This window comes from Mycolicibacterium frederiksbergense, from assembly GCF_012223425.1.
Classification (GTDB): domain Bacteria; phylum Actinomycetota; class Actinomycetes; order Mycobacteriales; family Mycobacteriaceae; genus Mycobacterium; species Mycobacterium frederiksbergense.
On record NZ_CP038799.1, the window covers coordinates 4,282,146 to 4,338,247 of the forward strand.

General features: G+C 67.7%; 58 protein-coding genes and 1 tRNA gene (2 of these 59 cut by a window edge). 34 read left to right on the top strand and 25 right to left on the bottom strand.

All coding sequences use genetic code 11. The features are described from left to right. Positions 1–1,277, bottom strand: partial view of an alpha-1,4-glucan--maltose-1-phosphate maltosyltransferase gene (locus EXE63_RS23815; protein WP_168143965.1) — the 5' portion only. 793 nt of this gene lie to the left of the window's left edge; the window shows 1,277 of its 2,070 coding nt (coding positions 1–1,277); the start codon lies at positions 1,275–1,277; its stop codon lies beyond the left edge, outside the window. Positions 1,278–1,481: 204 nt separating this feature from the next. On the opposite strand from EXE63_RS23815, the gene glgP reads away from it, so the two are divergent. The 3 genes from glgP (at position 1,482) to EXE63_RS23830 (ending at position 5,798) form a co-directional block, all read left to right on the top strand. Then, positions 1,482–4,070 carry an alpha-glucan family phosphorylase gene (gene glgP, locus EXE63_RS23820; protein ID WP_168143966.1) on the top strand — a complete coding sequence of 863 codons (2,589 nt, stop codon included), beginning with the start codon at positions 1,482–1,484 and terminating at the stop codon, positions 4,068–4,070. Continuing rightward, complete coding sequence (locus EXE63_RS23825; protein ID WP_168143967.1) at positions 4,067–4,918, top strand: Vgb family protein; 852 nt, start codon at positions 4,067–4,069, stop codon at positions 4,916–4,918. Before glgP ends, EXE63_RS23825 begins: the two co-directional genes overlap by 4 nt. A 196-nt stretch (positions 4,919–5,114) precedes the next feature. After that, positions 5,115–5,798, top strand: coding sequence for an MspA family porin (locus tag EXE63_RS23830; protein ID WP_372513083.1), 684 nt, complete (start codon positions 5,115–5,117; stop codon positions 5,796–5,798). A gap of 36 nt (positions 5,799–5,834) precedes the next feature. On the opposite strand, the gene EXE63_RS23835 is transcribed toward EXE63_RS23830, so the two are convergent. From EXE63_RS23835 to EXE63_RS23845, 3 genes are all read right to left on the bottom strand, one after another. After that, positions 5,835–7,295 (bottom strand): neutral zinc metallopeptidase, encoded by a 1,461-nt coding sequence (locus tag EXE63_RS23835; RefSeq protein WP_168143969.1) that lies wholly within the window; start codon positions 7,293–7,295, stop codon positions 5,835–5,837. Positions 7,296–7,375: 80 nt separating this feature from the next. Next, a complete protein-coding gene (locus tag EXE63_RS23840; protein WP_168143970.1) occupies positions 7,376–9,400 on the bottom strand; it encodes an ATP-dependent DNA helicase in 2,025 nt (674 codons plus the stop codon). After that, entirely contained in the window at positions 9,397–10,665 is a 1,269-nt protein-coding gene (locus EXE63_RS23845; protein ID WP_234904632.1) for a nicotinate phosphoribosyltransferase, read from the bottom strand. The genes EXE63_RS23840 and EXE63_RS23845 overlap by 4 nt, the downstream gene beginning before the upstream one ends. Before the next feature lie 115 nt (positions 10,666–10,780). Here EXE63_RS23845 and clpS point away from each other — a divergent pair, with 115 nt between their 5' ends. The 12 genes from clpS (at position 10,781) to EXE63_RS23905 (ending at position 20,400) form a co-directional block, all read left to right on the top strand. Then, positions 10,781–11,095 carry an ATP-dependent Clp protease adapter ClpS gene (gene clpS / locus EXE63_RS23850; protein ID WP_057167337.1) on the top strand — a complete coding sequence of 105 codons (315 nt, stop codon included), beginning with the start codon at positions 10,781–10,783 and terminating at the stop codon, positions 11,093–11,095. Between the two features lie 4 nt (positions 11,096–11,099). Further along, positions 11,100–11,684, top strand: a complete 585-nt coding sequence (gene aosR, locus EXE63_RS23855) for an oxidative stress transcriptional regulator AosR (protein WP_168143972.1) — start codon at positions 11,100–11,102, stop codon at positions 11,682–11,684. Next, on the top strand, positions 11,681–12,712 hold the full coding sequence (locus tag EXE63_RS23860; protein ID WP_234904252.1) for a P1 family peptidase: 1,032 nt from the start codon (positions 11,681–11,683) through the stop codon (positions 12,710–12,712). Before aosR ends, EXE63_RS23860 begins: the two co-directional genes overlap by 4 nt. Before the next feature lie 64 nt (positions 12,713–12,776). Beyond that, positions 12,777–13,160, top strand: a complete 384-nt coding sequence (locus EXE63_RS23865) for a M67 family metallopeptidase (RefSeq protein WP_233212988.1) — start codon at positions 12,777–12,779, stop codon at positions 13,158–13,160. A gap of 11 nt (positions 13,161–13,171) precedes the next feature. Continuing rightward, complete coding sequence (locus EXE63_RS23870; protein ID WP_168143974.1) at positions 13,172–13,444, top strand: MoaD/ThiS family protein; 273 nt, start codon at positions 13,172–13,174, stop codon at positions 13,442–13,444. Between the two features lie 3 nt (positions 13,445–13,447). Further along, entirely contained in the window at positions 13,448–14,419 is a 972-nt protein-coding gene (locus EXE63_RS23875) for a cysteine synthase (protein ID WP_168143975.1), read from the top strand. Further along, positions 14,416–15,075 carry a rhomboid family intramembrane serine protease gene (locus EXE63_RS23880; RefSeq protein ID WP_168145739.1) on the top strand — a complete coding sequence of 220 codons (660 nt, stop codon included), beginning with the start codon at positions 14,416–14,418 and terminating at the stop codon, positions 15,073–15,075. The genes EXE63_RS23875 and EXE63_RS23880 overlap by 4 nt, the downstream gene beginning before the upstream one ends. A gap of 168 nt (positions 15,076–15,243) precedes the next feature. Further along, the gene (locus EXE63_RS23885; protein WP_209999932.1) at positions 15,244–16,011 is read left to right on the top strand and encodes a cyclic nucleotide-degrading phosphodiesterase; all 768 of its coding nucleotides are present in this window, start codon (positions 15,244–15,246) and stop codon (positions 16,009–16,011) included. Between the two features lie 82 nt (positions 16,012–16,093). Then, positions 16,094–16,876 (top strand): ribonuclease PH, encoded by a 783-nt coding sequence (gene rph, locus EXE63_RS23890; protein WP_105363156.1) that lies wholly within the window; start codon positions 16,094–16,096, stop codon positions 16,874–16,876. 2 nt (positions 16,877–16,878) lie between these two features. Further along, complete coding sequence (gene rdgB, locus EXE63_RS23895) at positions 16,879–17,478, top strand: RdgB/HAM1 family non-canonical purine NTP pyrophosphatase (RefSeq protein ID WP_168143977.1); 600 nt, start codon at positions 16,879–16,881, stop codon at positions 17,476–17,478. A 95-nt stretch (positions 17,479–17,573) separates the two neighbouring features. Beyond that, complete coding sequence (locus EXE63_RS23900) at positions 17,574–18,842, top strand: IS30 family transposase (RefSeq protein ID WP_436277723.1); 1,269 nt, start codon at positions 17,574–17,576, stop codon at positions 18,840–18,842. Positions 18,843–18,924: 82 nt separating this feature from the next. Continuing rightward, entirely contained in the window at positions 18,925–20,400 is a 1,476-nt protein-coding gene (locus tag EXE63_RS23905) for an MFS transporter (RefSeq protein WP_168143979.1), read from the top strand. Here EXE63_RS23905 and EXE63_RS23910 read toward each other — a convergent pair. The 3 genes from EXE63_RS23910 to EXE63_RS23920 are packed head-to-tail and all read right to left on the bottom strand — an operon-like array spanning position 20,348 to position 21,972. Next, on the bottom strand, positions 20,348–20,710 hold the full coding sequence (locus EXE63_RS23910; protein WP_168143980.1) for a DUF3817 domain-containing protein: 363 nt from the start codon (positions 20,708–20,710) through the stop codon (positions 20,348–20,350). The genes EXE63_RS23905 and EXE63_RS23910 overlap by 53 nt on opposite strands. Next, positions 20,707–21,084 carry a hypothetical protein gene (locus EXE63_RS23915; protein WP_105363152.1) on the bottom strand — a complete coding sequence of 126 codons (378 nt, stop codon included), beginning with the start codon at positions 21,082–21,084 and terminating at the stop codon, positions 20,707–20,709. Before EXE63_RS23915 ends, EXE63_RS23910 begins: the two co-directional genes overlap by 4 nt. A 24-nt stretch (positions 21,085–21,108) precedes the next feature. After that, positions 21,109–21,972 carry a hypothetical protein gene (locus tag EXE63_RS23920; protein ID WP_366515296.1) on the bottom strand — a complete coding sequence of 288 codons (864 nt, stop codon included), beginning with the start codon at positions 21,970–21,972 and terminating at the stop codon, positions 21,109–21,111. A 56-nt stretch (positions 21,973–22,028) separates the two neighbouring features. Here EXE63_RS23920 and EXE63_RS23925 point away from each other — a divergent pair, with 56 nt between their 5' ends. Both EXE63_RS23925 and EXE63_RS23930 read left to right on the top strand, forming a co-directional pair. Beyond that, on the top strand, positions 22,029–23,348 hold the full coding sequence (locus EXE63_RS23925; RefSeq protein WP_011727856.1) for an IS256 family transposase: 1,320 nt from the start codon (positions 22,029–22,031) through the stop codon (positions 23,346–23,348). Between the two features lie 77 nt (positions 23,349–23,425). Beyond that, positions 23,426–23,509 (top strand) — tRNA-Leu (locus EXE63_RS23930). Between the two features lie 45 nt (positions 23,510–23,554). Here the strand turns inward: EXE63_RS23930 and EXE63_RS23935 are convergent. After that, the gene (locus tag EXE63_RS23935; RefSeq protein ID WP_168143981.1) at positions 23,555–23,779 is read right to left on the bottom strand and encodes a hypothetical protein; all 225 of its coding nucleotides are present in this window, start codon (positions 23,777–23,779) and stop codon (positions 23,555–23,557) included. A 173-nt stretch (positions 23,780–23,952) separates the two neighbouring features. Here EXE63_RS23935 and EXE63_RS23940 point away from each other — a divergent pair, with 173 nt between their 5' ends. After that, positions 23,953–25,161, top strand: coding sequence for an ammonium transporter (locus EXE63_RS23940; RefSeq protein ID WP_234904633.1), 1,209 nt, complete (start codon positions 23,953–23,955; stop codon positions 25,159–25,161). Between the two features lies 1 nt (position 25,162). Here EXE63_RS23940 and EXE63_RS23945 read toward each other — a convergent pair whose 3' ends face one another. Genes EXE63_RS23945 through EXE63_RS23975 form a run of 7 tightly spaced genes read right to left on the bottom strand, consistent with a single transcriptional unit; the run spans position 25,163 to position 32,167 of the window. Continuing rightward, on the bottom strand, positions 25,163–25,840 hold the full coding sequence (locus EXE63_RS23945) for a DUF4333 domain-containing protein (protein WP_168143983.1): 678 nt from the start codon (positions 25,838–25,840) through the stop codon (positions 25,163–25,165). Between the two features lie 22 nt (positions 25,841–25,862). Beyond that, the gene (locus EXE63_RS23950; RefSeq protein WP_168143984.1) at positions 25,863–27,311 is read right to left on the bottom strand and encodes a neutral zinc metallopeptidase; all 1,449 of its coding nucleotides are present in this window, start codon (positions 27,309–27,311) and stop codon (positions 25,863–25,865) included. A gap of 43 nt (positions 27,312–27,354) precedes the next feature. Continuing rightward, positions 27,355–27,870: a DUF4333 domain-containing protein gene (locus tag EXE63_RS23955; RefSeq protein ID WP_168143985.1), complete on the bottom strand. Its 516-nt coding sequence runs from the start codon at positions 27,868–27,870 to the stop codon at positions 27,355–27,357. Between the two features lie 37 nt (positions 27,871–27,907). Further along, a complete protein-coding gene (locus EXE63_RS23960) occupies positions 27,908–28,927 on the bottom strand; it encodes an acyl-CoA dehydrogenase family protein (protein WP_168143986.1) in 1,020 nt (339 codons plus the stop codon). Then, on the bottom strand, positions 28,927–30,096 hold the full coding sequence (locus EXE63_RS23965) for an acyl-CoA dehydrogenase family protein (protein ID WP_168143987.1): 1,170 nt from the start codon (positions 30,094–30,096) through the stop codon (positions 28,927–28,929). The genes EXE63_RS23960 and EXE63_RS23965 overlap by 1 nt, the downstream gene beginning before the upstream one ends. Continuing rightward, on the bottom strand, positions 30,093–31,013 hold the full coding sequence (locus EXE63_RS23970; protein ID WP_168143988.1) for an acyl-CoA dehydrogenase family protein: 921 nt from the start codon (positions 31,011–31,013) through the stop codon (positions 30,093–30,095). The genes EXE63_RS23965 and EXE63_RS23970 overlap by 4 nt, the downstream gene beginning before the upstream one ends. Further along, positions 31,010–32,167, bottom strand: coding sequence for an acyl-CoA dehydrogenase family protein (locus tag EXE63_RS23975; RefSeq protein WP_168143989.1), 1,158 nt, complete (start codon positions 32,165–32,167; stop codon positions 31,010–31,012). Before EXE63_RS23975 ends, EXE63_RS23970 begins: the two co-directional genes overlap by 4 nt. 48 nt (positions 32,168–32,215) lie before the next feature. On the opposite strand from EXE63_RS23975, the gene EXE63_RS23980 reads away from it, so the two are divergent. The 3 genes from EXE63_RS23980 (at position 32,216) to EXE63_RS23990 (ending at position 34,871) form a co-directional block, all read left to right on the top strand. Next, a complete protein-coding gene (locus EXE63_RS23980; RefSeq protein ID WP_168143990.1) occupies positions 32,216–32,983 on the top strand; it encodes a FadR/GntR family transcriptional regulator in 768 nt (255 codons plus the stop codon). A gap of 14 nt (positions 32,984–32,997) precedes the next feature. Then, complete coding sequence (locus EXE63_RS23985; RefSeq protein ID WP_168143991.1) at positions 32,998–33,660, top strand: SDR family NAD(P)-dependent oxidoreductase; 663 nt, start codon at positions 32,998–33,000, stop codon at positions 33,658–33,660. Between the two features lie 72 nt (positions 33,661–33,732). After that, positions 33,733–34,871 (top strand): IS3 family transposase gene (locus tag EXE63_RS23990; protein ID WP_095762103.1). Its coding sequence is split into 2 segments (ribosomal slippage): positions 33,733–34,003 and positions 34,003–34,871, totalling 1,140 coding nucleotides; the frame shifts between segments, so codons are not numbered across the junction. A gap of 94 nt (positions 34,872–34,965) precedes the next feature. Here EXE63_RS23990 and EXE63_RS23995 read toward each other — a convergent pair. From EXE63_RS23995 to EXE63_RS24015, 5 genes are all read right to left on the bottom strand, one after another. Continuing rightward, complete coding sequence (locus EXE63_RS23995; protein WP_168143992.1) at positions 34,966–35,544, bottom strand: TetR/AcrR family transcriptional regulator; 579 nt, start codon at positions 35,542–35,544, stop codon at positions 34,966–34,968. Positions 35,545–35,629: 85 nt separating this feature from the next. Continuing rightward, a complete protein-coding gene (locus EXE63_RS24000; protein ID WP_209999934.1) occupies positions 35,630–36,529 on the bottom strand; it encodes a DUF1295 domain-containing protein in 900 nt (299 codons plus the stop codon). Between the two features lie 26 nt (positions 36,530–36,555). After that, a complete protein-coding gene (locus EXE63_RS24005; protein WP_168143993.1) occupies positions 36,556–36,858 on the bottom strand; it encodes a hypothetical protein in 303 nt (100 codons plus the stop codon). Further along, a complete protein-coding gene (locus tag EXE63_RS24010) occupies positions 36,855–38,348 on the bottom strand; it encodes a class I adenylate-forming enzyme family protein (RefSeq protein ID WP_168143994.1) in 1,494 nt (497 codons plus the stop codon). Before EXE63_RS24010 ends, EXE63_RS24005 begins: the two co-directional genes overlap by 4 nt. Next, positions 38,345–39,181, bottom strand: a complete 837-nt coding sequence (locus EXE63_RS24015) for an SDR family oxidoreductase (protein WP_168143995.1) — start codon at positions 39,179–39,181, stop codon at positions 38,345–38,347. Before EXE63_RS24015 ends, EXE63_RS24010 begins: the two co-directional genes overlap by 4 nt. A 220-nt stretch (positions 39,182–39,401) precedes the next feature. On the opposite strand from EXE63_RS24015, the gene EXE63_RS24020 reads away from it, so the two are divergent. The 4 genes from EXE63_RS24020 to EXE63_RS24035 are packed head-to-tail and all read left to right on the top strand — an operon-like array spanning position 39,402 to position 43,382. Then, positions 39,402–40,991 (top strand): methylmalonyl-CoA mutase family protein, encoded by a 1,590-nt coding sequence (locus EXE63_RS24020; protein WP_168143996.1) that lies wholly within the window; start codon positions 39,402–39,404, stop codon positions 40,989–40,991. After that, positions 40,991–41,389: a cobalamin B12-binding domain-containing protein gene (locus EXE63_RS24025; RefSeq protein ID WP_168143997.1), complete on the top strand. Its 399-nt coding sequence runs from the start codon at positions 40,991–40,993 to the stop codon at positions 41,387–41,389. Before EXE63_RS24020 ends, EXE63_RS24025 begins: the two co-directional genes overlap by 1 nt. Continuing rightward, positions 41,389–42,345, top strand: a complete 957-nt coding sequence (locus EXE63_RS24030) for an LLM class F420-dependent oxidoreductase (RefSeq protein ID WP_168143998.1) — start codon at positions 41,389–41,391, stop codon at positions 42,343–42,345. The genes EXE63_RS24025 and EXE63_RS24030 overlap by 1 nt, the downstream gene beginning before the upstream one ends. A gap of 41 nt (positions 42,346–42,386) precedes the next feature. Continuing rightward, entirely contained in the window at positions 42,387–43,382 is a 996-nt protein-coding gene (locus tag EXE63_RS24035; RefSeq protein ID WP_234904634.1) for a CaiB/BaiF CoA transferase family protein, read from the top strand. Here the strand turns inward: EXE63_RS24035 and EXE63_RS24040 are convergent. After that, the gene (locus EXE63_RS24040) at positions 43,370–43,666 is read right to left on the bottom strand and encodes a 2Fe-2S iron-sulfur cluster-binding protein (protein ID WP_168144000.1); all 297 of its coding nucleotides are present in this window, start codon (positions 43,664–43,666) and stop codon (positions 43,370–43,372) included. The two genes, EXE63_RS24035 and EXE63_RS24040, sit on opposite strands and share 13 nt — an antisense overlap. Before the next feature lie 72 nt (positions 43,667–43,738). On the opposite strand from EXE63_RS24040, the gene EXE63_RS24045 reads away from it, so the two are divergent. Further along, on the top strand, positions 43,739–45,100 hold the full coding sequence (locus tag EXE63_RS24045) for a class I adenylate-forming enzyme family protein (RefSeq protein ID WP_168144001.1): 1,362 nt from the start codon (positions 43,739–43,741) through the stop codon (positions 45,098–45,100). Here the strand turns inward: EXE63_RS24045 and EXE63_RS24050 are convergent. Both EXE63_RS24050 and EXE63_RS24055 read right to left on the bottom strand, forming a co-directional pair. Continuing rightward, on the bottom strand, positions 45,097–45,786 hold the full coding sequence (locus EXE63_RS24050) for an SDR family oxidoreductase (protein ID WP_234904635.1): 690 nt from the start codon (positions 45,784–45,786) through the stop codon (positions 45,097–45,099). The genes EXE63_RS24045 and EXE63_RS24050 overlap by 4 nt on opposite strands. A 107-nt stretch (positions 45,787–45,893) precedes the next feature. Beyond that, a complete protein-coding gene (locus EXE63_RS24055) occupies positions 45,894–46,658 on the bottom strand; it encodes an SDR family oxidoreductase (protein ID WP_168144003.1) in 765 nt (254 codons plus the stop codon). 78 nt (positions 46,659–46,736) lie between these two features. Between EXE63_RS24055 and EXE63_RS33635 the strand changes: the two genes are divergently transcribed. The 5 genes from EXE63_RS33635 to EXE63_RS24080 all read left to right on the top strand — a co-directional run bounded on the left by EXE63_RS33635 (position 46,737) and on the right by EXE63_RS24080 (position 50,408). Beyond that, positions 46,737–46,913, top strand: coding sequence for a 3-oxoadipyl-CoA thiolase (locus EXE63_RS33635; protein ID WP_372513226.1), 177 nt, complete (start codon positions 46,737–46,739; stop codon positions 46,911–46,913). 11 nt (positions 46,914–46,924) lie between these two features. Further along, positions 46,925–47,803, top strand: coding sequence for an ArgK/MeaB family GTPase (locus EXE63_RS24065; protein WP_168144004.1), 879 nt, complete (start codon positions 46,925–46,927; stop codon positions 47,801–47,803). Between the two features lie 78 nt (positions 47,804–47,881). Next, positions 47,882–48,310: a Zn-ribbon domain-containing OB-fold protein gene (locus tag EXE63_RS24070; RefSeq protein WP_168144005.1), complete on the top strand. Its 429-nt coding sequence runs from the start codon at positions 47,882–47,884 to the stop codon at positions 48,308–48,310. Beyond that, positions 48,307–49,452: a thiolase family protein gene (locus EXE63_RS24075; protein WP_168144006.1), complete on the top strand. Its 1,146-nt coding sequence runs from the start codon at positions 48,307–48,309 to the stop codon at positions 49,450–49,452. Before EXE63_RS24070 ends, EXE63_RS24075 begins: the two co-directional genes overlap by 4 nt. A gap of 47 nt (positions 49,453–49,499) precedes the next feature. Further along, positions 49,500–50,408 carry an enoyl-CoA hydratase gene (locus EXE63_RS24080; protein WP_168144007.1) on the top strand — a complete coding sequence of 303 codons (909 nt, stop codon included), beginning with the start codon at positions 49,500–49,502 and terminating at the stop codon, positions 50,406–50,408. 52 nt (positions 50,409–50,460) lie between these two features. On the opposite strand, the gene EXE63_RS24085 is transcribed toward EXE63_RS24080, so the two are convergent. After that, positions 50,461–52,086, bottom strand: a complete 1,626-nt coding sequence (locus tag EXE63_RS24085; protein WP_372513227.1) for an FAD-dependent oxidoreductase — start codon at positions 52,084–52,086, stop codon at positions 50,461–50,463. Positions 52,087–52,103: 17 nt separating this feature from the next. Next, on the bottom strand, positions 52,104–52,838 hold the full coding sequence (locus EXE63_RS24090) for an IclR family transcriptional regulator (RefSeq protein ID WP_168144008.1): 735 nt from the start codon (positions 52,836–52,838) through the stop codon (positions 52,104–52,106). A gap of 111 nt (positions 52,839–52,949) precedes the next feature. On the opposite strand from EXE63_RS24090, the gene EXE63_RS24095 reads away from it, so the two are divergent. The 3 genes in view from EXE63_RS24095 to EXE63_RS24105 are tightly spaced (each overlapping or abutting the next) and all read left to right on the top strand, a layout consistent with a single transcriptional unit that may run on beyond the window. Beyond that, positions 52,950–53,816: an alpha/beta fold hydrolase gene (locus tag EXE63_RS24095; RefSeq protein ID WP_168144009.1), complete on the top strand. Its 867-nt coding sequence runs from the start codon at positions 52,950–52,952 to the stop codon at positions 53,814–53,816. Further along, positions 53,813–55,483: a bifunctional 3-(3-hydroxy-phenyl)propionate/3-hydroxycinnamic acid hydroxylase gene (locus EXE63_RS24100; protein ID WP_168144010.1), complete on the top strand. Its 1,671-nt coding sequence runs from the start codon at positions 53,813–53,815 to the stop codon at positions 55,481–55,483. Before EXE63_RS24095 ends, EXE63_RS24100 begins: the two co-directional genes overlap by 4 nt. Beyond that, positions 55,437–56,102 carry the 5' portion of a 3-carboxyethylcatechol 2,3-dioxygenase gene (locus EXE63_RS24105; protein WP_168144011.1) on the top strand. It continues 276 nt past the right edge of the window, so the window shows 666 of its 942 coding nt (coding positions 1–666); its start codon is at positions 55,437–55,439; its stop codon lies beyond the right edge, outside the window. Before EXE63_RS24100 ends, EXE63_RS24105 begins: the two co-directional genes overlap by 47 nt.

The window sequence follows — 56,102 nt, forward strand, 5'->3', positions numbered from 1 at the left end:
TCGTTCTTGACCTTGCCGATCAGCCAGGCCCAGAAGTTGGGTGGCTTGGTGTGCGGGTTGTCGACCCGGAAGATCTTGACGCCGTGCGAGATCCAGAACCGCACCACCCGCAGCACCTCGGCGTAGAGTCCGGCCGGGTCATTGTCGAAGTTCAGCGGGTAGATGTCCTGGTATTTCTTCGGGGGGTTCTCCGCGTAGGCGATGGTGCCGTCGGGCAGTACGGTGAACCACTCCGGGTGCGTCTGCGCCCACGGGTGATCCGGCGCGCACTGCAGCGCGAGATCCAATGCCACGGCCAGTCCCTGATCGGCTGCGGCCGAGACGAAATCGTCGAAGTCCTCGATGGTGCCGAGGTCGGGGTGGATGGCATCATGACCGCCCTCGGTACTCCCGATCGCCCACGGTGAGCCGACATCGCCCTCGGCGGCCGTCACGCTGTTGTTGCGCCCCTTGCGGTGCACCCTGCCGATCGGATGGATCGGTGGCAGATACACCACGTCGAAGCCCATCCTCGCGACCCGGGGTAGATCCTTGGCGGCGGTGGCGAAGGTGCCGTGGACCGGTTTGCCGTCGCTGTCCCAGCCGCCGGTGGAGCGCGGGAAGAGCTCGTACCAGGCCGAGAACCGGGCCTGCGGTCGATCGACCCACACGCCGAACTGTTCACCGCGGGTGAGCAGTTCGCGCAGCGGATAGCGACGCAGCAGGTCGGCGATGGCGGGGGACAATGCGGCGCCGGCGCGGGTGAGCGGATCACCGGGTTCACGCAGCGCTGCCGCCGCGTCCACCAGCGGTCGGCGCTCCTGACGCGGAACGCCGGTGGCGGCGCGCTCCAGCAGCTGGGCGCCGACGAGCAGGTCGTTGTTGAGTTCGGATTCGCCTTGACCGGCATCCAGCTTGGCGGTGACACCCTTGCGCCACGTCGCGATCGGGTCACCCCAGCCGTCGACGCGGAAGGTCCACATGCCGACCTGGTCCGGGGTGAACTGACCGTGCAGCACATCCGGGGTGCGGCCGGGCGCCATGGGAAGCACCAGCGGTTTGATCCGCGGTGGCGTCACCGGGGGTGCGGGCTCGGGCACCGAGCCCGGCGGGTCGGGGGCCAACTGGGGGTAGGCGGTGCCGTGGTAGCGCACGACAAGCGTGGCGGACACCGCGTCGTGACCTTCCCGCCACACCGTTGCCCGCACCGGCACCACCTCGCCGACGACCGCCTTCGCGGGGAATCGTCCACCCGACAGCGCAGGCGCGACGTCATCGATTCCGATACGACCGGTCACGCACGAATCTCCTCACTCGGCGCGGTCCCGACTTCGGTGACCGCGGTCCGTCTGGTCTGTAGGTTCTGCCTCGACGCGCTCGTTACCGACTCTGAGTACCCACCGTAGTGTCAGGGACACCTCATCGGGCGAGATGAACTCACTCCGGTGACCGAAGCGACATCCCGGGCCCGTCGCCGGGGTCGGTCAGTAAGGTGGAGCCGCGTGAAAGCCCTCCGCAGATTCACGGTCCGCGCCCACCTTCCCGAGCGCCTTTCCGCACTGGAGACACTGTCGGTCAACCTGCGGTGGTCATGGCACACGCCGACGCAGGACCTGTTCGCCGCCATCGACACGACACTGTGGGACCAGGTCGGAGCGGACCCGGTGGCGCTGCTGGGCGTGGTCAGCCCGACACGTCTCGACGAACTCGCCGGTGACGAGGGCTTCCTGCAGCGTGTCGACGCGCTCGCCGCGGATCTGGACGACTATCTGAGTCGTCCGCTGTGGTATCAACAGCAGGCCAGAGACGGGGTGGAGCTCCCCAACGGAATCGCCTACTTCTCCATGGAGTTCGGTGTGGCCGAAGTGCTGCCGAACTACTCCGGTGGCCTGGGCATCCTGGCAGGCGACCACCTGAAGTCCGCCTCCGACCTGGGCCTGCCGCTGATCGCGGTCGGGCTGTACTACCGGTCGGGGTACTTCCGGCAGTCGCTGACCGCCGACGGCTGGCAGCACGAGACCTACCCGTCACTGGACCCGCAGGGGCTACCGCTGCGGCTGTTGACCGAGGACACCGGCAAGCCAGTGCTCATCGAATTGGCCATGCCCGACGGCGCGCAGCTGTACGCGCACGTCTGGGTTGCGCAGGTGGGCCGAATTCCCTTGCTGCTGCTCGATTCCGATATCGGCGAGAATGCGCATGATCTGCGTGGGGTCACCGATCGGCTCTACGGCGGTGACCAGGAACATCGGATCAAACAGGAGATCCTGGCCGGTATCGGCGGCGTCCGCGCGATCCGGGCCTTCACCGAGGTGGAGGGGCTGCCCGCACCGGAGGTGTTCCACATGAACGAGGGTCACGCCGGTTTCCTGGGGGTGGAGCGGATCCGCGAGCTGATCGATGCCGGCCTGGACTTCGACACCGCGCTCACGGTGGTCCGGTCGTCCACGGTGTTCACCACGCACACGCCGGTGGCCGCCGGGATCGACCGGTTCCCCGTCGACATGGTCACCCGGTACTTCGGCGGCGAACGCCTGTTGTCGGGCGTCCCGCTGGAACGGGTGCTCGGCTTCGGCGCCGAGGACGATCCGTCCAAGTTCAACATGGCACACATGGGCCTGCGGCTGGCGCAGCGGGCCAACGGGGTGTCGTTGTTGCACGGCCGGGTCAGCCGGGAGATGTTCAACGAGCTGTGGCCGGGCTTCGACCCGGGTGAGGTCCCGATCGGCTCGATCACCAACGGCGTGCACGCACCGACGTGGGCGGCACCGCTTTGGGTGGAGTTGGCCCGCGAGCTGATCGGCAGCGACGATCTCGGCTCGCTCAGCGAAGCGGACACCTGGCACAAACTGCAGCAGGTCGATGCCGGTCGGCTGTGGCGGATCCGCTCCGAGCTGCGCGGTCTGCTCATCGAGGACGTGCGTGCCCGGTTGCGTCGCTCCTGGCTCGAGCGCGGTGCTTCCGAGGCCGAATTGGGCTGGATCGCGTCGGCCTTCGACCCCGAGGTGCTGACCGTCGGGTTCGCCCGGCGGGTACCCACCTACAAGCGGCTGACATTGATGCTGCGCGATCAGGAGCGGTTGGAGAAGCTGCTGCTCGACGCCGACCGGCCCGTGCAGTTGATCGTCGCGGGCAAGTCCCATCCCGCCGACGACGGCGGGAAGGCGCTGATCCAGCAGATCGTCCGGTTCGCCGACCGCGCGCAGGTGCGGCACCGGATCGCCTTCCTGCCGGACTACGACATGTCGATGGCCCGGCTGCTGTACTGGGGCTGCGATGTCTGGCTGAACAACCCGTTGCGCCCGCTGGAGGCCTGCGGCACCTCGGGCATGAAGAGCGCGCTGAACGGTGGACTGAACCTGTCCATCCGCGACGGCTGGTGGGACGAGTGGTACGACGGTGAGAACGGGTGGGAGATCCCCACCGCCGACGGGCTTGCCGATGAGAGCCGCCGCGACGATATCGAGGCCGGCGCGTTGTATGAACTTCTCGAACGCTCGGTGACCACCACCTTCTACGACCGCAACGAGCACGGTGTGCCGGCCCGCTGGATGGAGATGGTGCGCCACACGCTGCAGGCACTCGGACCGAAGGTGCTCGCCTCGCGCATGGTCCGGGATTACACCGAGAAGTACTACGCGCCCGCCGCGAAGTCGCTGCGCGCCACCATCGAGCCAGCCAACGACGCGACCGGGGTGCCGTTCGGTGCGGCGCGCCAGCTTGCCGCGTATCGCCAACGAGCACAAGAGCAATGGCCGAAGATCCAGATCACCGATGTGGACAGCTACGGTCTACCCGACACCCCGCTGATCGGCAGTGAACTGACGCTCACCGCGTCGGTGTACCTTGCCGGGCTGGCGCCCGACGAGGTCGTCGTGCAGGCGGTCGTGGGCCGCGTGGACGGCGCCGACATCCTGCAGCATCCGGTCACCGTGGCGATGACGCACACCGGCACCGTGGGCGGCAACCAGATCTTCTCGACGACGACGCCGCTGCCGGTGGCCGGTCCGGTCGGCTACACGGTGCGGGTGCTGCCGCACCACCGACTGCTGGCCGGGGAGAACGAGCTGGCACTGGTCACGCTGGCGTGAGTGCCATTCTGACGGTCGACCTTCCCAGCGGGCCGTACGCGCTCGCCGAGGGGCCCGACGGCGCAATGTGGGTGACCCTGGTGCACAGCGGGCAGATCGCCCGCGTCAGCGCGCAGGGCGATGTCACCGTCTACGACGTCGCGCCCGACAGCAGGCCCTCGATCATCACCGCCGGACCGGACGGTGCCCTGTGGTTCACTCGCAGCGGGGATGACCGGATCGGCCGGATCACCACCGACGGTGTGCTCAGCGAGATCGAACTGCCCTCCGGCAGCGCACCTTTCGGTATCACGGCAGGGCCGGGGGCCGCGCTGTGGTTCACCGCGATGAATTCCGGGGTGATCGGCAGGCTCGATCTCGACGGCACGGTCACCGAGGCGGCTCATCCCGGTGGAATGCCGTCGATGATCACCGCGGGTCCCGACGGGGCGCTGTGGTTCACCCTCAACGAGGCCAACGCGGTCGGACGGCTGGAGCCGTCGGGGTCCTTGCAGGTACGCGACGTGCCGACGCCGCGGTCCGGACCGGTCGGGATCGCAGCCACCCACGACGACGCCATCTGGTTCACCGAGGTCCTCGCCGACAAGATCGGCCGTATCCCGACCGACGAGGCCATCCAGGAACTGGATCTGCCCGGCAAGCCGCACGCGGTGGTCGCCGACCCGTCCGGTGGGGTGTGGGTCAGCCTCTGGGGCGCCGATCAGGTCGCCCGCATCACGGCCGACGGGGAGGTGAGCACCATCGACCTGATCGTGAATGGTGAGCCGCACGGCCTGGCCGTCGCCGCCGATGGCGCGCTCTGGGTGGCCATGGAGGCCGGCTGCCTGTGGCGGTTGCCGGTGGGCTGAGTCCCGCACTGGCCGTGTCCTTGCCGTGGCCGCAGAGTTACATAGGCGATGTAAGTTCCTCGAGGTGCCTATTGCGGGGTTTGTCGTGCCACGACCCTTTGCGCTGTTCACCGTGGTGATTACGGCTGCCGTGCTGTGCGCTCCGATCGCAGCGGGCGACCCGGGCACCGATCCGAACGAGCCCGATGTCGACCCGGTGTTCGCGCCCGCCATCGATCCCGCGCTGGAACCCCCGCTCACCCCGGTCATGCAACCCGTCGCCGTGGCGGTGCCGCCGTCGCCCCAACCGCAGCTGCACGGCCTCGTCGCCTCGCCACCACCGACCAGCACCGAGACTCCGGACGGCTGGAGGCTGACCCTGTCGGCGGTCAACGAGACCCAACTGGTCGCCGCTCCGCTGACCACCGCGCTGTCCTCACGCAGTTACATCGTCGGGGGCACCTTCAGCGGGAACATCACCGGGCCCGAGGGCGGTGAGATCCCGGAGGGGGTGCTGGAGGTCGGCTACCAGATCGGTTGCGGCGTCGACATGAGCACGTCCAACGGTGTCACGATCACCGGCACAGCCGGACTGTCGCCATCGGTCGGGCTGGCCGGTGTCGACGTGGGCTCGCCGGCGCTCGACGGTCTGATCCCGGTGCTGACCACGCCCGTCACCGGTGGTGCGGCCATCGGGTTGAAACCGGGCATCATCAACATGGTCCCGGTGACCCAGAAGGAGTTCCGGGGATCCAACCCGTGGGTGCTGGTCAGCAACTTCCAGGTCAAGATCGACGGATGCGTGGGCCAGTCCTTCATCCGCTCGTATGCCTTCCTGACCCGCTCGACGGACGAATCCGATTCGGTACTGGCCTATTACGGCGAGACCAAGGTGGTCTGATCCAGCCACCCCGAGTCGCTGCGCCCTTGCCCGCCGTCAGGGAAACCGCTTGAAGCAGCGGTCCTGCTCGCCGAGCACACCGACCCGGAACGCGTCGATCCGGGAGAAGCCCGACGGCACCGATTCGCCGTTGACATCGCTGGCAACCAGGCCGTTGAGCAGGATGCCCGACACCGCCTCGTCCACATCGCCCGCGGTGAGTGCAATGGTGTTGCCGTCCGGGGTGCTGACGTCGTCGACCATCTTTGCGGTCGCGACACCCGTCAGGCACGCGGTGCGCAGGGCGGCCTGCGCCGTATCCAGTTCGACGCCGCGCTGATGCTGGATCGACTGCATGTAGCGCGATACCAGCACCGAATACGCGGTGTTGTCACCGGTGGCCAGTCCGGTGTCCTCGTCATCGGATTGCGCGCCGAGCACCTCCAGTGCGGGCAGATCCACCGCGATGGTGTTGGTGGCCGGGCAGAACGTCACCGGCGCATCGGAATCGGCGTCTGCACAGTCATGCGGCTCGAAGGTGAGTTCGGGCGGCTCGGCCGGCTCGAACAGGATGTCCATCGCGTCCACGATGGAACGCACCGAGTCCTCGGTGATCTGCAGCTCCCCGGATTGGTTCTCCGGCAACAACACCGGCAGATCACCGCGGCGTTGCTTGATCTCGGCCGGGTCCATCGTCGCGCACGACCCGGCGCCGTCGGTGAAGCCGAACTGGAACGCCGAGACCCGCTCGAAGGCCGACCCGTGTTCATCGTCGCCGACCTCGGCATCACTTTCGCTGAGCAGGGGATCGCGAAAGGCGATCATCGCGGCCAGCAGATTGTTCAGTCCGTCACCGGTGGACAGCGTGAATCGCGGTGAATTCCCTTCGGCGACCCACCGCATGTAGACCCCGGCCAGACAGTCGGCCTGCTGCTCGGACACCAGCGTCGGCGTCGATCGGGTGACCATCCCGGCTTGTTGCTGCACCGCGTGCCCGTACTCGTGGGCCAGCACCATGGTGACGGCCATATCGCCGTTTTCCCCGCGCAGCGACGGTAGCAGTACACCACGGTCCCAGCCAATCGTCTCGTCGTCCTGGCAGAACGCCGCGTTGACCAGGTTGTAGGTATCGGTGTCGCAGAAGACACCGTCGAAACCGTCTGCATCCCAAGAGATCACGTCGGACACCGGGGTGAAATCAGCGCCGAAGGTCTCCGGGTAGGCGGTCTCCCAGAACTCCTCGATATCGCTGACCGCGCTGACCGCGAGATGATCGATCTCGCCGCCGTCGGTATCGGTCACCTCGCGGGTGGGTTCGGCGGCGTCATCGCGCAGGCCGGTCGGTCCGTCGGTGGCGGGCATGCCCGCCACCCGGAACGGATCGGCGAACACCGACACCGCGGTGCCCTGCAGTTCCTGTCCGCACCCGCTGAGGACGAGCGCAATGCCGGCGGCCAGCGCCGCACCCGCCAAACGAGGAGAATTTCCCCGTCGCTTCGCTCGCCCCGCGTGCCTCATATCGTGCCCCGCCTTTCGGTGCGCGGACGGGCTGCCGCGTTTGTGCAGCCAGGATAGAGACAAACTGCCGGCGGCGGCGGTTATCCGGGTTCAGAAGTCAGCCGGCCCAGCGCGGCGAGGACGCGCTCGTGATCGGTCGTCGCCCAGAAGGGCGGCAGCGATGAGCGCAGATAGCCCCCGTAGCGCGCCGTCGCCATCCGGGAATCCAGCACCGCGACGACCCCGCGATCGTCGACGCGGCGCAGCAGCCGTCCCGCACCCTGGGACAGCAGCAGCGCGGCGTGGCTGGCCGCCACCGCCATGAATCCGTTACCGCCGCGCGCCGCGATGGCCCGCTGGCGCGCGGTCAGCAGCGGATCATCGGGGCGCGGGAACGGAATCCGGTCGATCAGCACCAGTGAGAGGGTGCGGCCTGGCACATCGACGCCCTGCCACAGCGACAGGGTGCCGAACAGCGAGGTCTCCTCGTCCTCGGCGAACCGTTGCACCAGGGCGGCGGTGGTGTCCTCGCCCTGGCACAGCACCGGCGTCGACAGACGTTCGGCCATCACCTCGGCGGTGGCCTTGGCCGCGCGCATCGAGGAGAACAGGCCCAGGGTGCGCCCGCCCGCGGCGGTGATCAGCGCCTCGATCTCGTCGAGCTGGGCCGGCGATCCGGTGCCGTCACGCCCGGGCGGGGGCAGATGCTTGGCCACGTACAGGATTCCGGACTTGGCATGGTCGAACGGTGACCCGACGTCCAGCCCGCGCCACGTGGTCTTGCCCTCCCCGCCAGACAGTCCCCAGGCGGCGGCCATCCCGTCGAAGTTGCCCCCGATGGTCAGTGTCGCCGAGGTCAGTACCGCGGTGGAATGCTCAAACAACCTGGTGCGCAACAACCCTGACACCGACAGGGGCGCCACGCGCAGGATGGCCCGCTTTCCTCCGCCGCCCCGATGGTTCTCCTCGTGGTCGAGCCACACCACGTCGACGCGATCGGGGATCGCCGGGCCGAACGAATCCAGGATCCGTGCCGCGATGTCACCGATCTCGGTCACCGCGGTGACGGCCTCGGTGCGCGCGGCGGCCGCCTGCGGATCGGTGGGGGTGGTGTCGATCGCGGACCGGATGGTGAACGCCGCATCGCGCAGCGCGGTCAGGTAGGTGGCCAGCTCGTCATCGAGACGGTCGATGCGCCCCGGTTCGGCGTCATAGATGGCCGAGGCCAGATTGGCCCCGGCGGCCTCCAGACGGTCGGAGAGTTCGTCGGCAACCAGCCTGCCGATGCGCCGCTGCGCTGCGCCGAGCACGGTGGCAGAGAGTTCCCCGGTGGCCACGCTGGTGACCCGGTCGACCAGTTCGTGCGCCTCGTCGACCACCAGCAGGTCGTGTTCGGGCAGCACCGAGGCATCAGCGATGGCGTCGATGGCCAGCAGCGCGTGATTGGTGACCACCACATCGGAGTTGCCCGCCTTGGCGCGGGCCTTCTCCGAGAAACAGTCGGTGCTGAACGGGCAGCGTGACACCCCGATGCACTCCCGTGCCGACACGCTGACCTGGCTCCAGGACCGGTCGGGCACCCCGGGGACCAGGTCGTCGCGGTCACCGGTCTCGGTCTCCGAGGACCAGCTCGTCAGGCGCTTCACATCGCGTCCCAGCGCGGTTGCGGCCACCGCGTCGAACAGTTCCTCCTGCGGGCGGTCCTCCGCCGAATCCGCGGCACTGCCATTGTGGATCTTGTTCAGGCACAGGTAATTCCCCCGGCCCTTCAGCAGCGCGAAGGTGGGACGCCGGGGGAGCTGACCGGCCAGTGCATCGGCGAGGCGGGGCAAATCCCGGTCCACCAGCTGACGCTGCAGGGCGATGGTGGCGGTGGACACCACGACGGGTTCGTTGGCTGCGACCGCCCGCGCGATGGACGGCACCAGATAGGCCAGCGACTTACCCGTGCCGGTGCCCGCCTGCACGGCCAGATGCCGGCCCGTTTCGAAGGCTTCGGTGACGGCCTCGGCCATCTCGACCTGCCCGGGTCGCTGCGCCCCGCCGAGCGCCGCGACCGCCGAGGCGAGCAACTCGGTTGTCGGGTTGGGTCGAGCGGAGCGACGGGAAGAAGGACTACTTGTCACGAGGTCGGTTTGTCCGGTGCCACGACGCGGGTCGGGATGGCCGGTTCGCCCTTGGACAGCTTCAGGCCGTCCCAGGGCAGACTGCCGAGCCCGGCCGCCGCCCGAGCGCGGGCCTGCTCCAGGTTGTGTTCGTGCACGGGGTGCCCGCCCCGGACCAGTTCGACCGACAACGGCCGCGACTCGAACCCGACTTCGGTCGGCGGCGGATGACCGGCCGGATAGACGACCTCTTCCACGATCGTCCCGGAGGGTTTGGCAACCCGCAGCGCCTCCTTGGTGCCACCCGCCGACGCCTTGTGCGCACTGCGTTTCTGCACGGTGATGCCGTCGACCTCGACGAGCTTGTAGACCATGCCGGCCGTGGGCGCGCCCGATCCGGTGACCAACGAGGTACCGACGCCGTAGCTGTCGACGGGCTCGGCCCGCAGCGCGGCGATGGCGAACTCGTCGAGGTCGCTGGAGACCACGATCTTGGTGCCGGTGGCTCCGAGACCGTCCAACTGATCGCGCACCTGGCGGACCAGTACGGCGAGTTCACCGGAGTCGATGCGCACCGCGCCCAGTTCGGGGCCGGCGACCGCGATCGCGTTGGCGACGCCGTCGGTGATGTCATAGGTGTCCACCAGCAGGGTGGTGCCGACGCCGAGGGCATCGACCTGGGCCTGGAACGCGGAGCGTTCATCCGTTCCATCGGCGGTGGTGTGCAGCAGGGTGAAGGCATGCGCGCTGGTGCCCAGCGCCGGAACCCCGTGGCGCTGCTGGGCGGCCAGGTTGGAGCTGCCGTGGAATCCGGCGATCCAGGCCGCCCTGGCCGCGGCGACGGCGGCCTCCTCATGGGTACGCCGCGAACCCATCTCGATGAGCTGCCGGCCGCCGGCGGCCGACACCATCCGGGCCGCGGCCGAGGCGATCGCGCTGTCGTGATTGAGGATGGACAGCGCCAGCGTCTCCAGGACGACGCACTCGGCAAAGCTGCCACGCACCGAGAGCACCGGCGAGTTCGGGAAGTACAGCTCACCCTCCGGGTAGCCGTGTACATCGCCGGTGAACCGGAATTCCGACAGATACGCCAACGTGTCGGCGTCCAGGAAATCGGATACCGCCGCCAGGGTCTGCGGATCGAAGGTGAACTGCGCCAGCGCTTCCACGAAACGCCCGGTGCCCGCCACCACCCCGTAGCGCCGTCCCTCGGGCAACCGCCGCGCGAAGACCTCGAAGGTGCACCGCTTGTGCGCCGAGCCGTCGCGCAGCGCAGCCGCGAGCATCGTCAGCTCGTATTTGTCCGTCAGCAGTGCTGTGCTCACGCCGTGGCTCACGATCTCACCGTATCGGTACCGTTCCGGTTCGGGCGCGCAGTCGGCCCCCGGTATCCTGTGCGTCATGGTTACCCCAGCGCGGACCAAGCCGGGTACCCGGGAGGACACGGCGGCTGACGTCGACCGCCGAGAGGACGCCGCCACGGACAGTCCCTGGGTCACGGTCGTGTGGGACGACCCGGTCAATCTGATGTCGTATGTGACCTACGTATTCCAGAAACTGTTCGGCTACTCCGAACCGCACGCCACCAAACTCATGATGCAGGTACACACCGAGGGCAAGGCCGTCGTCTCGGCCGGCAGCCGGGAGTCGATGGAGGTCGACGTCACCAAGCTGCACTCCGCCGGGCTGTGGGCCACCATGCAGCAGGACCGCTGATCACGTGCGGAAATGGAAGCGGATCGACGGCGCCGACGGCCCCCGATTCCGGTCTTCGCTGGCCGCGCACGAGGCCGCGCTGTTGCGCAATCTGGTGACCTCGCTGACCGGGATGCTCGACGATCGCGAATCCGCCGCTCCGGCTGACGAACTCAGCGAGATCACCGGTATCCGCACCGGTCATTCGTCGCCGCCCGAGGACGAGACGATGAAGCGGTTGCTGCCGGACTTCTTCCGGTCCCGCAACGGCCATCCCGCGGGCTCCGCGGCCGCCGACAGCTTGAACAGCGCGCTGCGCAGCCTGCATGAGCCGGCCATCATCGATGCGAAACGGCAAGCGGCGCAACGCCTGCTGGACACCATGCCCGAGGGTGGCGGGAAGTTCGAGCTCTCCGAGGATGACGCGCAGGCCTGGGCGTCCTCGGTCAACGACGTGCGTCTGGCGCTCGGCGCGATGCTGGAGATCGGCCCCGAGGGCCTCGACCAGCTGCCCGTCGGGCATCCGATGGCCGGCCATCTCGACGTGTACCAATGGCTGACGGTGCTGCAGGAGTATCTGGTGATCAGCCTGATGGGGTCGCGTCCGTGACCGACTGGGGTTCCATCACCGATGTCGCCGGCATCAAGGTCGGTCACCATCAGCGGATCGACGACGACGCGACGCTGGGATCCGGGTGGGCGTGCGGCAGCACCGTGGTGCTGGCGCCGGAAGGCACGGTCGGCGCGGTCGACTGCCGGGGTGGGGCCCCGGGCAGCCGCGAGACCGATCTGCTGGATCCGTCCAACAGCGTGCGTCATGTCGATGCGGTACTGCTCACCGGCGGCAGCGCCTACGGGCTGGCCGCCGCCGACGGTGTGATGACCTGGCTGGAGGAGCAGGGCCGCGGCGTGTCGATGGACGGCGGCGTGGTGCCGATCGTGCCCGGCGCGGTCATCTTCGACCTGCCGGTCGGCGGCTGGGGCTGCCGCCCGGACGCGGAGTTCGGCTACCAGGCCGTGCGGTCCGCCGGCCGGACATTCGCCATCGGGAACGCCGGAGCCGGGGCGGGAGCACGGGCCGGTGTGCTCAAGGGCGGGCTCGGAACCGCCTCGCTGACCCTGCCCGATATCGGCGTGACGGTGGGCGCGGTCGTCGCCGTCAACTCCGGGGGCAATGTCATCGACCCGGCGACCGGGCTGCCCTGGATGGCCGATCTCATCGCGGCGTTCGGGTTGAGCTCTCCACCGCCCGCGGAGGTGGCCGAGTTCGCGAGCCTCGACACGTTGAGCGGTCCGTTGAACACCACCATCGCCGTCGTCGCGACCGACGCCGCGATCAGCCCGGCCGGGTGCCACCGCGTCGCCATCGCGGCTCAGGACGGATTGGCCCACACCATCCGTCCGGCGCACACACCGGTGGATGGTGACACCGTGTTCGCGCTGGCCACCGGGGCGGTGCAGGTGCCGCCGTCGGAGAAGGTTCCGGCCGCGATGTCCCCGGAGACGGCGATGCTCACCGCGATCGGTGCCGCCGCCGCCGACTGTCTGGCACGTGCCGTACTGGTCGGTGTGCTGGCGGCGGAATCGGTCGCCGGAATACCTACCTACCGTGGCCTGTTGCGCGGAGCGTTCCCGTGATGTCGCCGAAACAGAGAAACGGAGTTCTGACGTGCTGGTGATCCGCGCCGACCTGGTGGATGCCATGGTCGCCCACGCGCGCGCCGACCATCCCGACGAAGCGTGCGGCGTGATCGCCGGACCGGAGGGTTCGGATCGCCCGCAGCGTTTCATCCAGATGGTCAACGCCGAGCGGTCCCCGACGTTCTACCGGTTCGATTCCGGTGAGCAGCTCAAGGTCTGGCGCGCAATGGACGACAACGACGAGGTGCCCGTCGTGATCTACCACTCGCACACCGCCACCGAGGCGTACCCCAGCCGCACCGACATCTCGTTCGCGTCCGAACCGGACGCCCACTATGTGCTTGTCTCCACCCGCGACCCCGAGGCGCACGAACTGCGCAGCTACCGCATCCTCGACGGCGTCGTCACCGAAGAACCTGTCAGCATCGTCGAGCAGTACGGATAAAAGGAGCCACCGTGTCAGTAGTCGTGTCGATCCCCACCATCTTGCGCACCCACACCGGCGGGGAGAAGCGGGTGAACGCCGCCGGTGACACCCTGGCGGCCATCATCGCCGACCTGGAGAGCAACTACTCGGGGATCTCGGAGCGCCTCGTGGACAACGGCAAGCTGCACCGCTTCGTCAACATCTACGTCAACGACGAGGACGTCCGGTTCTCCGGCGGCCTGGAAACCGCCATCGCCGCCGGTGATTCGGTGACGATCCTGCCCGCCGTTGCAGGTGGGTAGGCCTTGACGCGATACGACTCGTTGCTGCAGGCGCTGGGGAACACCCCGCTGGTCGGGCTGCAGCGGCTGTCTCCGCGCTGGGAGGAAGACGAGAACGGTCCGCACGTGCGGCTGTGGGCCAAGCTCGAGGACCGCAACCCCACCGGCTCCATCAAGGATCGGCCCGCCCTGCGGATGATCGAGCAGGCCGAGCGCGACGGTCTCATCAAGCCCGGCGACACCCTGCTGGAGCCGACGAGCGGCAACACCGGCATCTCGCTGGCCATGGCGGCACTGCTCAAGGGCTACCGGCTGATCTGCGTGATGCCGGAGAACACCTCGATCGAGCGTCGTCAGCTCCTCGAGTTGTACGGTGCCAAGATCATCTTCAGCGCCGCCGAGGGCGGGTCGAACACCGCTGTGGCGCACGCCAAAGAGCTTGCCGCGCAGAACCCTTCGTGGGTGATGCTGTACCAGTACGGAAACCCGGCCAACGCCGCGGCGCACTATGAGGGGACCGGGCCCGAACTGCTGGCCGACCTGCCGGAGATCACCCATTTCGTCGGCGGACTCGGCACCACCGGCACGCTGATGGGCACCGGCCGATTCCTGCGCGAGCATGTGCCGGGTATCCAGATCGTCGCCGCCGAGCCACGCTACGGCGAGGGTGTGTACGCGCTGCGCAACATCGACGAAGGCTTCGTGCCCGAGCTCTACGACCCGGAGGTGCTGACCACCCGGTTCTCGGTGGGCGCGTTCGACGCCGTCAAACGCACCCGGGAGATCGTCGAGGTGGAGGGCATCTTCGCGGGGATCTCCACGGGCGCGATCCTGCACGCTGCGCTCGGCATGGCGGCCAAGGCGATCAAGGCCGGTGAACGCGCCGATATCGCGTTCACCGTGTGTGACGCCGGTTGGAAGTATCTGTCCACCGGTGCCTACGCCGGTAGCCTCGATGATGCAGAGGATGCGTTGGAAGGGCAGCTGTGGGCATAAATCTCCCGATCACCCCCGAGCCGAAGAAGAAGCCGGCCTGGGTGGTCGGTGGCGCGACGATCATCGGTTTCGTCACGCTGCTGTATGTCGTGGAGATCGTCGACACCGTCACGGGGCACCGCCTCGACAACGACGGCATCCGGCCGCTGCAGACCGACGGCCTGTGGGGGATCCTCTGGGCGCCGCTGCTGCACGGTGGCTGGCCGCACCTGATCGCCAACACCGTGCCCGCGCTGGTCCTCGGTTTCCTGATGACCCTGGCGGGCATGGGGCGCTTCATCGGGGCCACCGCCATCATCTGGGTGCTCGGCGGATTCGGGACCTGGCTGATCGGCAACATCGGTGCGCATTGCCCCTACGTGGGCGTGCAGTGCACCACCAACCACATCGGGGCGTCCGGGCTGATCTTCGGGTGGTTGACGTTCCTGATCGTGTTCGGATTCTTCACCCGCACGGCCTGGGAGATCGTCGTCGGCGTGATCGTCGCGCTGGTCTACGGCGGCATCCTGCTCGGGGTGGTACCCGGGACGCCGGGGGTGTCCTGGCAGGGGCACCTGTGCGGCGCGATCGCCGGGTTCATCGCGGCCTATGTGCTGTCCGGGCCGGAACGCAAGGCGCGCGAACGGCGCAAGACAGGCGCCCCGCTGGGCGCCTGAGGTCGCGTGTGCCGGTGTGCGTCGGGCCACTGCGCAGGTGCGATTGATGCGCAGCAGACGGACCGTCACTGCGCCGTCCGAGGTCACGGCGGGGACACAACATGAAACTTGTCGCCCAATGCGGTGATGCCTTCGCCCCGATGCTGTAGGGCATGGCAAGCTAGAGATGTGCGAGTCACCGTACTGGGTTGTTCCGGCAGTGTTGTCGGCCCTGATTCGCCCGCGTCCGGATATCTGCTGACCGAACCCGACACGGCGCCGATGGTGCTCGACTTCGGCGGCGGCGTCCTCGGCGCGCTGCAGCGGCACGCGGATCCGGGTGCGGTGAACGTGCTGCTCTCGCACCTGCATGCCGATCACTGCCTCGATCTGCCCGGGCTGTTCGTCTGGCGCCGGTATCACCCCAATCCGCCCGAGGGCCGCGCGATGCTGTTCGGCCCGACGCACACCTGGGAGCGTCTCGGCGCGGCCTCCTCACCAGAGGGCGGCGAGGTCGATGACATCTCCGACATCTTCGAGGTGCAGTCCTGGGTCGACGGCCGTGCCGTCACACTGGGAGCACTGACGGTCGAGCCCCGGTTGGTGTGCCATCCCACCGAGTCCTACGGCATGCGCTTCACCGACCGCGACGGCGTCACGTTCGCCTACAGCGGGGACACCGGAATCTGTGATGCGGTAGTCGAATTGGCGCGCGGCGTCGACGTGTTCCTGTGCGAGGCGTCGTGGACGCACTCGCCCGAGCGCCCGCCGAACCTGCACCTGTCCGGTACCGAGGCCGGCCAGATCGCCGCCCGCGCCGGGGTTGGCGAACTGCTGCTCACCCACATTCCGCCGTGGACATCACGCGAGGATGTCATCAGCGAGGCCAAGGCCGAGTTCGACGGTCCGGTGCACGCGGTGGTGTGTGGCGAGACCTTCGACGTGACGCGTCACTGAGGCCGGACATGGCTTGTCTGGAGCGTGCTCCTCAACGCGGCTCGTTCCTCACCGCTTGATCGTCGCGCGCTAGTGTTGCCTCGTGTCCAGACGAGAAGACGGCCGGCTTGACGACGAGCTGAGGCCAGTGGTCATCACCCGCGGTTTCACCACCCACCCCGCCGGCTCGGTGCTGGTCGAGTTCGGCCAGACCCGGGTCATGTGCGCCGCCTCGGTCACCGAGGGAGTGCCGCGCTGGCGGAAGGGCTCCGGGCAGGGCTGGCTGACCGCCGAATACGCCATGCTGCCCGCGGCCACCCACGAACGTTCCGGCCGTGAGTCGGTCAAGGGCAAGGTCGGCGGACGCACCCAGGAGATCAGCCGGCTGGTCGGCCGGTCGCTGCGCGCCTGCATCGACCTCGGGGCGCTGGGGGAGAACACCATCGCCATCGACTGCGACGTCCTGCAGGCCGACGGTGGCACCCGCACCGCCGCGATCACCGGTGCCTATGTGGCGCTCTCCGATGCCGTGACGTATCTGGCGGCGGCGGGCCGATTGTCCGATCCGCGTCCGCTGTCCTGCGCGATCGCCGCCGTGTCGGTCGGCGTCGTCGACGGCCGGGTCCGGGTGGATCTGCCCTACACCGAGGACTCCCGTGCCGAGGTCGACATGAACGTCGTCGCCACCGATACCGGAACCCTGGTGGAGATCCAGGGCACCGGTGAGGGCGCGACGTTCCCGCGCTCGACGCTGGACAAAATGCTGGACCTGGCGATGGCGTCCTGCGAGGAGCTGTTCACCATCCAGCGCGCCGCGTTGGAGCTGCCCTACCCGGGTGTGCTGCCCGAGCCCAGCGGGCCGGCGAAGAAGTCCTTCGGAAGCTAGGGATGTCCCGGCTGCTGGTTGCCTCACGCAACGCCAAGAAGCTGGCCGAGCTGCGCCGGGTGTTGGACGGCGCCGGGTTGTCCGGGGTGACGCTGCTGTCGCTGACCGACGTGCCGCCGTTCGAGGAGGCACCCGAGACCGGCGCGACCTTCGAGGAGAACGCGCTGGCCAAGGCGCGCGACGCCTACGCCGCGACCGGGATCCCGGCGGTGGCCGACGACTCGGGTCTTGCCGTCGACGCACTGAACGGGATGCCGGGCGTGCTGTCGGCGCGGTGGTCCGGGGCGCACGGCAATGACGTGGCGAACCTGGAGCTGCTGCTGGGCCAGCTGCGCGATGTGCCCGACGAGCGGCGCGGGGCGGCCTTCGTCTCGGCGTGCGCGCTGGTCTCCGGGTCCGGTGAAACGGTGGTCCGCGGCGAGTGGACCGGCGCGATCGCGCGGGAGCCGAGGGGAGAGGGCGGGTTCGGCTATGACCCGATCTTCGTGCCGGACGGGTCGGGGCGCTCGGCAGCCGAACTGACCCCGGCCGAGAAGGACGCGGCCTCGCACCGTGGCCGCGCGCTGGCGCTGCTGGTGCCGGCGCTGCGCGCGCTGTCGTAGCCCCCACCACTTTTCGGGCGAAACTCGCGTACCCGGGGTAAATCGGCGCCTTGGCTTCAAGGGGTGGATGCAACAGCACTGCTTGAGGAGTGCTGTTGTCTCGAAGGTCGCTCAAGGCTGTGCGTGAAGCATTCTGGACCCATATCAGTGCCGGTTTCACCGTATGTCAGGCCGCGGAGGCTGCCGGCGTGTCGGAGACGACCGGAGTGGGCTGGTTCACCAATGCTGGCGGGGTGAAACCCCAGTTCAGTGCCCCGAAGAAGAGCGGTCGGCGACGGCGCCTGGATCTGGCTGATCGAATCCGGATCCAGATCGGCGTGCACAACTACGAATCGCTGAACTCAATCGGACGCAGCCTGGGCCGGCCGGCGTCGACGATCAAATACGAACTCGACGTCAACGGTGCCATCGCCGCCCACAACGGCGGCAAGTCCGGCTATCGACGCAAAGAGCGCTTCGGGGCCCGCCAAAGCGGTCGCACCACGATGCTGAACTACGACGCGTTACTGGCCCAGGTCCGCTCAGAGCACCGAGCTCGGCGCCCCAGAGCGGGCAAGCTGGCTACCAACCAGCGGCTGCACGACGCCGTGCAATCCCGGTTGCTTGACCAGCAGCACAGCCCGGCCCAGATAGCCCACCGGCTACGGTGGGACTTCCCCGACGATCCGGAGATGTGGGTGTCTCACGAGACGATCTACCAGGCAATCTACGTGCAGGGCAAGGGGAATCTGCGCCGCGATCTGCACACCTGTTTGCGCACCGGTCGAGCTCTGCGTAGACCACAGCACCGCCCCGACCAGCGCCGCCCTCGCATCCGCGACATGGTCAACATCAGCGATCGTCCCGCCGAGGTCAATGACCGCGCCATCCCTGGCCACTGGGAAGGTGACCTCATCATCGGCGCCAACAGCAGATCAGCGATCGGCACCCTGGTCGAACGCAGCACCCGGTTCGTGATGCTGCTGCACCTGCCCGACAACCACGGCGCGCTCGCGGTGCAAGAGGCGATCGTGGACAAAGTCGCCCAGTTGCCCGCGATCATGGTCCGCACGCTGACCTGGGATCAGGGCATCGAGATGGCCAACCACGCCAAGATCGCTGCAGCCACCGATCTCGACATCTATTTCTGCGATCCGCACTCGCCATGGCAACGAGGCACCAACGAGAACACCAACGGCCTACTGCGTCAGTACTTCCCGAAAGGCACTGACCTATCAGGGTTTCCCGCCGACTACCTCGACTACGTCGCAGCCAAACTCAACAACCGACCCCGCCAGACCCTGGGCTGGAGAACACCCGCAGAAGCCCTCGACGCACTACTGTCGGACCCGCCTAAACCACCCGCTGTTGCAACCACGACTTGAAACCGCCCGCGCGTGAGCCACCGGTACGCGAGTTTCGCCGCATTGGGAGGGCTGAAATTTTGCATAGCGCAACTAACGTGTAATGCTCGCGGCCGTGGTCCCCACCGAGCAGCGACGGCCGCTATCGGCCCATCCCGGCGTTCTGATCGCCGTGCTGTGCGCCGCCGGTATCAGCGTCTCACTGATGCAGACCCTGATCATCCCGCTCATTCCGGAGCTGCCGAAACTGTTGCACGCCAGCCCGTCCAACGCATCCTGGGCCATCACCGCCACGCTGCTGACGGCCGCCGTCACCACCCCGGTGTTCGGCCGCCTCGGCGATCTCTACGGCCCGAAACCGATCCTGATCGTGTGTGCCGCGGTGCTGATCGTCGGATCGCTGGTGTCCGCGCTGAGCACGTCGCTGGTCCCGTTTGTCATCGGCCGCGGTCTGCAGGGGTTGGGCATTCCGATCATCCCGTTGGGCATCAGCGTGCTGCGGGCCTCGGTCCCCGCCGAGCGGGTGGGCAGCGCGATGGGACTGATGAGCTCCTCGCTGGGGGTGGGCGGCGCGCTCGGGCTGCCGCTCTCGGCCGCGATCGCTCAGCAGTTCAGCTGGCATGCGCTGTTCTGGTTCGCCGGGGGTCTCGGCGGCGTGCTGCTGGTGCTCTTCGTCGTGCTGGTGCCCGCGGTACCGGCCTCCTCGAGCGACCGGCTCGATCCGCTGGGCGCACTGCTGCTCGCCGGCGGTCTGGTGACGTTGTTGCTCGGGATCACCAAGGGCCGGGACTGGGGCTGGACCTCGGGGACCACCGTCGGGATGTTCGCCGCATCGCTGGTGGTGTTCGCCGTCTTCGTGGTGTGGCAGCTGCGCTTCGACTCACCGATCGTCGACCTGCGCACCACGGTCCGGCCGCCGGTCCTGCTCACCAACATCGCCTCGGTCGGGGTGGGATTCGCGATGTTCGCACTCACCCTGATCGCCCCGCAGGTGCTGGAACTGCCCACCGACACCGGCTACGGGCTGGGCATGTCCATGCTGGAGGCGGGGCTGTGGATGGCACCCGGCGGGCTGGCGATGATGGTGATGGCGCCGATCGCGGCGCGGGTGGCCGGGGCCCGCGGCCCGCGTTTCACGCTGTTCGTCGGCTGCGTCATCATCGCCGCGTCCTACCTGTCCGGGCTGTGGCTGCTCGGCAGCGGCCCGCAGGTACTCGCCCTCAACGTGCTCATCAGCATCGGGGTGGGTTTCGCCTACGCGTCCATGCCGGCGCTCATCAACGCCGCCGTGCCGATGTCGGAGACCGCGGCCGCCAACGGTCTCAACGCGCTGGCGCGGTCGCTGGGGACCTCGATCTCCAGTGCGGTGCTCGGCGCCATCCTGGCGGCGATGACGATGACCGCCGGTGGCCACGAGGTGCCCACCTTGGACGGGTTCCGGACCGCGCTGATCGTCGCGGCGGCGGTGTCCGCACTGTCGGCGGTGCTGACGCTGCTGATCCCGGTGGCGCGTCAGCCCGCCCCGGTCACAGACCGAAGCGCTTCTTCACGTCTTGCGTCTGGAAGTGCTCCACGATGAGACCCAGCAGGGGAACGGTGCCGGAGATCAGGGTGCCGATCGCGCGGCCCAGCGGCCAGCGGACCTTCACCGCCAGGTTCGCGGTGGCGATCAGGTAGGCGAAGTACACCCAGCCGTGGACCACGGCGATCCAGCTCAGTGAGTCGTCCTGGAACCCGTACTTGCGCACCATCTCGTAGCAGAGCGCGATCAGCCAGAGACCGGTCGCCCAGGCCAGCACCCGGTAGCTGGCCAGCGCCTTCTGGATGGAGGACAGCGGAACCAGCGGTTCCTGGCTGCCGGTTTCGGCCGGGGTCTCGGGCGTGCTCATGTGGTGGTCCTGTCGTCAGGGTTTTCGGATTGTGCGAGATCGGCGAGGTAGGCGTTGTACTCCCGCAGCGTGGGATCGTCGTCGGCGGGCGCCGCGGCCTTGGGGCGTTCCGGGAGAAGGCCGGCCGGGATCTCGGTGGCGGTGTCCGTCGGGTCGTAGGTCGGCGGCGCTTCCTCCAGGCGGACGAACTTGAAGTACGCGTAGACGCAGAATGCGGCGAACATCGGCCACTGCAGGGCGTAACCGAGGTTCAGGAACGTGCCCGAGTTCGACTCGTAGCGGGTCCACTGCCACCACGCCAGCAGCAGGCAGCCGCCGGCGCCGACGGCGGCCAGCGCGATGAGCGCCGGTCTCCTACGTCGTGTAGTGGACATGGGTCGACTTTACCGTCCGCCGATTCAGGCCTTGGGGCCAACGAACTCATCGAGGCGTGCGGTCGCGGCTTTTCTATATACGGCGATCACGTAGCGGCTGTTCTGGGTCCATGGGATGCCCAGGGTGTCGAGGGCCGCGCAGAACAGATTGCGGATATCGGTCGAGTGGTTGGTGAAGTGGTAGCGGACGCTGGCGACCCCGCGGTCGTTGGCCACCACGCGGCAGCCGTCGCTGTGGATGAGACCGCGGACGAAGTGCTCGGTGGCGGCGTCGACGTGGGCCTGCTGCCAGGGTTGTAGCACGATCGGGCGGAGGTGTTTCGGCCCTGGTCCGTGTTGGGGGAACAGACATGGCCAGTGCTTTGAGTACAGCGAAACATCGACGCACCCCGTGACTCGGGGAAACACCGTTGCATGCTGTCCGGTCATCACCGCATCGATGGCTCGCTGGCAGCTATCGATGATGCCCGGGTATTTCTTGTCGAGGGTGATGCGTAGGCGCCAGACTCGGCCGGTGCGGCAGATATAACCATCGCCGAGGTATATGCCCAAGAGGTAGGCATATGCGTCCGATCGCAAGCCCGAGTAATCGTGGGCGCCGCATGCGGACTGCCTCGGGGTGGTCAAAGCTAGCGGAGGCCGTACTCGCCAGTCGCAGATGGTGCGTCGGGGGACTCCGGTCTGTCGATGTATTTCACAGTCGTTGAGACCACTGTTGATGAGCGCGCGCACTTTCTCGAAGTCGTCGATTGAGTGCATGCCGATCTCCTGCCACTTGAGGTCGACATTAGGAGGGCCCTCCGACAGAAGAGCAATGATCAATACCTGTGGATGAGCCTCGGTGTGGGGGCGTGAAGATGGGCGCACCTTCCCGGGGATGATCTTCACGGAATCAGGTATTCGATCAAGACCGGCGTTGGCGCGCTGGTTGGGAAGGTACGCCCATGCTCACCGTAGTTCACGACACCGAGGACGCCAACGACAAGGCCAGCGGTGCTGGTCGGTCGTTGTTGGATGAGATCGTCCGCGACGGGGCCCGGCAGATGCTGGCCGCGGCGTTGCAGGCCGAGGTCGCCGCCTACGTGGCGCAGTTCGCCGATCAACTCGACGAGAACGGTCACCGGTTGGTGGTGCGAAACGGCTATCACCAGCCCCGGGAGGTGCTGACCGCCGCCGGCGCGGTGCAGGTGAAAGCGCCGCGGGTCAACGACCGCCGTGTCGACCCCGACACCGGTGAACGCAAGCGGTTCTCCTCGGCGATCCTGCCGGCCTGGGCGCGCAAGTCGCCGCAGATGAGCGAGGTACTGCCGCTGCTGTACCTGCACGGCCTGTCGAGCAACGATTTCACCCCTGCCCTCGAGCAGTTCCTCGGCTCCGGCGCTGGGCTGTCGGCCAGCACGATCACCCGGCTCACGGCGCAGTGGCAAGACGAGGCCCGCGCGTTTGGGGCCCGCGACCTCTCGGCCACTGATTACGTGTATCTGTGGGTCGACGGCATTCACCTCAAGGTGCGGCTGGACCAGGAAAAGCTCTGTCTGCTGGTGATGCTGGGCGTGCGTGCTGATGGCCGCAAGGAGCTCGTGGCGATCACCGACGGCTACCGCGAGTCGGCCGAGTCGTGGGCCGATCTGTTGCGCGACTGCAAGCGCCGCGGCATGACCGCCCCCGTACTCGCGATCGGCGATGGCGCGCTCGGGTTCTGGAAAGCAGTCCGCGAGGTTTTCCCGGCCACCAAAGAGCAGCGGTGCTGGTTTCATAAGCAGGCCAATGTTCTTGCTGCACTGCCGAAATCAGCGCACCCGTCGGCGCTGGCGGCGATCAAGGAGATCTACAACGCCGAGGATATCGACAAGGCCCAGATCGCGGTCAAGGCCTTCGAGGCCGACTTCGGCGCGAAGTATCCCAAGGCGGTCGCTAAGATCACCGACGACCTCGATGTGCTGCTGGAATTCTACAAGTATCCGGCCGAACATTGGATTCATCTGCGAACGACGAATCCGATCGAATCCACCTTTGCCACAGTGCGTTTGAGGACCAAGGTCACCAAGGGGCCCGGATCACGAGCGGCCGGACTAGCGATGGCCTACAAGCTCATCGACGCCGCCGCGGCCCGCTGGCGTGCCGTCAACGCCCCACACCTGGTCGCCCTGGTCCGCGCCGGCGCGGTCTTCCATAAAGGCAGACTGCTCGAACGACCCACCGACATCACCCCGCCAACATCGCCCTCAGACGGCGGTCAGCACGCCGGAACGGAGGTCGCCTGAAACACCCCGATCCACAGGTATTGACAATTCCTCCCGACAGAATCGGCCACGGCGGAAGGCGGTAGCATCGCCATCGCGCGGGCGTGGCGCAATTGGCTGACGCGCCGGCTTTAGGTGCCGGTGTTCGAAAGAACTTGTGGGTTCGAGTCCCACCGCCCGCACAGTAAAGCTCCTTCGATCTGGCGCTGCCGTTGGTTGTGCCGTTCCTACCCCGCGGCGGGCGGAGTTCCCCAGCACTCGACCACCTCGCCCATATGCCGCAGCATCACATAGCGGTAATCCGCCTCCCGGGCATCGGCGGACTGCTCGGCGAATTCGGTTCGAGCGCCCTCCTCGTTGCCCTGGTAGACGTCGGTGGGCACCGGCGGCACGCCCGTGTTCTGCGGATCATCGACGACACCGATCTGGACGGTCCATGAGTTGTCAGCCATCACCCTCTGGTACCCACCGGGGTGCCCGGCACACGCCATGTCACCGTCCCGCGTGAAATACGTCGGCGGGTCCGCACCGCTGTGTCATAGTCGTCCGGGCGTTTTGCTCAGACGAAGGAGTCCCCGTGCAGATCGATCCGGCCGCCACGGCCTGGCTGCTTGTCAGCACCGCCATGGTTCTGTTGATGACGCCCGGTCTGGCCATCTTCTACGGCGGCATGGTCCGCTCGACCGGCGTGCTCAACATGATCATGATGAGCTTCATCTCCATCCCGGTCGTCACGGTGACGTGGGTGGTGGCCGGCTACAGCCTGGCGTTCGGTGCGGATGCCGGCGGCGGTTTGATCGGTGGGCTGCAGCACATCGGGCTGTCCGGTATCGACTTGGACGCGGTGCGCTCCAATGTGCCCGAGCTCCTGTTCGTCACCTTCCAACTGGCGTTCGCGATCCTGACCGCGGCCCTGGTGAGCGGCGCCATCGCCGATCGCGCCAAGTTTTCGTCGTGGGTGTTGTTCGTCGCGGCTTGGACCCTGCTGGTGTACTCCCCGGTGGCTCACTGGGTGTGGGGGCCCGGCGGCTGGTTGGCGTCATTCGGTGCGCTCGACTATGCGGGTGGACTGGTCGTCGAAATTGTCTCCGGGGCATCGGCATTGGCCCTCGCGCTGGTGCTCGGTCCGCGTATTGGCTTCAAGTCCGAGGCGATGCGTCCGCACAATCTTCCGTTCGTGCTGCTCGGTGTCGGTCTATTGTGGTTCGGCTGGTTCGGATTCAACGCCGGGTCGGCCTTCGCCGTCGACGGCAAGGCGGCCGTGATCTTCCTGAACACGCTGCTCGCCGGATGCCTGGGCATGCTCGGCTGGCTGGCCGTGGAGCGGTTCCGCGACGGCCATCCGACCACCTTCGGCGCGGCGTCCGGTGTGGTGGCCGGATTGGTCGCCATCACCCCGTCGTGCGGGTTCGTCTCACCGCTCGGTGCCATTCTGGTCGGCCTCGCCGCCGGCGTGGTCTGCTCGTTCGCCATCGGCTGGAAGTTCAAGGCCGGCTACGACGATTCCCTGGACGTGGTAGGGGTGCACTTCGTCGGCGGCGTGGTGGGCACCTTCCTGATCGGACTGTTGGCCGCGGAAATGATCTCGGGCGGACCGGAAGGATTGTTCTACGGCGGCGGGATCACCCAGCTGGGCAAGCAGACGTTGGCGATTGTCGTCGTCGCCGCCTTCGCCTTCGTTGTTTCTTTCGTGCTGGCCAAGATCATCGCGGTGACGGTCGGCTTCCGGGTCACCCGCGAGGACGAACTGTCCGGCATCGACTTCACCCAGCACGCCGAAACCGCGTACGCGGAGGGAGTGCACGGCACACCGCACAAGCGCCCGGGAGCCTGACCTACCGGGGACCGTCGACCGCGAACGTGCCGTTGTCGTCCTGGAATTCGACGTACACGTGGCGAACGGTCCCGTCGATCTCGACAGCGCAGGTGAAGCTGTCACCCTTGGCCGCCGACGGGTCCCTGCCGTCATTGCACCGCAGCGCGCTGATGCTGTTGGCGCCGTACCCGTTGATCGGGTCCGACAGGATCTCGCGGACACCGGCTTCGGCCTGCTCGACGTTGATGACGGTGGTGTCGCGGAAGAGGAACTGCCACACGGCCACTCCGGTGAGGACCAGCGCGACGACCACACCGGCAGCGATGAGCACAGTGCGTCTGTCGGGCCCTGAGCGCCGGGACGGCGCGCGGTGCGGGGTGGGCGTACCCGGCGGCAGGGTGTAGCGGTTCGGGTCGATCACGGGCGCCGGGCGCTGCTGCTGTTGCGGCGGGTATTGCTGCGCCGGGGGGACCCGCTGCGGGGGCGGAGGGTACCCCGGCGGGGGCGGTGGCCGGCGCGGCGGATACTGCTGGGGGGCAGGCGGATAGGGCTGGCGGGGCGGCGGGCCCGACGGCGGCGGTGCACCGTACCCAGGCGCGCCGTGTCGCGGTGTGCCACGCTGCGGTTCCCCCGGTGCCGGCGCGCCACCCGGGCGCGCCCACCACGGCTGCTGGGCGGGATCCGGTGGCCGGGTCATGCAGTTCCCTCGCAAGCGTCGCTCATGCCGAGAACCGTTCGTAGCACTGCTCGGGATCCCCGGACAGCCCGGCCCGGTACGCCAGAATCCTGGTGAAACCGGCCGTGGCCGTCACTCCGTTGACATCGCTGGCCGCCAGACCATTGGTGAGCAGTCCCGAGATCGCCTCGTCGGTGTCCCCGGCCGACAGCGTCAACGGACTACCCGGCTCGGCCATCCGGCCCTGCGCCACCCCGGTGAGGCAGGCCGTGCGCAGCGCTGTCACCGGCGACTCCAGCGGGATGCCGCGCTCCTGTTGCACGGCAAGCGCATAGCGAGAGGTGATGATCGACAGCGCGGTGTTGTCGCCCTGCAGCAGCACACCCTGCTCCTCGGACTTCGGGGTGCCCAGCTCCTGCAGGGCGGGCAGGTTGACGTTGATCGTGTTGGTCGACGGGCAGTACGCCGCGGGCGAAATGGACTCCGCGTCCGGACAACTGGCCATCTCCATGTTCATCGCGGGCGGGTTGTCGGGGGAGTAGACGTCGCCGAGCGTGTTCATCAGACTGTTCAGCAGATCGGCATCGATGACGCTGTCGCCGGCGGTCGGATCGCCATAGGAGTCGTAGGACAGGAACTTCGGCAGGTCGCCCTGGCGTTCGATGATCTCCTCCATGTCGATGGCAGCGCACTGATCGGCGTTACCGCTGAACCCGATCTGGAAGGCGCTGATCCGATCCAGCGCCGATCCGTGTGCATCGCCGGTGAGGATCGCCTCTTCCTGCGTCATCAACGGATCGCGGATGTAGATCGCCCCGGCGAGAACGTGATTGAGGCCGTCGCCGGTGCTCAGCGCGAAGCGTGGTGACTTTCCGGCGGCGACCCAGTGCAGATAGACCCCCGCGAAGCAGTCGGCCTGCTGTTCCTTGACCAGCACCGGGGTGGACTTCTCCACCAGATGTGCCTTCGCCTGCACGGCGTGGCCGTATTCGTGGGCCATCACGCCGACGACGCCCATCTCACCGAAGTACTGCGCCGCCCCGGGGATGAACTCGCCGCGATCCCAGGCCATCACGTCGGCGTCAAAGCAATAGAACGCGTTGGACAGTCCGTAGAGATCGTTGCCGCAGACCTGCGGCGTGTTCGGGTCGTCGGCGTCATAAGAGACCAGCCCGGCGACCGGACTGTACGTGCCGGTCAGTGCCCCGTTCCAGTTCTCCGACCAGAACTGCTCCAGATCATCGATGGCTTGTAGGGCCAGCTGATCGACCGGGCCGCCATCGCTGTTCTCCGCGGTGCGCGTGGGTGCGGGCGCGTCGGGGCGCGGCCCGCTGGGGCCATCACTGGCGGGCAAACCACCGGCGCGGGAGGGGTCGTAGAGCATCGACACGGCGCGGCCGTCGAGCATGGTGGTGCCGCAACCGGTCAGCATCAGCGCCGCGATGAGTGCAACGCTGAGCCATCGAGCGAGGCGTCCGGCCCGTCGGTGCATGCCGACAGGCTAACAAGATGCGGCCCGGGACCTGTGTCCCCGACTACTGCGGCTGCTCGTCGACCTTGATGTCGAAGGTCACCTCACCACGGTTGACGGTCGTCACCGTCACGCCGTAGGTCTTGCCCGAATCCCTGAGTTCGCAGCGCAGCGTGGCACCTGCGTCGCCGCTGAGATCGGCCGGACAGGTCACCGATTGCGGCGCCCGGCCGATCTGCCTACTGATCTGCTCGGTGATCTGTCTCGCGACGGTGTCCTTGCCGATGGTCTGTGCGATGAGCAGGTCGACCTCGTCACCCTCGGTGCTGCCCACCGTCACGCTGACGCGGCGCTGCTGCCCCTCATCGGCCAGCGTGCAGTCCACACTTGCACCGACGAATGCCTGGAGGTCCCCCGGGCAGCTCACCGAATCCGGCGCGGCCCCCGACTGCTCGGTGACCTCTTCGACAATCTCGTCCTGCAGGCGTTCCCTGCTCACGCTCTTGTCGGTCGGCACCGAGCACGACACGAGCGCCGCCATGGCGACCAGCGCCGGCGCAACCATCGACCCCCGAGGCATAGCAGCACGATGGCACAAGTCCGACCGGTCGGCAGCGTTATCGGAAGCGCGTCGCCAGGGCGCGCCGGTGCGCGGTCGGCGACCCGAACAGTGACCGGTTCAGGGTCGCTCGCTTGAGGTAGACGTGCACGCCGCTCTCCCAGGTGTAGCCGATGCCGCCGTGCAGTTGCATCGCCTTGCCCGCGACGGCGACCGCAGTCTCACCGGCATAGGCCTTGGCCATGGACACCGCCGTCTGCGCATCGGAACCCGCGGCCACCGCGTCGACGGCGGCCTCGACCAGGCGGCGCGTCACCCGGATCTGCACCAGCATGTCCGCGCAGGCGTGTTTGACCGCCTGGAACGAGCCGATGGGTCGGCCGAATTGGTGGCGTATTCGGACATAGTCCACGGTGGCGGCCAGCATCGCCTCGGCCAGGCCGAGGCTGTCGGCGGCGACCGCGACGGTCCCGCGGTCCAGCAGGTGTTGCGTGGCCGGGAACGGCCATACCTGGGTGGGTTGCACACCGTCGGCGGTGACCGTGGCGAGCCGACGGGTTTCATCGAGCGTCGGCTGCGCCGTGATCAGCAGTCCGGTGGCTGCCGGATCGATCTGCACCAGCGCGGGCGTGCCCTCGGAGTCCTGGGCCGGAATCAGCAGCCGGGTTGCCTCGGTGGCGTCCGGCACGAAATCGGCAGTGCCACTGAGCCCGCCGGCCGTCAGGGTGAAACCGATGCTGGGGCGCTCACCTGTGCTCAGCACGGCGACCGGCAATTCCGTGCCGCCGGCGGCCGCGGACAACGCCTCATCGCGGCCGGTGTCGGGGGACAGCGCGAGCAGCGCGCCGATGCCGAGACTGACGCCGAGGTGGCTGCTGCGTGCGGCGGCCCGCCCGAGTTCCTCGGCGACGATCGCGGTTTCGGCAAAGGACACCTCGGCGCCGCCGAGTGACTCTTCGATCTCCAGGCCTGGCCAGCCCGCCTGGGTGAGCAGCGTCCAGTCCGGGTGCCCGGCGGTCAGCAGGTTCCTGGCCACCGCCCGCAGTTCCGGATGCAGATCGGCGAATTCGCGTGTCATCATGCTCCCGCCGGTTCACGTGGCAGGCCCAGTCCGCGCTCACCGATGATGGTGCGCTGAATCTCGCTGGCACCGCCAGGGATGGTCCATTCCCAGGAGCCGATGAAATCGAGCACCCACGCGCCGGATTCCCAGCCGCTCGATATGGGTTTGGCCAGCATGGTTTGCCCGGCCAGGCCGCTGATCTGGGCGCCGAAATCGGTGAGCCGTTGCAGCAGTTCGCTGTAGAACAGCTTCACCACCGACGCATCGGCTGGGCCGTCACTTCGGCCTTCGACCAGATCCCGGCACAGCCCCCGCAACCCGGTGATCTCGATTTCCAACTGTGCCAGCCGATCTGCCACCAGCGAGTCGGCGAGTACACCCGCGCGTGCACATTCGGCGACCAGCCAGCGGAAGCCGGCGTTGCCTAGTCGCTCGGCCAGCTCCAACATCGTCATTCCCCGCTCGGCGCCCAGGGTTTCCTGGGCGACCTGCCACCCCTTGTTCTCCGGGCCCACCAGGTTGGCGGCGGGCACCCGGACGTCATTGAGGAACACCTCGCAGAAATGCGATTCACCGGTGGCCTGTTTGATCGGCCTGACCTCGATGCCCGGCGACTTCATGTCCATCAGGAAGTACGAGATGCCATGCCTTTTCTTGGCATCCGGATCGGTGCGGGCCAGCAGCAGACACCAGTCGGCATGCAGACCGCCACTGGCCCAGACCTTCTGGCCGTTGACGACGAAATCATCCCCGTCGCGCCGGGCGGTGGTGCGCAACGCGGCCAGATCGGACCCGGCCTCGGGCTCGGAGAAGCCCTGCACCCAGATCTCGCCGTCGAGGATCGCCGGGAGGTGGCGGCGGCGCTGTTCCTCGGTGCCCGCGGCCAGCAGCGTGGAGGCGGCGTGGTGGATCCCGACGAAGGCCAGCACCAGCCGGGGTGCGTCATGAGCGGCGAGTTCGGAGTACAGCACGATCTGTTCGGCCACCGACATGCCGCCGCCCCATTCGGCAGGCCAGTGCGGCACCGCGAAACCTGCGGTGTGCAACTCGGCGAACCAGGACTTCTGGAAGCGCACGTATTCGTCGTCGCTCACCCCGGTCTGGGCGGCGCGCCAATCGGTGGGCACGTGTTCGTCGCACCACTGCCGGACGCGGTCGCGAAACTGCTCGATGTCCTGAGTCATACTGCGTCGCTGTACAGTCCGGTCAGGCCGCGGGTGCCCAACAGTGCGGTCAGTTGCGCGTGGGTCGCCGACAGCCCCAGCGGTAGCCGCCGCAGTGGCTGACTGTAGCGCGAGAGCCAGGACAGCACGGTCTCATCGCAGAAGCCGACGGCGCCGTGCAGTTGGTGGGTCACCCGGAACACCACCTCGGCGGCCTCCAGCGCGGCCAGTCGCAGGGCCAGCGCGTCGGCGAGCGCGTCGGGTCCGGTGACGGTGGACAGCGCATAACGGGCCAGCATCTCCAGGCCGCTGCGCTCCACCTCGGCGTCGGTGAGCTGGAACTGCACGCTCTGGAATCCCGACAGCGGCTGACCGAACTGCTGTCGCAGCTTGACATGGGCGATGGTGAGCGCCATGGCGCGGTCCAGCATGCCGAGCAGCGTCCAGCACGGCAGCACGAGGGCCAAAGCGACATCTGCGGCACCGGCGTCGTCGAGGTCGGTGAGTTGCAGCGACGTGACGAAGGCCGTCCGGGCGTCGGCGGTGCCCGTCACCCGCGCCCGGTGACCCTCCAGAGTGACTGTCGCCCAGTCGCCCTCGACACCGGCGATGGTGGCGGCCGGGGCGGGACCGGCGACCACGATCAGTCCGTCGGCGTCGATATCGGCGGGCCGGGCCAGCCGTTCGGCCAACGGGTAGGGCAGACCCCAGTATCCGGCGCTGCGGCACAACGCGGCAGCGGCTTCGGCGGAGTCGGTGTCGCTGCGCGGCTCCAGATCCCAGGCGCCCAGACTTTTCAGCACCGCCCCGACGAGCGATTCCCGTTGGGAGGGATCGGCTTCGGCGCGCTGCAACAGCGCATCGCCGCCCGCGGATTCGAAAGCGCGTAGGGCCTGCTCACCGTACTCGCGGGCTTCGGGACTCAGGTCGATGTTCACGATGCCGCCAACAGGGTGCGGGCCAGCAGGATGCGTTGCATCTCGATGCTGCCGGAGGACACCGTCGAGGGCTGCGAGTAGCGCCAGTGGTCCTCCACCTCGGCGGTGAAGATACGCGACACCCCCTCGGGTAGTGCGGCGATGATCTCCATGAGCACTTCGGCGCTGTCCTGGTCGAGTTTGGTGACCGCAATGCGGTACGCCGCCGAATCGGTGGGGCGAACCTGACCCTCGGCCTGCAGTGCCACCAGCCGGTAGGCCATCAATCGCGCCCGTCGGCAGTGCGTGAGCATCCGCGCCCAGCGGCCGCGCAGTTGCTCGGGCAGCTCGGCCCAGTGCTCGCCGAGGGCTTTCGGGGCCAGATGCAGCAGACGTTCGCAGCGGGCATAGCGGGCGATGCCGACGCGCTCGAAGGCCAGCACGCTCTGCACCACCGTCCAGCCATCGTCCACCGTGCCGAGCACATCGGCATCGGTCACCCGCAGATCGTCGAAGAACACCTCGTTGAGATGGTGCGGGCCCATCATCGTCTGGATGGGGCGCACGGTGATCGCCGGATCCGACATGGGCACCAGGAAGATCGTCAGGCCGTGTTGTTTTTTTCGAGCCGGTTCTTTTCCTATCTTGGACGTTCGCGCCAGCAGAAAGCACCACTGCGCCATCGTTGCGTAGGAGGTCCAGATCTTCTGGCCGTTGATCACCCAGCTGTCGCCGTCGCGCACCGCCGAGGTCCGCAGCGATGCCAGGTCCGAGCCGGCCTCCGGCTCGGAAAACCCTTGGCACCAGATCACGTCACCGGCCGCGATCGGCGGTAGGTGTCTGGCCTGCTGCTCCGGGGTGCCGTGGCGCATGATGATCGGCCCCACCCAGTTGACGCCCATGTACTGCGCGCCGCGCGGTTCGTGGTGCGCCCACATCTCCTCGCGCACCACGGTCTGCTCCCAGGGTGAGGAGGCCTGACCGCCGAACTCGGTCGGCCAGGACATGCACAGCAGCCCGCGCTCGGCGAGCAGTCGGCAGAAGGCCTGCGCCACCTCCAGGTCGTCGGGGTCGTGGGTGAAGGCGCCCAGATAATCCTCGGCGATGTGCGCTTTCACCAGGTCGCGCAGCTCGCCGCGCAGCGCCGCGGCGGCCGGCCCCATATCGAAGTCCACGTCCGCGATCGTAGGGCAATCCTTATAAGGATTGCTAGTATTTGTTCCATGCGCACCCCGCAACACCGCATCGCCGAGACCGTCGCGGGCGAGCTGCGGGACCGGATCCTGGCCGGTGCCGACCGGTTGCCGACCCAGGACCAGCTGGTCACCGAGTTCGGTGTCAGCTATCCCTCGATCCGTGAGGCGCTGCGCATCCTGGAGACCGAGGGGTTGGTGACGGTGCGCCGCGGCAGTGTCGGCGGCGCCGAAGTGCACCGGCCCAGCGAGTCGTCGGCGGCTTACCACCTGGGTCTGGCGCTGCAGGGCTCCGCGGTGTCACTCGGCGACCTGGCGGCCGGCCTGCAGTTGCTGGAGCCGTTGTGTGTGGCCGAGGTGGCGCGCCGCACGGATCGGCTCAAGACGGTGGTGCCGGCTCTGACCCGCAACGTCGACGCCTCCGCAGAAGCGGTTGGCGATGGCGCCGCGTTCACCCGCATCGCGCGTGAATTCCATGATCTGGTAGTCGAATACACCCCGAATGCCACCGTGCGTCACGTGGTGGGAAGTCTGGTCGCGCTGTGGTCGGCACAGGAGGAGAAGTGGGCCGACTACGTCGTCAAGCGCGGCGAATATCCGTCACCGGCCGAGGCTCGCGGCGCCGTGCGTACCCACCGCAGGCTCGTCGACGAGATCGCCGCGGGTAACGCGGCCGAGGCCGAACGCATCGCGCGCAAGCACCTCGCCGCCACCCAGGCCGTGCTGCTGGAACGCTTCACCGATGACGTCGTCCGTGCGGCACGTGGCGCAAAGCCGCACGAACGGCGCACCTGCTGACCTAGGTTCTGCCCATGGCAGCAGTGGTGGTCACCGGGGCGGCATCGGGTATCGGTCGGGCGAGCGCGCAGGCGCTGGTCGCCGATGGGCGGCGGGTGGTGTTGTGGGATCTCGCCCCCGAGGTCACCGAGGTGGCCGCCGCACTCGGGATGCCTGCCGCCGTCCTCGATGTCACCGACACCGCGGCGACGGCGGCCGCAATCCAGGCGATCGACGGGGTCGACGGTCTGGTGCACGCCGCGGGTCGGGTGATCCCGGAGCCGGTGGGCGCCTACACCGAGGAATCGTGGGACGCGGTGCTCGATGTGAACCTGCGCGCGCAGGCGATGCTGGTGCAACAACTGCTACCCCAGCTGGAGGCCAGTGCCCGCTCCGGCGGTGCGCCCGCGGTCGTCGGCATCTCGAGTATCGAAGGGCTGACGGCCAATCCGTTCATCCCGGCCTACTGCGCGTCCAAGGCCGGGCTGCTCGGGCTGACCCGGTCGATGGCCGCTCAGCTCGGCCCGTCCGGCATCCGGATCAACGCCGTGTGCCCGGGCTTCATCCGCACCCCGATGCTGCAGATCGCGCTGGATGTCGACGAGGTGCGCGAGAGTTTCGTGGCTGCCGCACCGCTGGGGCGCATCGGTGATCCCGAGGAGGTGGCCGCGGCGGTGGCGTTCCTGATGTTGAGGTGAGCCCTTCGTAGTGGTCCAGTCGTTGTGCGACTCTGTTGCCCGGTCTGCGGGCAAGGAAGAATCAACAACGACATGGCATCGAACAAGCGCCGGCGGCACACCCCGGACCAGATCATCCGCAAGCTCGCCGAGGGCAACAAGCTCCTTGCAGCGGGCCAGGAACTGAGCGAGGTGTGCCGACACCTAGAGATCGCGGAGTCGACGTGGCATCGCTGGCTTGCCCAGTACGGCGGCATGAAGGCCAACGACGCCAAGCGTCTCAAAGAACTCGAAGCCGAGAACGCCCGGCTCAAGAAGATGGTCGCCAACCAGGCCCTCGACATCGACATGCTCAAGGAGATCTCGGCGGGAAACTTCTGACCCCGAACCGCAAGCGCAGCGCCGTCACGGTGCTGCGCGAGCGGTTCGGGGTGTCTGAACGCCGCGCCTGCACGGTCGTGGGTCTGCACCGCTCCACGATGCGCCTGACGCCGGCGCCGATCGCCACCGAGGAGGCCGAGCTGCGGGCTTGGTTGCGCCGGTTCTCCACCGATCGACCTCGCTGGGGGTGGCGACGGGCAGCCAAGATGGCCCGCAAGGCCGGCTGGAAAGCCAACAACAAGCGCATCCGCCGGCTGTGGCGTGAAGAGGGCTTGCGGGTCCCACAGCGCCGCCGCAAGAAGCGGCTGACCGGCATCGGTGTCGCCGTGGGTGCGATGTCACCGATCCGCCCGAACGTGATCTGGGCGATGGACTTCCAGTTCGACACGACCGCCGATGGCCGCATCCTCAAGATGCTCAACGTCATCGACGAGTTCACCCGCGAAGCACTCGCGATTGAGGTCGACCGCGCCATCAACGCCGACGGCGTCGTCGACGTCTTGGATCGCCTGGCCCTCACCCACGGGGCGCCGCACTACGTGCGCTTCGACAACGGGCCCGAGTTCGTGGCCCACGCCGTGAGCGATTGGTGCCGATTCAACAGTGCCGGTTCCCTTTTCATTGATCCCGGCTCGCCGTGGCAGAACGCCTGGATCGAATCCTTCAACGGCCGCCTGCGTGATGAACTGCTCAACTCGTGGCGCTTCGACTCGCTTCTGGAGGCCCGGGTGATCATCGAGGACTGGCGCTGCGATTACAACGCCAACCGACCCCACTCCGCCCACGGCGAACTTACCCCAGCGGAGTTCGCTCTACAGTGGACCACGACCCACCAACCCCAAGTCGCATAGCGACTGGACCACCAAACGGGTCCCCCTCAATGTCACCGAAGGCGTCGTTCATCACCGGTACCTACCTGGTGGTCGACGGGGGAGTGACGAGCCGTCACGCCTGAGGCAGGTCCAGGATGCGCCGGGTGACCTTGAGGATCTGGGCCCGCAGGGTGTCGTCGTCGACGTCGGTGACCAGCGGGTGCATCACCGCCGCGCTGAGCGCCCCGGACATGACCGCCGCGTTGACCCGGGCCTCGACACCGACGCCGCCGCCGAGCAGGACCTGATACAGCCGCTCGATGAACTGCGCGAAGGGTCGGTGCTCGGCCAGCAGTCGCACCACCACCGGGTCGAACTGCAGCACACCGGTGAGCTGGCGGCGGGTGACGGCCATATCGACCACCCGGGTGAGCAGCACTTCGCGGGCGGCCACCTGGTCGGCTTCTGCTTCCGCGGCGTCCAGGGCGTCCTGGAGCGCGGCCAGCTCGGTTTCAGCGACCGCGATGACGACCTCGTCCTTGCTCTTGAACTGGTGGTAGACAGCGGCTTTCGTGACACCGATGGCATCGGCGATCATCTGCAGCGAGGTGCCGCTGACACCGTGTGCGCCGAACAGGTCCAGGGCGGCGGTGATGACACGGGTCTGCGCGGCGCTGTAGGTGGTCGGCGCCAGCCTGCCCTCGATGCTCACGCGGCCAGCGTAGCCGGTCGGCTAGGTGGGGCGGCCCATCTCGGGTCCATCCGGATGGCGCCGCGATCGCGCGTGCCGTCGGGGGTCACGCCGAGCGGGGCGCGCTTTCGCGTTTCGGGGGCCACGGCACGAACCGTGAGACGCGGTCCACCACGTCCTGATAGGCGGGACGGCGTGCCAGGCTGCGTTCCTCCATCATCGGGATGCTCGCCCCGAGGAACATCGCCAGAATGGCGAGCGCACCGAGAATCAGCCACCACCAGTCCGCCGGCGCCGCCGCGATCCCGAAGAGGGCCAGCGCCGCCCAGAAGCTGAACTCCCCGAAGTAGTTCGGATGCCGCGACCAACTCCACAGACCACGGTCCATGGCTTCGCCGGTGCGGCGCTCCGCGACGAAGCGGTGCATCTGCACATCGGCGACGAGTTCCAGCGTCACCGCGGCCAGCCCCACCACGAACGCGATCCAGGCCAGCCACACCAGTCCGGGTCCCGGCCGGGTCACCGCGACGTACACCGGCACCATGGCCAGGAAGACCTGCAGTGTCGGGATCAGATGGATGGCGACCAGGTCGGCGAGGATCTCGAAGCGGCCGGCGCGCTGCTTGAACATCGGGTAGCGCCAGTCCTCGTGGTGCAGCCCCGGGAACGCATACACCCAGTTCGCGGTCAGCCGGATCGCCCACAGCAGCACCACGATGGTGATGAGCCAGACGCGCAACAGGTCGACATCGGTACTGCGATACCACCAGTAGAACAACAACAGCGGCGGGATGACACTCCAATAGGCGTCGTAGAAGCTGGAATTCCGGTACACCCGGCTGAAGGCGAAGATCGCCACGGTGGCCAGCAGATCGGCGATCAGGGTGTCCAGCCACAGTCGATCGGTGCTGGGGCCCAGCCACAGCCACGCCACCGCCACTGCGATGGCGACGACGTAGGCCACGGTCACCACGCCCAGCGAGCGCGCCTTGCTGATGGTCGTCATCCTCGGAGCCTAACCAGGCTCTCGACTCAGTCGCTGGCAGGCAGCGGCTTTGCTTCCTTGATCGCCAGGGGTGTGGTGCCGATGCTGAGCGTGCCCGCGCCGGCCTTGGTCACCAGGATCTCCGCGCCGCTGTCGTCGACGTAGCGCTTACCCATCAGATTGCCTTCCGACAGAGCGGGATCCAGCGTCAGGCCCTCGGCGGCAGTCTCACCGACGGGGATCAGCGGTGCGCCACCGGCGCGCAGGTCGTCCAGACCCTCGGAGGCGCGCACCACGATGACCTGGGTGTCGCACACCTGACTCTGCAGGCGGGTGCCGTTCTTGATCATGCGGGCTCCTTTGCGTTCAATTCGCTGACGAGTTCGCGGCGCAGCACCTTGCCGGTCGCGTTGGTGGGCAACTCGTCACGGAAGACGACCCGGTCCGGGGTGCGGGATCCGCGCAGCTGCGCGCGGACGAACTCCCGGAGCTCATCGGGTTGCGGCTCGGTGCCGGCCGCGGGGACCACGACCGCGACGATGATCTGCCCCCATTCGGGATCCTCGGGACCCACCACCGCGCACTCGCGCACCTGTGGGTGCTCGACGAGCACGTCCTCGATCTCGGCGGGCGCAATGTTCTCCCCACCGCGGATGATGGTGTCATCGGAGCGTCCGCCGATGTAGAGGTAACCGTCCTCGTCGAGGGTGGCCACGTCCTTGGTGGGGAACCAACCCTGTTCGTCGAGCACCGAACCGATACCGGTGTAGCGCCCGGACACCTGTTCGCCGCGCACGTACAGTTCCCCGGTTTCGCCTGCGCCCAGGACGGTTCCGTCCTCGGCGCGGATCTGCACCTCGATGCTGGGCACCGGTTGGCCGACCGAGCCGAGTCGCCTGGCGACCGCGGCGTCATCGGAGCCCAGGGCGACCCGGTGATCGTCGGGGGTCAGTACGGCGATCGTCGAACTGGTCTCGGTGAGGCCGTAGGCGTTGACGAAGCCGACCGCGGGTAGCAGTTCAAGAGCCTTGCGCACCAGGGGAAGTGCGACCTTGGACCCGCCGTAGGCCAGCGTGCGCAGCGTCGGAAGTGCGGTGTTCTGGGATTCCAGGACGGTGACGATGCGGTCCAGCATGGTCGGCACCACCGTGGCCGAGGTGACGCCCTCGGACTCGACGAGGCCCACCCATTCCCGGGCGTCGAACTGGGTCAGGTACACCATCTTGCGGCCGGCGTACAGGTTCGACAGTGCCGCCGAGACACCCGCGATGTGATAAGGCGGAACGCAGATCAGCGCGGCGTCACCGGGCTCGGCCGAGGCGAACTCGACCGTGCCGGTGATATAGCTGGTGAGGTTGTTATGAGTGAGCTCAACGGCTTTCGGTGCCGAGGTGGTGCCCGAGGTGAACAGCACGACGCCCACCGAGTCCGGATCGGGGAACTGGGCGGCGGGTTCGGCGGTGCGGGCCGCCGCCAGGAACTCCGCGGACCCCATCACCCGGAACTCGTCGCCGACGGCGTCGCGGTACTCGTCATCGACCACGACCAGGGGATCCGGCAGCCGGGCGATCAAGGCTCGCAGGCCGTCGGCGCTCAATCGGTAGTTCAACGGGGTCACGGGCACCCCGGCGCGCGCCGAGGCGAACAGCAGCAGCGGCAGCAGGGCGCCTCCGGCGCCGACATAGGCGACATGCTGGGCGCCCGAGGCGGCCACCACACCGGCGCCGCCGTCGGCGAGATCGCTCAGTTCGCCGGCGCTCAGCCGCAGATCGCCCGACACGACCGCTGTGCGGTCCGGATCGGTCGAGGATGCCATCTCCAACAGCAGCGAGATACTCATGACTTGTCCACGAAGATATCCCAGATGGGATCGTCGCCACCGCCATAACGGGACAGGTCGGTGATTCCGGCACCGGCCAGCACGTCGGCGTCGATGAAGGTCTGGCCGTTGGCGTCCTTGGCCGGCCCGGTGAGGATCTGAACCGCGGCGTCGGCCATGATCTCCGGGCTGCGCGACGAAGAAGCCAGGTGGTCGCCGTCGGCCAGGTTCGTCACCGCCGATGTCGCGATATAGGTCTGTGGCCACAGGCAGCTGAACCCGATCCCGGACTCTTGGTACTCCTGCGCCCAGCCCAGCGACAGCAGCGTCATCCCGTACTTGGACACGGTGTAGACGGGGTGCGCGCCCAGCCAATAGGGGTTCAGATTCAGCGGCGGCGCCAAGGTGATGACATGCGCTTCTGCGGACTGCCGCAGGTGCGGCAGCGCGGCCTTGGTGAGCAGGAACGTGCCGCGCACGTTGATGTCCATCATGAGATCGAACTTCTTGGCCGCCAGCGCCTCGGTGGGCTCGGTGGCGATCGCGCTGGCGTTGTTGATGACGATGTCGACGCCGCCGAAGGTCTGTACTGCAGTGTCGATGGCCCGCGCGACGTCTTCTTCCTTGCGGACATCACCGACCACGGCCACCGCCTTGGCGCCGACGGCCTCGACGTCGGCGACCGCGGTGTGCACGGTGCCCGGCAGCTTCGGGTGAGGCTCGGCGGTCTTGGCCAACAGCACCACATTGGCGCCCCGCTTGGCGGCGCCTAGCGCGATGGCCAGCCCGATACCGCGGCTGCCGCCGGAGACCACCAGGGTGCGATCGGCAAGCGGACGTTGCTCGCTGGACATACTGACTCCTCATACGGAAGGGGTCTTGCTTCCCCTGATGGTATTGGCATTCTCATTTTCAGCAAGTGTCATAATCGCTCATGTCCAGGCACGACGTGTCGCCGGGGTGTTGTCGACGTGCGGACCACGGGCCGTCTTGTGTGCCTGGCAGGCCCTCACAGTGCATGTTTTCAGACAGCGGTATTGGCATTCTCATTTTGAGCAAGTACGTTATCCAGTGATGAACGACCAATCCGACTCCCCGGTAGCGACACCCTCGGGTATTCCCCTGGCCCCCGTGTACGGTCCCGCTGACCGTGCGGGAGATCCGCCTGCGCCGGGTGACTACCCGTTCACGCGCGGAAACTTCGCCTCGGGATACCGGGGCAAGACCTGGACCTTCCGGCAGTACTCCGGGTTCGGCACCGCCGAAGAGTCCAACGAGCGCTACCGGTACCTCCTCGGCCAGGGTGGCACCGGGCTTTCGGTGGCGCTGGATCTGCCCACCCAGTGCGGCTACGACAGCGACGACCCGGAGTACGGCGAGGAAGTCGGCCGCGTGGGTGTTGCCGTGGACACCCTGGCCGACGCCGAGATCCTGTTCGACAGCATCCCGCTGGACAAGATCAGCACCAGTTTCACCATCAACGGCACGGCCGCGATCCTGCTGGCGTTCTATGTCGCCGCCGCGGAGAAGAAGGGTGTGCCGCGACGGATGCTCACCGGCACCATCCAGAACGACATCCTCAAGGAGTACGCCTCGCGCGGCACCTGGATCTGGCCGCCCGAGCCGTCGCTGCGATTGATCGCCGACACCATCGAGTTCTGTGCCGCCGAGGTGCCGCGGTTCAACGCGATCTCGGTGGCCGGTGCACATTTCCGCGACGCCGGCGCCAACGCCGTCCAGGAGATGGCCTTCACCCTGGCCGACGGGGTCACCTACTGCGACACGGTCATCGAGCGTGGCCGTATGACCATCGACAAGTTCGCCCCGCAGATCTCCTTCTTCTTCTACACCCACGGCGACTTCTTCGAGGAGATCGCCAAGTACCGGGCGGGACGGCGGCGGTGGGCCACCATCGTGCGCGAGCGTTACGGCGCCACCACCGACAAGGCCGCGATGTTCCGGTTCGGTTGCGTGTCGGGCGGGGCGTCGCTGTACGCGCCGCAGGCCCAGAACAACCTGGTGCGCGTCGCCTATGAGGCGATGGCCTCGGTGCTCGGCGGGGTGCAGTCGATGTTCACCGCCGCGTGGGACGAACCGTTCGCCCTGCCCAGCGAGGAGTCCGCGACGCTGGCACTGCGCACCCAGCAGATCCTGGCGTACGAGACCGGGGTGACGAAAGTGGCTGACCCGCTGGGCGGTTCGTACTTCGTCGAGGCGCTCACCGACGCCACCGAAGAGAAGATCATCGAGATCATGCACGATCTCGAGCAGCACGGCGGCATGGTGCGCTGCATCGAGGACGGGTATCTGCAGGGCCTGATCGCCGACGAGGCCTACAAGATCCACCAGGAAGTCGAATCGGGTGTCCGGCCCGTCGTGGGCGTGAACACGTTCGTCGTCGACGAGCCGGCACCCGATCTGGCCACCTACGAACTCGACGCCGAGGGCCGGGACAAACAGCTCGCGCGGCTGGCCAAGGTCAAGGCCGAGCGCGACGATGTCGCTGTGAAAGAGGCCCTGGCCGCGCTGGCCCGGGCAGCCGAGGGAGACGCCAACCTGATGCACAATCTGATCGACTGCGCAGGAGCGTATTGCACGGTGGGCGAAATGGTTTCGACGCTCAAGGCCGTGTGGGGCGAGTTCCAGCAGCCGGTGGTGTTCTGATGGCGACACGCGTGCTGGTCGCCAAGCCCGGCCTCGACGGCCACGACCGGGGCGCCAAGATCGTCGCGCGCACCCTGCGCGACGCCGGGTTCGAGGTCATCTACACCGGCATCCGTCAGCGCATCGAGGACATCGTTTCCATCGCGCTGCAGGAGGACGTTGCCCTGGTGGGCCTATCGATACTCTCCGGCGCCCACGTCGCCATGACCACCCGCACCGTCGACGCGCTGCGCGCCGCCGATGCCGGCGACATCGCCGTCGTGGTCGGTGGCACCATCCCGGAGTCCGATGTGCAGAAGCTGTTGGATGCCGGTGCCGCCGCGGTGTTCCCGACCGGGACGTCGTTGGAGAAGCTGGTGACCGACGTGCGGGCGCTGACCGAGAAGGTGGCCGGCTGATGCGGCTGGGCGTGATGATCGGCGCCGAGCGCGGCGATATGGCGCGCAAGGTCAGCAAGCTGATCTCCGATATCGAATGGGCCGATACGGCCGGGCTGGCCACCGCGTGGATGCCGCAGGTGCCCGACGACTTCGACCTGCTGACGATGGTCGCGCTGATGGCCTCGCACAGCACCCGCATCGAACTCGGCACCGCTGTGGTGCCGCTGCAGGCGCAGCATCCCATCGCGCTGGCCCGCCAAGCGCTTTCGGTGCACGCCATATCGAACGGTCGCCTGGCGCTAGGCGTCGGGCCGTCGCATCACTGGATCATCCGGGACATGCTGGGCCTGCCGTATGACAAGCCCGCGGCCTACACCCGCGACTATCTGCAGGTGTTCAACGCCGCGATCTCCGGGCCCGGGCCGGTGGACGTCGAGAACGACACCTTCACGGTGCACAACCCGACCGCACTTGGCGCCGCAACGCCGATGCCGGTCCTGGTCGCTGCGCTCGGCCCGGTGATGCTGCAGATCGCCGGCGAGCACGCCGACGGGACCTCGCTGTGGATGGCCGACGAGAAGGCCATCGGCGAGCACATCGCCCCGAAGATCAACAAGGCCGCCGCCGGTGCGGGCAAGCCCGCACCGCGCATCGTGGCCGGCATCCCGGTCACGCTGTGCGCGAACTCCGAGATCGACGAGGCCAAGGACCGGGCCAACCGCATCCTGGCCGAGGCCGAGACCTCACCCAACTATCAGCGGCTGCTCGACCGTGGCGATGCCCGCACTGTCGGCGATCTCTGCGCCGCCGGTGACGAAGAGTCGATTCTCAAGCGGTTCAAAGCCTTCGCCGATGCCGGTGTCACCGACCTGTCGGTGCGGCTGCTGCCGATCGGCGATAACCGTGACGAGTTGATCGCGTCGAAGTACCGCACCCGTGAGGTGATCGCCGAACTCGCCAAGCAGGTCTCGTGACCGGCCCGCTGGCAGGCATCCGCATCATCGAGGTCGGCGTCATGCTGGCCGGCCCGTACGCCACCATGCTGCTCGCCGACCTGGGCGCCGAGGTCATCAAGGTCGAACCACCCGGCGGCGAGATCTCCCGGCAGGTCAGTGACAGCTACTTCGCCAGCCTCAACCGCAACAAGCGCAGCGTCTGCCTGGACCTGGCGTCCACCGACGGGCGCGCCAGACTCGGTGAGCTGGTGGCCGATTCGCACGCGCTGCTGGTCAACATGAAGCCGTCGGCGATCAAGAAGCTCGGCCTGACATATGAGAACCTGCGCCGGTACAACGAGAAGATCGTGTGCGTCGCGCTGACCGGATACGGCCTGCACGGCGGGGACGACCCGGCGTTCGACTACGTCATCCAGGCCGCGACCGGAGTGGCGGCGATGACGGGTGACCCCGAGGGGCCACCCACGCTGCCCGGCTACTCGGCGGCAGACAACTCGACCGGTCTGACCGCCGCGTTGGGCCTGCTCGCCAAGATTGTGTCCGGCCACGGCGGGCAGGTCGATGTGTGCCTGCGAGATGTCATGCTGTCGCAGCTGAACTACCGGGCCGCTGCCTACCTGAACGACGGTGCCGAACCGAGGCGCTACCCGTTCGGTGCGCACTCCTATTATGTCCCCGCACAGCTGTTTCCGACCGCCGAAGGCCATCTCGCGCTGTTCATCACCCACGACGGTTTCTGGCGGTCGTTCGCGGGTGAAGCGGGAATCGCCGGCTTCGAGACCATGGTCGAACGGGCGGCGGCACGCGAGGATGTCCTGGCGCTGGTCTCGGCCGCGCTGGCTTCCGACACCGCGGTGAACTGGGAGATCCGGCTCAAGCCGCTCGGTATCCCCGCCGCAGCGGTGCGCTCGCTGCCGGAGGCCTTGGAGGACACTCCGGAGATGGTGGTCACCGCGGGTGATTTCCGACTGGTGGGCAGCCCGATCCGGGTGCAGGGGTTCGAACCGGAGTACCGGCCGGCACCGGTGTTCGACGCTGCCCCTCAGTCGTCGTAATCGACCGTCAGCGGGCCCGGGTCCGGGATCGCCTGACACGTCAGCACGTAGCCCTCTTCGACCTCGTCATCGTCGAGTGCGTCGTTGACCTTCATGGTCGCGGTGCCCTCGGTGAGCTTGGCGATGCAGGTGCCGCAGTTACCGGCTTCGCAGGCGAACGGGGGAGTCAGGCCGGCGCGCCGGGCCGTCTCCAGCAGTGTCTCGCCCGCGACCGGCAGTGCCGTCGTGCGGGCACCGTCGAGCAGGATCGTCACTTCGTCGGCGGGCACTGGTTCGGCCGTCATCAAGCTCTCCTGGGCGTCGGATTCTGATAAAAGGAGAATAACATTCTCCGTTGCGGATAAGGTAGTCGGTTGATGCCTGCGAAGAACGATCCGGTCCTGGCTTTCGGGGACCGTCAGTACACCATGGCCGAGCTGGATGCGCTGTCCGACGCGATGGCCGCCACGCTCGCGGCGCGCGGTGTGCGCACCGGTGACCGGGTCGCCCTGATGTCGTCCAACCGTCCCGAGTTCGTCGTTGCGCTGCGGGCGATCTGGCGCCTGGGCGCGGCGGTGGTGCTGTTGAGCTCGGCATGGAAACACGCCGAGGTGGCCCATGCGCTGGAGCTGACGACACCGGTGCTGGGGGTCGGGGACGCCTCGTTGCTCTCCGAACTGATCCCGATGCTGCACTTGGACGAGCCGATCACACCGGCCGGCGGCACATGGGAACCGGTGTCACCCGAGGCCGATGCGCTCTTCGTGTTCAGCTCCGGAACGACGGGCATGCCCAAGGCCGTGCGGCACACCCACGCGGCGTTCGCCGCAGCGGTGCGGCACTGGCGGACCGCGCTGGAACTCACGGCCGTCGATCGCATGCAGATCATGACGCCGCCCTCGCACATCCTGGGTTTGCTCAACATCGCCACGATTCTCGACACCGGTGCCTGGATGCGCCTGCATCCGCGCTTCGACGTCGACCGGATGCTGACCCATATCCAGGACGACCGCATCACCATCGAAATGGCCGTCGCACCCATCGCTTTGGCCATCGCCGCGCATCCGGACCTGGAGAATTACGACCTGTCATCGCTGCGCTACATCATGTGGTGCGCGACGCCGGTTACCAAGAGCGTCGCCGACACCGTCACCGAGCGGGTAGGGGTGCCGTGGGTGTCGGCCTACGGCGCCAGCGAGTTGCCGGTCATCGCCTGCTGCCCGATCGGCGACGCACGTTTGGACACCGTGGGCAAACCGGTGCCCGGTGTGGCGGTGCGGATCGCCGAGAGCGGTGAGATCCAGGTGCGCTCGGAGTCGGCGATGGCCGGCTATCTGCCCGACGACGCGACGGCGGACGCGTTCGACGACGGGTGGTACCGCACCGGCGACATCGGCGAACTGGACGGCGAGGGCTGGCTGCGGATCACCGACCGGCTCAAGGAGATGATCAAGGTGCGCGGCTTCCAGGTGGCACCCGCGGAGGTGGAGGCGGTGCTGCACGGACATCCGGCTGTCGAGGACTGCGCGGTGTTCGGCGTCCCCGACGCAGTCAACGGCGAGGCGGTGGTTGCGGCCGTCGCCACCGGAAAACCGGTCACGGAACAGGAATTGATCGCCCTGGTGGTTGCGCGGCTGTCCTCCTACAAACGCCCCAGCCGGGTGGTCTTCGTCGACGCCATCCCGCGATTGCCGTCGGGGAAGGTGTTACGGCGGGTGCTGCGTGACCAGCACGGCTAATCCGCGGTCAGCTCCTCGGAACGCTGCACGGTGCCGGTGATCCCACTGGCATCCTGCGCGGCGAGCAGTACCGCGGCGCGCCCCATTGCTTCGGGCGGTTCGACCATCTCCGGCGGGACCTCGAATCCGCCCCCACCGGCCTGCCAGCCCTCGGTGAGCACGACCCGGGATGGGCTCAGGCAGTTCACCGCGATGTTGTCCGGGCGTAGATCGTCGGCCAGCCCCAGATAGAGCCGCTCGGCGGCGGCCTTGGACACCCAGTAGGCGTTCGCGCCGGGCATCCCGACACCGGTGGTGGTGATGGCCATCAGCGATCCGCCGCCGCGGGCCCGCACGTGCGGGATCACCGCCTTGGTTACCAGGAAGACGCCGGTCAGGTTGACGTCCAGGCACAGCTGCCAGCGTTTCAGCGGTGTCGATTCGACCGGTCCCAGCCACAGCACACCCGCGTTGGCGACCAGGATGTCGATCCCGCCGAACTCCGAAACAGCAGCGGCGACAGCGTCATCGACCGACGCTTCGCTGGTGACGTCACAGGGGACGGCCAGCGCCCTGCCGCCCTGCGCGCGGATCGACTCCGCGACCGAGCCGATGGTGCCGGGCAACTTGGCGGGCTGTTCGGACCGGGCCGCTACGGCCACCGACGCGCCCGCTGCGGCGAGCGCGTGGGCGATGGTGGCGCCGATGCCGCGGCTGGCGCCGGCGACGAACGCCGTCTTCCCGGCAAGTTCACTTCCCGGGTCGCTGCGCTCTCCCCCGCAAGCGGGAGGTGCCCCCTGCCCACCGAGCCAGCTCACTTGGGCGGGAACCGCAGTCCTCCGTCGAGACGGATGATCTCGCCGTTGAGGTAATCGTTCTCGATGATGCTCTGGGCGAGTTGGGCGTACTCGGTCGAGCGGCCCATCCGCTTGGGGAACGGGATCTGCGGACCCCAGTACTGTTCCAGCTGGTCGGCGGCCTTGCCGTAGGCCGGGGTGTTGATGGTGCCGGGGGCGATGGTGTTGACGCGGATTCCCAACGGGGACAGGTCGCGTGCGGCCACCAGCGTCATACCGAGCACGCCACCCTTGGCGGCGGCGTAGGCCAGCTGGCCGATCTGTCCCTCGTAGCCGGCGATGGATGCGGTGTTCACGATGACGCCGCGGCCGCCCTCTACCAGCGGTTCGGTGCGGGCGATGGCCGCCGCGGCCAGCCGCATCACATTGAACACCGCGGTCAGATAGAACTTGACCGTCGTCTCGAACCCCTCCAGCCCGTGCGGTGAGCCGTCCTTGCCGATGAGCCGGCCGCCGGCCGCCGGACCGCCGTGGGTGTCCACCGAGATACGCAGCGGGGCAAGGGCTTCGGCCTCCGCGATGGCGGCGTTGACCGATTCCTCGGAGGTGGCATCGGTACGGATGTACTTCACGCCGAGTTCGTCGGCGAGCTTGGGCCCCTTCTCGTCGGCCAGGTCCGCGACCACCACTTTGGCGCCTGCGGCGTGCAGTCGGCGGACCGTCGCTTCCCCCAGGCCTCCTGCGCCACCTACGACGAGCGCGGAGCTACCGGCGATGTCCATTCACTTCTCCTTCTTGCAACTGGCACTCTCGGACTGTGAGAATAACATTCTCATTCCAGTGTGAAAGGGGCAGTTTCGATGTCTGAGGCCGGGATCGGCTCCGCACCGCGCGCCGCGATCGGCACCGCCAAGGAGGGCACGCTGCGCGTCACCCTGGAACATGAACCGCGCAGGCGCGGAGGTGGTATCAAGGCGGCCCCGTTGTGTGCGGGTCGCGGCATGGGTACGGCCACGGTCAAGGAGGTCGCGCCATAAAGTCGCAGTCGATGGACATCCAGGAACTCCTCGACGCCGCGCGCGGCGGATCGCAGCGGGCTGCAGGCAGGCTGCTGAGCCTGGTCGAGAGCGACCGCCGAGACGACGTGCTGGCGGTGCTGCCCGCATCTGCGGTGCGCACCGTCGGGATCACCGGGCCACCGGGTGCGGGAAAGTCCACCACCGTCGCGGTACTCGTCTCGGCGTACCGGGCCGGCGGCTTGCGGGTGGCGGTGCTCGCCGTCGACCCGTCCTCGCCCTATAGCGGGGGAGCGCTGCTCGGCGACCGGATCCGGATGGCCGCCCACATCAACGATCCGGACGTGATGATCCGTTCGGTGGCCACCCGCGGGCACCTGGGCGGGCTGGCCGCCGCGGTGCCCGCGGCGATCCGGTTGCTCGCGGCGTTGCACTACGACATCGTCGTGCTGGAGACGGTCGGGGTCGGTCAGTCGGAGATCGAGATCGCCGCCGTCGCCGACCCGACGGTGGCCATCCTCAATCCGGGGGCCGGTGACGCGATCCAGGCCGCCAAGGCGGGACTGCTGGAGATCGCCGACATCATCGTGGTCAACAAGGCCGATCGTGACGGCGCCGATCAGACCGCCAGGGACCTGCACATCGAGACCGGTCTGCCGATTCTCAAGATCATCGCGTCGCAGAACGTGGGCATCGAGGAGCTTGTCGCCGCGATCGACGCCCACCACCGATCCGATACCCCCGAGCGCCGGGCGATCCGGGCACGGCTGCAGATTCTGTCGCTGGCCCAGAGTGCGCTGCAGTCCGATCCCGGTCTCGACGAACTGGCCGGGCAGGTGGCCGGCGGCGCCCTCGATGTCTACGCCGCGACCACGCGGTTGCTCGATGGTGCGCAGGTCAAACCTCGATGAGAATGTAGTTTCCACTTTCGAGAAATGATATTGTACGAATTCGTCAACACATTCTTCTACAGGTAGCCGAGGAGCCTGATGCAGAAGGCGCTTGCCCCCGAGATCTCCACCTGGCCCGATGAGAACCCGCAACTCATCGGCAGCCGGTGTGGCGCGTGTTCCGCGACGACGTTCCCGCGTCAGCTGCGCTGCCCCAGGTGCAGCAAGGCCGAGATGTCGGACCTGCTGCTGCCGCGCCGCGGCACCGTCGTGGCCTGGACCACGCAGGGGTTCCCGCCGGGAGCGCCCTATGCGGGACCGACCGGCAAGGACTTCGTGCCGTTCGGTGTCGGCCTCGTGCAACTGGGTGATCTGATTCGCGTGGAGGGTCGGCTCACCGAAAACGACCCCGCCAAGCTGGAATTCGGCATGGAGGTCGAACTGACCATGGCGCCGTTCGCCACCGATGCCGACGGCGACGAGCTCGTCACCTTCTGGTTCAAGCCCGTTGAGGAGACCAAGGCATGAGCAACGATGTAGCGATCATCGGCGTCGGAATCCATCCCTTCGGCCGGTTCGACAAGACCGCGATGGAGATGGGCGCCGAGGCGATCACCAGCGCGCTGGCGGATGCGAAGCTGGAATGGAAGGACATCCAGTTCGGGTTCGGCGGCAGCTACGAGGTGTCCAACCCCGACGCCGTCACGCGCCTGGTCGGACTCACCGGCATCACCTTCACCAACGTCTTCAACGCCTGCGCCACCTCGGCCAGCGCCATCCAGCAGACCGCCGACACCATCCGGTTGGGCAAGTACGACATCGGTATCGCGATCGGCCTGGACAAGCATCCGCGCGGCGCCTTCACCGACGACCCGGCCAAGCTCGCGCTGCCTCAGTGGTACGCCAACAACGGCCAGTTCGTGACCACGAAGTTCTTCGGTATCAAGGCCAACCACTACATCAACAAGCACGGCATCTCCGAGGAGACGCTGGCACGGGTGGCCAACAAGAACTTCCGTAACGGCGTGCTGAACCCGAATGCGTTTCGGCGCAAGGAGATCTCCGTCGAGGAGATCATGGCCTCACCGGTGCTGAACTACCCGCTGCGTCAGTACATGTTCTGCGCCCCCGACGAGGGCGCGGCCGCGGTCATCATGTGCCGCGCCGACATCGCCCACAAGTACACCGACAAGCCGGTGTACGTGCGGGCCAGTGAGATTCGTACCCGCACCTTCGGCGCCTACGAGGTGCACGCCACCTCGGCGCCACTGGACGAGGATCCTTCACCGACGGTGTTCGCGGCCAAGGCGGCCTATGAGGCCGCCGGCATCGGGCCCGAAGACGTCGACATCGCGCAATTGCAGGACACCGACGCCGGCGCCGAGGTCATCCACATGGCCGAGACCGGGCTGTGCGCCGACGGTGAGCAGGAAAAGTTGCTGATAGACGGAGCCACCGAGATCAATGGTTCGATCCCGGTCAACACCGACGGTGGTCTCATCGCCAACGGAGAGCCGATCGGTGCCTCGGGCCTGCGCCAGATGCACGAACTGGTCCGGCAGCTGCGGGGCGAGGCGGGGGAGCGTCAGGTCCCCGGCAGCCCGCGGGTGGGCCTGGCACAGGTGTACGGGGCGCCCGGCACCGCGTCGGCGACCATCCTCTCGCTGTAGTGTGCCCGGCGCAGTAACGGCGTTCTCAAAGGAATAGAGTGCGATTCATGGCTGACCAAACTCCTGAATACCGCTTCGTGACATACGAAACCCTCGACGAGGGCACCATCGCCCGGATCATGCTGAACCGGCCGGAGGCGCGCAACGCGCAGAACCGCGGCATGCTGGTGGAGCTACATGAGGCGTTCCTGCGCGCCGAGGCAGACGACACCGTGCGTGTGGTCATTCTCGGCGGCAACGGCCCGATGTTCTCGGCCGGACACGATGTCGGGTCGAAGGTGCAGCGCGCCGAGTACACCCCGGGGCCCGATCAGCACCCCAGCTTCGCGGTGAACGGCGGGACGCGCCACGGCGCGGAGAGCCTGATGCTGCAGGAGTGGCATCACTACTTCGAGAACACCCGGCGCTGGCGCAATCTGCGCAAGATCACCATCGCCTCGGTACATGGTGACGTCTACGCGGCGGCACTGATGCTCATGTGGTCCTGCGACCTGATCGTCGCCGCCGACAACACTCGCTTCACCGACGTCGTCGGCACTCGGCTCGGCATGTGCGGCGTCGAATACTTCGCGCACCCTTGGGAATTCGGCGCCCGCAAAACCAAGGAGCTGATGCTCACCGGGGACACGCTCTCGGTGGAAGAGGGCCACGCGCTAGGGATGGTGTCCAAGATCTTCCCGGTCGACGAATTGGCCGACAAGACGGTCGAATTCGCCCGCCGCATCGCCAAGGTGCCGACCATGGCGGCGCTGCTGGTCAAGGAGTCGGTGAACCAGACCCAGGACAACCAGGGGTTCTACAACTCGCTGAACGCCTGCTTCACCCTGCACGAACTGAACCACAGCCACTGGGCACAGGTGCACGAGAACAAGTTCCCGGTCGGACTGGTCGAGGACGGCCTTGAGGACTGGAAGACCGCCGGCCCGCCGAAGGCTGCGGTCAAAGACCAGCCCTAGCTTGCGATTTGTGGCGTTCTCGTCGGAACCATTCCGGCGAGAACGCCACAAATCACTCGAGGGATTCGCCGGTGGCGGCGGCGTACCCGCTGCGGTAGCCGAAGGTCATGGCCGGCCCCAGCGTGCCGCCCGCGCCGCCGTAGGCCTTCCCGGTCACCCCGGCCATCGCGTTGCCTGCGGCGAACAGCCCGGGGATGACCTTCCCGCTGACATGCAGGACGCGGCCGTCACGGTCGGTGCGCGGACCGCCCTTGGTCCCCATCGCGCCGACTGCCACCGGCACCGCGTAGAACGGGGCGGTGTCCAGCGGGCCCAGGGTCTGTAGTGCCGGGGTCGCCGCCGAGGGGTCACCCCAGTATCCGTCGTATGCGCTTGCGCCACGGCCGAAGTCGGGATCGTTCTCGTCGGCGACGTTGGTGTTCCAGGCGTCGACGGTCCGGGTGAGGCCTTCGGGGTCGATGCCGAGCTTTGCGCCCAGATCATCGAGGGTGGCAGATTCGTGGAACCAGTCCGGCGCCGGCCCGTCGGGATCCACCCCGAGAAATCCGTAGCGCTTGAGGTGCTGCGCGTCGAAGACGATCCAGGCCGGATCGTTGAGATAGCCGGACCGGGGGTCGAGGTGGTGGAACGGACCGGCCATCGAGTTGTACTCGCCGGCCTCGTTGAGGAAGCGTTTGCCCGCCCGGTTGACGATGATGCTGCGCGGGCGGGTCCGTTCCAGCCGGACGCTCCGGCTGCGGGGCTGCCCGCCCAGGGTGTCCCCGGGGATCTGCACGATGGGCACCCACCAGGCTTCGCCCATGTTCGCCAGATCGGCGCCGTGTGCCATGGCCATCCGCAGGCCGTCGCCGGTGTTGTTGGGCGGTGAGACCGCGCCGCGCATCGGCCCGCGCAGGTAGGCCTCCACAAGCTGGGGATCCCACTCGAATCCACCGGTGCCCAGGATCACCCCACGACGGGCCCGGACCGCGATGTCCCTGCCGCCGTGGTTGATCCGCACGCCGGCTATGCCCTGAGCGGATCCGATCAGTTCGACGGCGCGTGCGTCGGTGACCGGGGTGATGCCGAGGTCCAGCAGCCCCTTGAGCAGTCCCGCGATCAGTGCGGTGCCGGCGACACACGGTTCGGCCAGCGAATCGTCCACCGTGGCGTGAATGCGTGCCTTGGTCTCGGCGTCGATACCGACATTGCTGAAGTCCAGCGGAAACGCCGTGATGCGGTCGTGCCATGCACCGAGGGTGGCCAGATCGAACGGTTTGGCATTGAGCGACCGGCCGCCGCCCGGGCGCCCGCCGGGCAGTTCGGGTTTGTAATCGGGGAAGCCTTCGGCGATCTCGAATCGTAGATCGCTGTGCTGCTCCAGATAGTCCAGCATGGCCGGTCCGGTGCGCACGAAGGTCTCGACCAGGTCGCGGTCCATCGCGCCCAGGGATTGCGCCTCAAGGTATTTCAGCGCGTCCTGCACCGACAGCTCGGCGCCGGGGAGCCGGTCGTGGGCGGGTATCCAGGTGATACCACCGGATACCGCTGTGGTGCCCCCCACGGTCGGCGCCTTCTCATACACCGCGACACGGGCTCCGTTGGTGGCGGCGGTGAGCGCCGCGACCAGTCCGGCGCCGCCGCTGCCGAGGACGACGACGTCGACCTCGGAAGTCCATTCGATCTCTGAATCGGGCACTGCCACAGTCCTTCCTGTCAGCTGAGGATGTCGGAGAGTTGCCTGGCCGCGCGTACCACCGCGTCCCGACCGTTGAGGACGACGTCCTCGCGGTGCGAGATCAGGTTGATGCAGGTGGGCGGGGAGGGCCGTCGGCGGCGTACCGGGACGGCCAGGCCGTAGGTGTCCGGCTCGACCTCGCCATGGGTGATGACCCAGCCCTGCTCGCGCGCCTGACGCACGATCTCACGCTCACCGGGCCGGGGCGGCATGCTGGCCAGCAGTGCCGCGCCGGCCGCGCCCCGCTCCAGCGGATGGCGGCTGCCCTCATGGAAAGACAACTGGTAGAAGACCAGCGTCGGCACGATGACGGCGATGGCGACCTGTTGATCGCCCTCGGCGACCAGCAACGACACCGTGGTGCCCAGGTCGTCGGCCAGCAGGCGCAGTGTCGGGACGCTGAGCTGGCGCACGTTGTTGTCGAAGGACGCGCCGAGTACGGCGAGTGCCGCTGCCGGCCGGTATTTGCCGTCGGAGCCCTTCGTGATGAACCGGGCCTGAGCCAGGGTGCTCAGAAGGCGGTAGGCGATGGTGCGGTGTACGCCGACGAAGTCGGCGACCTCGGCCGCGGTGACTCCGGTGGGTGCGCTGGACACGGCCTGCAGGGCGGAAAGCCCCCTGGCCAGGGTCTGTGAACCGGCGACCGGGCGCACGGTGTCCGGCGCGTCCGACCGTGGCTCTGAGCTCGGGTCGAGTCCCTTGACAGACGTCATCGCGAGAGTGATGCTCTATGGATATTGCACATTAATGTTCGATATTAGCACATATGATTGCGCACAACCGAGAATGAGATTTCCGCAAGAGCGGGATCGGTGAGGAGCGGGATGTCCGTCCACGAAAGCGTCTGGAGTGATCTCCAGGGCGTTTCGTTCACCCAGGGCTACCTCGATGCGCGGGGTGTGCGCACCCGCTACCTGCACGCCGGCGACCCGAGCAAGCCGGCCCTGGTGCTGTTGCACGGCTCGGGGGGACACGCCGAGGCCTACGTGCGCAATCTGGAAGCGCACGCCGAGCATTTCTCGACGTGGTCGATCGACATGCTCGGTCACGGCTACACCGACAAGCCCGGACACCCGCTCGAGGTCGCGCACTATGTCGACCACCTGCTGGCGGTCTTCGACGCCATCGGCGCCGACAAGGTGTACCTGTCCGGAGAGTCCCTTGGCGGCTGGGTGGCCGCCCGCGCGGCCGCCGATCACCCGGAGCGAATCGAGCGACTGGTGCTCAATACCGCCGGTGGCTCGCAGGCCGATCCCGAGGTCATGAAGCGAATCATCACGCTGTCCATGGCCGCCGCGGAGAACCCCGACTGGGACACCGTGCAGGCCCGCATCACATGGCTGATGGCCGACAAGTCCAAGGGGTACGACGATATCGTCGCCAGCCGTCAGAAGGTCTACCAGCAGCCGGGTTTCGTCGCCGCGATGAGCAACATCATGGCGCTGCAGGATCCCGAGATCCGGGCCCGCAACCTGCTCGGGCCCGCCGAGTACGGCGCCATCACGGCGCCCACCCTGGTGCTGTGGACCAGTGACGATCCCACCGCGGACGTCAGCGAGGGCAGACGCATCTCGGAGATGATCCCGGGGGCGCGCTTCGAGGTGATGCCCGGCTGCGGTCACTGGCCGCAGTACGAGGACGCCAAGACCTTCGATCGCCTGCACATCGACTTCCTGCTGGGGCGTTCATGACCGACGGCCGCGCCACCGAACAGGTCGACATCCTGATCGTCGGCGCCGGACCCGTCGGGCTGACACTGGCGAACATCCTTGGCCTACAGGGTGTTCGGACCGTCATCGTGGAAGAACGCGACACCCTCATCGACTATCCCCGTGGCGTCGGACTCGATGACGAATCGTTGCGCACCTTCCAGTCCATCGGCCTCGTCGAGCAGATCCTGCCGCATACCGTGCCGAACCAGATCCTGCGCTTCTTCGACGGCAAACGTCGTCTACTCGCCGAGATGGCGCCGCCGGACGCCCGGTTCGGGTGGCCCAAGCGCAACGGATTCGTCCAGCCGCTCGTCGACGCCGAATTGCTGCGGGGGCTACAACGTTTCGACCATGTCGAGGTGCGGTGGGGCACCCGGATGGAGACGTGTGTGGCCGACGATGACGGTGTCACCGCCGACCTGCTGGCCGCCGGCGATCCGGTGAGCCTGCGGGCGCAGTACGTCGTCGGGTGCGACGGTGGACGCAGCGCCACCCGGCACCTGATGGGTGTCTCGTTCGAGGGCACCACCTCGGCGACGCGCTGGCTGGTCGTCGACCTCGCCTCCGACCCCCTCGGTCATCCCAACAGCGAGGTCGGCGCCGACCCGCACCGGCCGTACGCCTCCATCTCGATCGCGCACGGAATTCGGCGCTTCGAGTTCATGATTCACGCCGATGAGACCGACGAGCAGGTCGAGAAGCCCGAGTTCATCGCGCGCATGCTGGCACCGTTCGTGCCGCACCCCGACCGGGTCGACATCATCCGGCACCGGGTCTACACCCATCACTCCCGGATCGCCGGGGCCTTCCGCACGGGCCGCATGCTGCTGGGCGGGGACGCCGCCCACCTGATGCCGGTGTGGCAGGGCCAGGGCTACAACAGCGGGATCCGCGATGCCGCCAACCTCGGCTGGAAGCTCGCCGCAGTGGTCAACGGTGATGCCGGAGACGGACTGCTGGACAGCTACGACGCCGAACGCCGCAAGCACGCCCGGGCGATGATCGACCTGTCCACCCTGGTGGGCCGGGTCATCTCGCCGACCGATCCGCGCATCGCGACCCTGCGGGACAAGGTGATCCGCGCCGCATCGGTGGTTCCGACGCTGAAGCGCTACGTGCTGGAGATGCGGTTCAAACCCATGCCGCGCTACGACACCGGGGCGGTGGTGCACACCGAGTCGTCGTCGGCGATGCCACCGGCAGGCACGCTGTTCATCCAGCCCAACGTGGATACCCGCGATACCCAGAACATCCTGCTCGACGAGGTGCTCGGGACCGGGTTCGCCGTGCTGGCCTGGAACAACAATCCACGCGCCCTGCTCGGCGACGCGACCTTCGCGCGCTGGAAGAAACTGGGCGCCGCCCTCGTCGAGGCCCGGCCCAACACCCAGCTGCACTGGACCGGACACGACGACCCCGACGTCACCATCGTCGGCGACCGGACCGGCGCACTGAAGAAATTCTTCGATGCACACGCCGAGTCGGTGCTGTTCATCCGGCCGGACCGGTGCATCGCGGCGGCCTGCCTGGCCCAGTTGTCCGACGAGACCAGCAGCAAACTATTCGCTGTCCTCTGCCTCACCGCGGGAGGTGAAACCCATGTCCCAGATCGCCCTGTGCTGCATGTCGCACAGCCCCCTGCTTAACTTGCCGGGGCCCTCTGCGGAGTTGCTCGAGGACATCAACGCCCAGCTCGCGAGGGCTCGCGCCTTCGTGACCGACTTCGATCCCGAGCTCGTGGTCATCTTCTCCCCGGACCACTACAACGGCTTCTTCTACCGGCTGATGCCACCGTTCTGTATCGGTGGCGCCGCCACCGGGGTCGGCGACTACGGCACCTACGCCGGACCGCTCGACGTCCCCGCCTCGCTCGCCAACGAGATGGCCGCGGCGGCCTGGGAATCCGGGGTCGACGTGTCGCTGTCGGCGGCCATGGACGTCGATCACGGCACGGTGCAGCCATTGGAAGTGCTGTTCGGCGATGCGGCCTCGCGACCGGTCATCCCGGTCTTCATCAACTCGGTGGCCACCCCGCTCGGCCCGCTGAAACGCACTCGGGCCCTCGGCACCGCCCTGGGTGAGTATCTCGGCACTCTGGGCAAGCGGGTACTCGTCGTCGGATCCGGTGGGCTGTCCCACGATCCGCCGGTGCCAACGCTGGCCACCGCGCCGCCCGCGGCGCTGGCCCGGATCGTCGGTGGGGCGCCGATGTCCCCGGAAGGCCGGGCGGCCCGGCAGGACGCGGTGATCGCCGCCGCGCATGAG

Excerpts from the sequence above, each read along its gene's own strand:
- EXE63_RS23945 (WP_168143983.1), bottom strand. The coding sequence starts at position 25,840 with ATGACCCGGCCACCGGATCCCGCCCAGCAGCCGTGGTGGGCGCGCCCG.
- rdgB (WP_168143977.1), top strand. The coding sequence starts at position 16,879 with ATGTCCCGGCTGCTGGTTGCCTCACGCAACGCCAAGAAGCTGGCCGAG.
- EXE63_RS24095 (WP_168144009.1), top strand. The coding sequence starts at position 52,950 with ATGTCCGTCCACGAAAGCGTCTGGAGTGATCTCCAGGGCGTTTCGTTC.
- EXE63_RS24030 (WP_168143998.1), top strand. The coding sequence starts at position 41,389 with ATGCGGCTGGGCGTGATGATCGGCGCCGAGCGCGGCGATATGGCGCGC.
- EXE63_RS24005 (WP_168143993.1), bottom strand. The coding sequence starts at position 36,858 with ATGATCAAGAACGGCACCCGCCTGCAGAGTCAGGTGTGCGACACCCAG.
- EXE63_RS24100 (WP_168144010.1), top strand. The coding sequence starts at position 53,813 with ATGACCGACGGCCGCGCCACCGAACAGGTCGACATCCTGATCGTCGGC.
- clpS (WP_057167337.1), top strand. The coding sequence starts at position 10,781 with ATGGTTACCCCAGCGCGGACCAAGCCGGGTACCCGGGAGGACACGGCG.
- EXE63_RS33635 (WP_372513226.1), top strand. The coding sequence starts at position 46,737 with ATGTCTGAGGCCGGGATCGGCTCCGCACCGCGCGCCGCGATCGGCACC.
- EXE63_RS23940 (WP_234904633.1), top strand. The coding sequence starts at position 23,953 with ATGGTTCTGTTGATGACGCCCGGTCTGGCCATCTTCTACGGCGGCATG.
- EXE63_RS23915 (WP_105363152.1), bottom strand. The coding sequence starts at position 21,084 with ATGTCCACTACACGACGTAGGAGACCGGCGCTCATCGCGCTGGCCGCC.
- EXE63_RS23980 (WP_168143990.1), top strand. The coding sequence starts at position 32,216 with ATGCGCACCCCGCAACACCGCATCGCCGAGACCGTCGCGGGCGAGCTG.
- EXE63_RS24075 (WP_168144006.1), top strand. The coding sequence starts at position 48,307 with ATGAGCAACGATGTAGCGATCATCGGCGTCGGAATCCATCCCTTCGGC.
- EXE63_RS24020 (WP_168143996.1), top strand. The coding sequence starts at position 39,402 with ATGAACGACCAATCCGACTCCCCGGTAGCGACACCCTCGGGTATTCCC.
- EXE63_RS23965 (WP_168143987.1), bottom strand. The coding sequence starts at position 30,096 with ATGACTCAGGACATCGAGCAGTTTCGCGACCGCGTCCGGCAGTGGTGC.
- EXE63_RS23845 (WP_234904632.1), bottom strand. The coding sequence starts at position 10,665 with ATGCTCGCGGCTGCGCTGCGCGACGGCTCGGCGCACAAGCGGTGCACC.
- EXE63_RS23925 (WP_011727856.1), top strand. The coding sequence starts at position 22,029 with ATGCTCACCGTAGTTCACGACACCGAGGACGCCAACGACAAGGCCAGC.
- EXE63_RS24090 (WP_168144008.1), bottom strand. The coding sequence starts at position 52,838 with ATGACGTCTGTCAAGGGACTCGACCCGAGCTCAGAGCCACGGTCGGAC.
- EXE63_RS24055 (WP_168144003.1), bottom strand. The coding sequence starts at position 46,658 with ATGGACATCGCCGGTAGCTCCGCGCTCGTCGTAGGTGGCGCAGGAGGC.
- EXE63_RS23935 (WP_168143981.1), bottom strand. The coding sequence starts at position 23,779 with ATGGCTGACAACTCATGGACCGTCCAGATCGGTGTCGTCGATGATCCG.
- EXE63_RS23960 (WP_168143986.1), bottom strand. The coding sequence starts at position 28,927 with ATGACACGCGAATTCGCCGATCTGCATCCGGAACTGCGGGCGGTGGCC.
- EXE63_RS23910 (WP_168143980.1), bottom strand. The coding sequence starts at position 20,710 with ATGAGCACGCCCGAGACCCCGGCCGAAACCGGCAGCCAGGAACCGCTG.
- EXE63_RS23985 (WP_168143991.1), top strand. The coding sequence starts at position 32,998 with ATGGCAGCAGTGGTGGTCACCGGGGCGGCATCGGGTATCGGTCGGGCG.
- EXE63_RS24070 (WP_168144005.1), top strand. The coding sequence starts at position 47,882 with ATGCAGAAGGCGCTTGCCCCCGAGATCTCCACCTGGCCCGATGAGAAC.
- EXE63_RS24010 (WP_168143994.1), bottom strand. The coding sequence starts at position 38,348 with ATGAGTATCTCGCTGCTGTTGGAGATGGCATCCTCGACCGATCCGGAC.
- EXE63_RS24015 (WP_168143995.1), bottom strand. The coding sequence starts at position 39,181 with ATGTCCAGCGAGCAACGTCCGCTTGCCGATCGCACCCTGGTGGTCTCC.
- EXE63_RS24025 (WP_168143997.1), top strand. The coding sequence starts at position 40,991 with ATGGCGACACGCGTGCTGGTCGCCAAGCCCGGCCTCGACGGCCACGAC.
- EXE63_RS23865 (WP_233212988.1), top strand. The coding sequence starts at position 12,777 with ATGGTCGCCCACGCGCGCGCCGACCATCCCGACGAAGCGTGCGGCGTG.
- EXE63_RS23955 (WP_168143985.1), bottom strand. The coding sequence starts at position 27,870 with ATGCCTCGGGGGTCGATGGTTGCGCCGGCGCTGGTCGCCATGGCGGCG.
- EXE63_RS24040 (WP_168144000.1), bottom strand. The coding sequence starts at position 43,666 with ATGACGGCCGAACCAGTGCCCGCCGACGAAGTGACGATCCTGCTCGAC.
- EXE63_RS24035 (WP_234904634.1), top strand. The coding sequence starts at position 42,387 with ATGCTGGCCGGCCCGTACGCCACCATGCTGCTCGCCGACCTGGGCGCC.
- EXE63_RS24000 (WP_209999934.1), bottom strand. The coding sequence starts at position 36,529 with ATGACGACCATCAGCAAGGCGCGCTCGCTGGGCGTGGTGACCGTGGCC.
- EXE63_RS24065 (WP_168144004.1), top strand. The coding sequence starts at position 46,925 with ATGGACATCCAGGAACTCCTCGACGCCGCGCGCGGCGGATCGCAGCGG.
- EXE63_RS24045 (WP_168144001.1), top strand. The coding sequence starts at position 43,739 with ATGCCTGCGAAGAACGATCCGGTCCTGGCTTTCGGGGACCGTCAGTAC.
- EXE63_RS23905 (WP_168143979.1), top strand. The coding sequence starts at position 18,925 with ATGCTCGCGGCCGTGGTCCCCACCGAGCAGCGACGGCCGCTATCGGCC.
- EXE63_RS23835 (WP_168143969.1), bottom strand. The coding sequence starts at position 7,295 with ATGAGGCACGCGGGGCGAGCGAAGCGACGGGGAAATTCTCCTCGTTTG.
- EXE63_RS24080 (WP_168144007.1), top strand. The coding sequence starts at position 49,500 with ATGGCTGACCAAACTCCTGAATACCGCTTCGTGACATACGAAACCCTC.
- EXE63_RS23950 (WP_168143984.1), bottom strand. The coding sequence starts at position 27,311 with ATGCACCGACGGGCCGGACGCCTCGCTCGATGGCTCAGCGTTGCACTC.